Raw genomic sequence first — 41,883 nt, 5'->3', positions numbered from 1 at the left:
TTATGACTTAACATTCTATTTCAAAACAGGAGATAAAGATAGTCAAGATTCTAATGATTTCAAAGATAAAAGAAAAAATGCAAAAGACAATGATATTGATAAATTGTGCTCCTACAAGAATGACGAGGATAAAAAATTATGTTCCCAAGCAAAAGACAATGCATGTGGAGACTGTAGTATTGATGGCAAGAAAATAAGATAAGAGGTTATAAGACTGTTGAAATCAATGGCTTTTAGGATTTTAGAAGAAATCTTATAAGCCATTTTTCTATTTGGAAAATACCTTGCGGGAACATATTAATAGTAAAAATCGTAGGGGTGTGTAGACAGGATAGATATTTATAGGGAGAGTGAACAGAATAGATATTAGGACTTGACACATCAATTAATAAGCTGTAAAATATAAACAAGTTAGCAGATTAGCTAATAAAGTAATAGGAGGTAATCATGAACAATCACGAACTGACTTTTGGGAATTTTATTTCTCAGAAGAGAAAGGATTTAAGAATCACCTTAAAGGATATGGCGGACAGGCTTAATATTTCCTCACCGTATCTAAGTGATGTAGAGAAAGGAAAAAGAGATTCTTTTGACTTAGAGAGGTTGAACCAAATTGCTAAAATATTAAACTTAGATGAAGAAGAATCATCCATTATGATGGATTTAGCTGGAAAGCAAAGAAATACGGTGGCACCTGATTTGCCAGAATATATTTTAAAGACTAAAGGCTTAAGCGTAGCTTTGAGAAAGGCTAGAGACTTAGATGTTAAAGAAGAAGAGTGGATAAAATTCATTGAAGAAATTGAAAAAGAGAGGTAGGCATGTATCAATATAACTTCAACAAATCAAGTACAGGTGCTCCATTTATCACTTTAGATCAAATTGAATCACTGACCGAGAATATTCTCAATAAATATTGTCCTTCTGCAATAGAGAATTTTGAAGCAGTAGATATTGAAGGACTAGCAGAATTTGATTTAGGGTTTAATGTTGAGTATGCCTACTTATCTCATAACGGATGCTATGCAGGGATGATGGTCTTTAATGATGACCAAGTAATACGAACAATGAAAAGCCTAATGCCAAATGTTGAAACTGGACAATGGGAACTAGAATACCTTACAGATAGAGCCAATACTATTCTAATAGATAAACAATTAGACAATCCAAGAGATAAAGGGTTTAGAAGGTTTACCCTAGCTCATGAATGTGGACATGGAGTAATCCATCCGTGTGTATTCTATAGAGATCCAAACCAACTATCTTTTTTTAATGAAGAAGAAAAGCCTGCTTCGCTAGCTTGTCGAACTGGCGATGTTAATAAGAAGAAAAATAAACGCTGGGGATTTATGGATACAATAGAATGGCAGGCGAATACATTTGCTTCTTGTCTTTTGATGAATAAAAAAGCGATTATAAAGTATTTATACTATCTAGGTTATGATAAGCATATTAAGGATGAGACTTATCTATTTGATTTCATCATGAAAGTATCAGAGCAATTCCAAGTATCAAAAACAGCAGCATTAGTTCGATTAAAAGTATTAGGCTATGCACCTAATGACTTTGAATTAACAAAAGAACTATATAACGAATTTAGTTTTTAAAATATAGCTTAGCTATATTTTTTTAAGAAAGAAATTAGCAAAGAAGCTAACAAGGAAAGATAAGGAGGTATTATGGAACAAATGGCATGTCCAGTCTGTAAAAAGAGATTTTTTGATGTATCAAGAATTCCTTTAGAGAAAATAGAGATAGCAGCAAAATGTCCACATTGTGGGAAAATCTCAACACTGGAAATATCAAACAAAAATAAGAAAAAACCATACCGAGCAAAGAAGTAAATGTAACTATCAAATAGCCGGATGAGTATTCAAAAGGAAACTCATCTGGCTATTTTTATATTAAGGAGGTGATCCTATAGAAATAAGAAACAAAGAAGGAAAAAGAGTCTGTGATATTAGTGAAGACAAGAAAAAGCTAACTATCAGACGAGGTAAAAGTACAACCATAGCCTATGTAGTTAAAGGCGAAATTAAAATTTTAAATAAGTAAAAGATATCCGCAAGAACGCTAGACGGCAGTCGGAAAACCAAATCATGGTTTTCTATTGCCGTCTTTTTTTGTTTTTACGGATGGCCTTCTTGTGGATCTAGAGATTTTGCAAGGAGGCAAAAGATGGCAAAGAAAAGATATTTAGAAATAAATGGCAAAGAAATCGAAGTTAGTGAAGAAGTCTACAAAGAATATATGAAACCAATCTGGAGAGAAAAAAAGAGAATCCAAAGAGCTTATAAGAATTTAGAAGAACTACAAGATAAAGACAGAATTAAAACAGTGGCTGAGAAAAATGGAAACTATGTCCAAGCAGGAAGTTTAGAAACAGGCTTTGTCGAAACAAAAGAATATGGTCTTCCCTTATCCCTTGATGTTGCTGAAGAAGAATACGACTTTGAAGTAACTAGCGTTAAAAATACTGAGGACATAGTAACGTACAAACTTCTAGAAGAAGCATTCTTAGAAATCATTAGTGAATTTTCTGAAAGAGATAAAAAAGTTCTAAAACTACTTTTTCTCTACGAAATGAAAGAAAGAGAAGTCGCAGAAGTAGTAGGAATATCCCAAAAAACAGTTAATAACATCAAAAATAAGCATTTACCAAAGATTCAAGAAAAATTAAGACCATGGAAAAAATAATTACTCAAAAACTAATTAGATGTCCTAAGGAATATGAGGGAAAGATTTCTTCTCAAAATGTTACTCAAAATCGAAGTGATTGTCCCAAGGAGTATGAGAGGAGAAATCTTACTCAAAAATTTAATGAATGTCCCAAGGAATATGAAAGGAGGAACAAAGTGGACTTAGTAAAAAACGAACAGATGGCAGAAAGTTTAATAGCCATCTCAATTGTTGCCAAGAAGATAGCTAAGGAATTAATGCAACCAGAGAAAGGAGAAAAAGATGTCAAGAATAAAGCTACTAATGGAAATCAAAGAAGATGCAGAGAATCTTGCATCTAGTATAGGTGTCCTTCTCACAGCATTAGAAAGTGATGAGGAACTGCCTAAAGAAGAAAAGGTAAAGCAAGAAGAAAAGACATATGAGATTGAAGATGTTAGAAAGATACTAGCCGATAAATCAAGATTAGGTCATACAGCTAAAATAAGAGAACTCTTAGAAAAGTATGGGGCTAAAAAGTTATCTGAAATTGATCCAAGTAAATATAAAGACTTGGTAGCAGATGTGGAGAAACTCTAATGAGTGCTCACGCAATATTGTCTGCCTCAAGTAGTTCACGTTGGATTCACTGCCCACCAAGCGTTAGGCTTTCTCAAAAATATGCAGATGAGGTTAGTCCTTATGCGCTTGAAGGCACATCGGCTCATGCCTTAGCAGAGTATAAACTAAAGAATTTATTAGGCTTGAATATCAAAAATCCTACTGATGACTTGGATTTTTATGATGAAGAAATGGATGAGCTAACTGAAGGATATGCCTCATACGTAGCAGAAGTTATAAGTAGATACGAAAGCCCAGCCGTCTTTGTGGAAGAAAGACTTGACCTATCAGACTATGTTAAAGAGTCATTTGGAACAGCTGACTGTGTAGTTGTTGGAGGAAAAGAACTTCATGTAATAGATCTAAAGTATGGTCAGGGAGTTTTAGTAGATGCTAAAGATAATTCACAACTCATGTTATACGGACTTGGTGCATTGACTCTCTTTGATGGAATTTATGATATCGAGAAAGTAGTACTTCACATCTATCAACCAAGAAGATGCAATATCTCAACTTATGAAATTAAAAAGATAGAACTTTATGAGTGGGGAGAATCCGTACGAGAGATAGCGGAGAAAGCATATAGAGGCGAAGGAGAATTCTCTTGTGGAGAATGGTGCATATTCTGTAAAGCTAAGAATAAATGTAGGAAGAGGGCAGAAGAGAATCTGAGACTAGCACAAGAAGAATTTACCCTACCACCAGAACTATCAGATGAAGAAATTGAAGAGATTCTACCAAAACTAGATGAACTGGAACAGTGGACCAAAGACATTAAGGCCTACGCTTTGGAAAGAGCGATGAAAGGTCATAAGTGGAAGGACCTAAAACTTGTCGAAGGTAGATCTAATAGAAAATACCGAGATGAAGATGAAGTTATTAACAAAGTAAAAGAACTGGGATTCAATCCCTTTGAAGAAAAGTTACTTGGCATCACAGCAATGACCAAGTTATTAGGAAAGAAAGTCTTTGATGAAAATATCACCGACTTATTAGAAAAACCAAAAGGAAAGTTAACCTTAGTAAGCGTTAGAGACAAACGAGAAGAAGTAAAAATTGACAATGTTAAAGAAGAATTCGGAGGTAAATAATATGTCAAATATCAATAAAACAAAAGTAATTACAGGTGAAGTTAGATTAAGCTATGCGAATGTTTGGGAACCAAAGTCAATCAATGGTGGTAAGGAAAGATACTCAGTATCCATTATCATCCCAAAGAGTGATCAAAAGACAATCGAAAAAATTGAAAAAGCAGTGGATGCTGCTATTGATGAAGGGCTTTCTAAATTTAATGGAAAGAAACCAAATAAAAAGTCAATCAAACTTCCATTAAGAGATGGTGACACAGAAAAAGATGATGAGGCTTATGCAGATGCATATTTCTTAAATGCCAACTCTATGACAGCACCTCAAATTGTGGATAGAAACGTAGAACCAATCTTAGATAGAAGTGAAGTCTACTCAGGAGTTTATGCAAGGGTATCTCTTAACTTCTATGCCTACAATGTAAATGGAAATAAAGGAGTGGCCGTTGGCCTCGGAAATATTCAAAAACTAAGAGATGGTCAACCTCTAGGAAATAGGTCTAATGCAGCAGATGACTTCGATGCTATGGACGATGATGAAGATTTCTTAGCATAGGAGGTAGAAATGGACTATTTAATTACAGCAATAGTTTTAGCTATTTGGTCCTTTTTATGGTATAAGCTTGGATTTTTACAAGCTCAGCTAAAAGAACTAGATAGAGATATCAGAAAAATAGAAAAACAAATAAAAGAAGATAGAAAAAATAATTTAGCAGAATTAACAAAGCTTAGTGACAGCTATGAAGAAATTGTCCATAGATCTTGAGACCTATTCTTCAGTTGATTTAGGCAAAAGTGGTGTATACAAATATGCCGAGAGTGAGGATTTTGAAATCCTCCTCTTTGCCTATTCTATTGATGATGGAGAAGTTAAGGTCATAGATTTGGAAAGTGGAGAGATTATTCCTGAAGAAATATTATCAGCTCTTAGTGATGAAAGTGTAGAAAAGTGGGCCTTCAATGCAAACTTTGAAAGAGTGTGTCTATCAAAATTTCTTGGAGAAAGATTAGAACCTCAAGGCTGGTATTGTACCATGATTTGGTCAGCTTATCTTGGTCTACCTCTATCTCTTGAAAAAGTAGGAGAGGTTTTGAAGCTAGATAAGCAAAAGATGAATGAAGGCAAGGCCCTTATAAGATATTTTTCCATTCCATGTAAACCAACTAAGGCAAATGGTATGAGGAAAAGAAATCTACCACATCACGATTTAAAAAAGTGGTCTACCTTTAAGGAATATAACCAAAGAGATGTGGAAACAGAAATGGCGATTAAGAAAAAACTATCAGCCTTTCCTATGCCTCAATCAGAATGGGAAAACTACTGGATAGACCAAAACATCAATGACAGAGGAATCTTAATTGATGAATCTTTAGTCGATTCAGCTATTAAATTTGATGAAATATTACGAGAAGAAAATATGGACAGAGCCATAGAATTAACTGGTCTTGAAAATCCAAATTCCCCCTTACAGCTAAAAGGATGGCTTAATAAAAAAGGCTTAGAGATAGACTCCTTAGCTAAAAAAGATGTAGAATCTGCTCTTAAAAATACTGAGGGAGATATAAAAGAAGTATTGGAACTTAGACAAGAATTATCTAAGTCTTCAGTTAGAAAATATGATGCTATGAAAAATGTAAAAGGAAAAGATAATCGCGCAAGAGGTCTGATCCAATTCTATGGAGCAAATAGAACTGGAAGGTATTCAGGCAGGCTTATTCAAGTTCAAAATTTAAGAAGGAACAATCTAAAGGATTTAGACCTTGCAAGGAGTCTTGTAAAAAATAGAGATTATGAAACTATGGAAATTCTATATGATTCACCATCTGATATCTTATCCCAATTAATAAGGACAGCCTTTATACCAAAAGAAGGAACCAGGTTTATTATTTCAGACTTTTCAGCAATAGAGGCCCGTGTCCTCGCACGGCTTGCAGGAGAACAATGGGTACTGGATGCCTTTAAAAATGGAGAAGATATCTATTGCAGAACAGCATCGAGGATGTTTGGAGTGCCAGTTGAAAAGCATGGAGTTAATGGTCATCTTAGACAAAAAGGAAAGATAGCGACTTTAGCTTGTGGTTATCAAGGGGCATTAGGTGCTCTAAAAGCAATGGGTGGAATTGAGATGGGTTTATCTGAAGATGAACTTCAATCAATAGTTGATTCTTGGCGAGAGGCTAATCCAAATATAGTAAGTCTTTGGTGGGACATAGATTCAGTCGTAAAAAGAGTTGTAAAGACTAGAACTAAAGAAAAATATAAGAGCCTAGTTATTAGCTATGAAAAAGGCATTCTTTTTATAGAACTTCCTTCAAAAAGACGACTAGCTTATCCAAAGGCAAAAATAGGGATGAATCGATTTGGTGGAGAGTCAATAGTTTATGAAGGAATCGTAGTAGGAAATAAATGGGACAAGATAGAATCTTACGGCGGTAAATTTGTAGAGAATATAGTTCAAGCAATAGCCAGAGATATTTTAGCAGAGGCTATGATGAGAATTGAAAATGAAGGATTTAATATCGTCATGCATATTCATGATGAAGTTGTTATAGAAAGCGATTCATCTAGTATCGAGGAAGTAAATGAGATTATGTCCATAGTTCCTATCTGGGCACCAGAACTTATCCTAGATGCAGATGGATTTGAAAGTGAATTTTATAAGAAAGATTAATGGAGGTTTATTCATGTTTTATGTGAAAGAAAAAATCAATGATTCTATGGAAATAAGCATTGAAATAAATGATGAGAATGTCTTTTGCACCTGTCCAAAGTGCGGAAAAGAAGTTCGAGTCGATTTAGTTGAAGTATTGGAAGATGGCAATTTATTTTCTACTCAAGTTTGCTGTAATACTTGCAGTGAAACAATGAGGGATATTTATGAATAAAGAACTAAACAAAAGGAGTGGGTGCAAGGACCCCACTCCTTATCAAACAATTAAAAATGCAGAGAAGAGATACTATCCCTTGGTATATATCTGTAGTCCATTTTCTGGAGATGTTGAAAATAATGTAATTAAGGCAAGAACTTATTCTCGCTATGCTTTGGATAAAGGAAATATTCCCATAGCACCACATCTACTATTTCCACAGTTTATGAGTGATGAAAGTGAGAGAAGACTTGCCATGCATTTTAATTATGTCCTTTTAGGAAAATGTGAAGAAGTCTGGATCTTTGGTGACAACATAAGTCCTGGAATGGCTGAAGAAATAAGAGTTGCTGAGAAGAGAAAAATGAAGATTCGATATATAAGGGAGGTAGCCTAATTGAAAATATATACCTCAAATCAAATAGGAGTTGAGTCAAACTGTGTTTATCCAAATGAGGTCAATGCAGTAGATGTTAGGTCTTTTGAGAAAGCTGCGAGTTTTGACCATGTAATGGCTAAGTATAAAAATTCATACAGGTCCAACGATAATTTTATAGAGTCAGAATGCATTCCCATGGATATAGACAACGACCATTCAGAAAATCCAGATGATTGGATTTCAGCTAATGATTTAAAGAGAATATTTGACGGAGTTAAGTTTGCCATAGTTTATAGCAGAAACCATAGAAAAGAAAAGAATGGAAAAGCTGCAAGACCAAGGATGCACATATATTTTCCAATACCTAAGATTACAAATCTTGATGACTATGTAGAATTAAAAGAAAAATTGGCAGAGACTTATACTTTCTTTGATGGAAATGCTTTAGATGGAGCGAGGTTTTTCTTTGGAGTAAAGAACCCTGCTGTTGAAATAGTTAGGGGAAGGAAATATATAACTGATATTTTGAAAGATAACTTTGAAGACTTTGATAATTCTCAAGACTTGATTCAGCAAGGCTCTAGAAATTCAACTATGAATCATTTCGCTGGTAGGGTTCTAATTCGATATGGAAAGACAGATGAGGCAAGAGAATTATTTGATAAAAAAGCCAGCCTTTGTTCTCCACCACTCCTAGATGATGAACTTGAACAAATATGGAGGTCTGCTTGTAAATTCTATAAAAAGGTTGCAGCAAGTGAAGATTATGTACCTCCAGAAGAATACAATGAAAGATATGAGGAATATAAGCCAGAGAAACTTACAGATATAGCAATGGCTGAAATCTTTACTAAGCACAACAAAGATAAAGCTATCTACACCATATCTCAAGGCTGGCTTTATTGGACGGGCAAGAAGTGGGAAGATTCTGAACTAAAAGTAATGAGTCTTTATATGGATACTGCTAAAAAAGTTCTAGAAAATGCAAGCATTGAATTTAAAGAGACCTATCAAGAATTAGCAGATGCTGAAATGATGGGAAGTAAGGAAGAAAAAGCACAAGCAAAATTAAAAGTAAATAGTGCAAAAGCCTATCTCAATTTTGCTAAAAAAATGAACGACCACGGAAAAGTATCTGGAATATTAAAACTAGCTAAGTCTTTGTTAGAAGTTAAAAATGAAAAACTTGATGCAGATGCTTTTATTTTAAATACACCTGTTGGAGTTATTGATTTAAAAACAAGTGAAATAAAAGAGCATGACCCGTCTTACTATTGTACGAAGATGACTGCCCTAGCTCCAAGTAAGGATAATATGGATATGTGGATAGATACTTTAAGGGATGTAACTGGTGGAGATGATGAGTTTATTAATTTCTTGAAGTTCCATGCAGGGTCGACATTAATAGGTCATGTTTATGAAGAAGCACTCCTTATAGCTTACGGAGATGGAGGAAATGGGAAGTCTACAGTCTTTAATTCAGAGGCTCACGTTCTTGGAGACTATGCAGGTAAAATCCCAGCTGAGTCTTTAACAACAAGAGCAAAGAATGTGAAGGTTGATCTTGCAGAGTTATGTGGCAAAAGATTTATTCTAGCCTCTGAAACAGAAGAGGGTCAAAGACTGTCAAGTTCTATGCTAAAGCAGATAGCAAGTGTTGATGATATTTCAGCAGAAAGAAAATACTATGCACCCTTTTCATTTACGCCAACGCATTCTACTATTCTCTATACAAATCATCTACCAAAGGTGGGCTCTAATGATCGAGGAACCTGGAGAAGAATTGTGGTGGCTCCATTTTCTGTTGCCATTAAAAATCCTAAGACAGACTATATAGATAAGCTTATAGAAAAAGCAGGAGGAGCAATTCTACAGTGGATGATTGAAGGAGCAAAAGAATATATAGATGCAGGCTTTAAATATCCTAAGTGTAATGTTGTAGATGATGCAAAAAGATTATATAAAGAAGAAAATGACTGGATAAACCATTTTATTTCAGATAAATGCATAAAAGGAACAAATTATAAAGAAATGAGTGCAAGGTTATATCAAGTTTATCGTGAGTGGGCTGGTTCAAATGGAGAATACATTAGGAATAATAGAGATTTTTCACGAGCCCTTATAGCAGAAGGTTATGAAAAGAAAAGGACGAATAGGGGAATTGAATGGGGCGGTATAACCATCAATGATTTAATGGAGTCGGAAGACGACTTTTTATAAATGCATCTTAGTGTAGCATTTATAGGCTAAATAAAGATGATTGTAGAGAAAAAAGTTTTTCTTAATTAATGAAAAATGTATACACTAAACTACAAAAAGACATGACTATTTACACTTGACTTAATAGTAAAATGGCTTAATATACGCATTTTGTATGGTGTGAATAGTTATAGCCTACTTTCTTTTATATATTATTTTTATTCTCTCGTGTAAAAGGTTTATATAAAGCTACACTATACAACACTTAAAAAAATGGAGGATTTATGAATTTCTATAACTACATGATGAAAAATCACTTAAATGAAAAGTCTCCAAGAGGAGATTTAGCAAGAGATATGAAGGAAGATAGAGACTTTCCTAAATATAAAACAGGGAAATTTAAGGGCTGGAAAAGATTGATTAAAAATTATTTAAAAAGCCAGGGTGCTTGTTATGATTGTATGACGACTTTTGAAGAAGCGTGGAAGGAGTATGAAAATTGCGAGAGAAAGAGATTGAATCTGCCCTTGTTAAAAGAGTAAAAGAGAATAAGGGTCTTTGTCTTAAATTTACATCTCCTTCAATGACGGGAATACCAGATAGGATAATACTCCTACCTAAAGGAAAGATCGGATTTGTAGAAACAAAAAGACCTGGAGGAGAACCAAGACCAATCCAGAAAAAAAGAATAAGGCAATTTAAAAACTTAGGTTTTAAGGTTTATGTTCTTGATTCCAAAGAAAATATCGATGAAATAATAAAGAGAATCGGAGGTGACTAATTGGAATACACTCCACATAAATATCAAAACTATGCTACTGAGTTTATTAAAGAAAATCAAGAATCAGCACTTCTACTTGACATGGGTCTCGGCAAGACGGTTATAAGCTTATCAGCTATAAAAGATTTACTCTTTGATTCTTTTGAAATTTCTAAAGTTTTAATCATAGCACCACTAAGAGTTGCCAGGGACACTTGGAAGGAAGAAATAGAAAAATGGTCTCACCTTGATATCTTAGAATATTCAGTAGCAATAGGAAGTGAAAAAGAAAGAATAAAAGCATTAGAAGAACAAGCAGATATTTATTTAATCAATAGGGAAAATGTAGACTGGCTAATAAATAAGAGCGAACTACCATTTAACTACGACATGATCGTAATTGATGAACTATCATCCTTTAAATCTCATAGGTCAAAGAGGTTTAAAGCTTTGATGAAAGTTAGACCAAAGGTAAAAAGAATAGTTGGTCTTACTGGAACTCCATCATCTAACGGCCTAATGGATTTGTGGGCTGAGTTTAGACTACTTGATATGGGAGAGAGACTCGGCAGATTTATTGGTCAGTACAGGGAAATCTACTTCAAACCAGATAAGAGAAATGGACCAATCATATATTCCTACAAATCACTGCCTTTTGCTGAAGATGCAATCTATGAAAAGATATCAGATATCACAGTTTCTATGAAAGCTGAAGATTATCTAAAAATGCCAGAAAAGATAAGCAATGAAGTTTTTGTAAATCTATCAGATAAAGAAAGAGATATCTACGAGACCTTAAAAAAAGACTTGGTAGTTAGTATTAAGGATAAAGATATAGATGCAGTTAATGCTGCAGCTCTTTCTAATAAGTTACTTCAAATGGCATCGGGTTCTGTTTATGATGAAGATAAAAATATGATTCATATACATGATAGAAAGCTTGATGCTTTAGAAGATTTAATAGAGGGTGCAAATGGTAAACCTACTCTAATAGCTTATTGGTATAAGTCAGATTTAAAAAGAATTAAAGACAAGTTTGATGTAAGAGAACTTAAGACAAGTGGGGACTTTAAAGAGTGGAATCAAGGCAAAATTCCAGTTGCCATTATCCATCCAGCATCTGCTGGCCATGGACTTAACCTACAAGCTGGAGGTTCAACCCTTATTTGGTTTTCTCTTACTTGGTCTTTAGAACTTTATGAGCAAACCAATGCCAGACTTTATAGGCAAGGGCAGAAAGAAACAGTTGTGATTCATCATATCTTAGCAAAAGGAACTATTGATGAAGATGTGATGAAGGCATTAGAAAATAAGAATAAAACACAAGCTGCACTTATAGATGCAGTAAAGGCAAATCTAGAGAGCTGATGTCATAGAATGTCACTATCAAAATTTGCTAAGATTAATACAAGAGTAGAAGTTATATGGATAACTTACCTCAAAAACTTATGGAGGTAAGAAATGAATGCAAAAGAATATTTAAAACAAGCTTTTTATTTAGACAAGAGAATTAACAGCAAGCTGAAGCAAGTTGAAAGTTTAAATGCACTAGCTACAAAAGCTACATCGACCTTATCAGATATGCCTAAGAGTCCTAATAGAGGATCATCAAAACTTGAAGATACTATTGTTAAGATCATAGACCTTCAAGAAGAAATTAATAGGGACATAGATAAGTTGGTGGATTTAAAGAAAGAGATCGTAAGAACAATAAAAAAGATTGAAGATAAAGAGCTTCAAGTCGTTCTAGAAAAAAGATATCTTTGTTTTGAATCTTGGGAAAAGATAGCAGTTGAAATGAATTACTCAATTCAGCATATTTTTAGATTGCATAGTAAGGCTTTAAAAAATATAGAAGTATAAAAAAATCGGGTGACGCATAAATGCATCACCCGAAAAACTTTCGTTTTCAATTCGTGTTTTTAATATAATACTTTTTTTAAAACTTATCCAGGATATCGTGGTGTCCAATATCTAAAAGAAATATCAATTCATTATTTTCATAGAACCAAATAATTCGAATATCCATATTAACAGAAGATTCCCATATTCCATCCGTACCTTGGATTTTCTTAGTTCTTAAAGATGGATGAGTAGGATTTTCTACGAAAAATTTAAGTTTCTTTTTCGTTTGTTTCTTTTCAGTATCAGATAGTTTTTTGTAATGTTTTTTAAAGGCCTTAGAATAAGTAATTTTATAGGGCATTACTTGTCTAACTCCTCAAATAGAGAGTCGATAGAATCAAAAACAGGTTGAGTCCCATTTTTTATAGATTCTTTAATTTCTTTTACTTCAGCTTTTAAATTTTTTATGACATGCTCTGGATAGATTGCAACTGGAACAAGTACAATTTTTCCGTTATCTTCTATGACTTCAAATTGGTCGCCTTGATTTAATTCCATAGAGTTTACTATGTCTTTTGGGATAGTGACTTGTGATTTAGCTTTTAATTCAACTAACATAACAAAACCTCCTTAGTTAGAAATTCATACTTTCTAACTAAATTATATTTTCTTCTGAGAAAAAAGTCAAGTGGAGAGTAAAGTTGATAGAATGAGAGTAAGTAGTTGTAGTATAGTTAAAATAGCAAAAGAATAATTAATAGAGCCTTGGAGATTTAATCTTCAGGGCTTTCTTTATGGAGTGATAAAGTGCCGAGAAAACCTAAGAGACCATGTTCACATCCAGGTTGTCCTGAATTAGTTGATGGACGATTCTGCAAGAAACATGAGAAAGAATACAACAGAAACTATGAAAAATATAAAAGAGATCCTAAAACTCATAAGCGTTATGGAAAAGCATGGGGAGTTATTAGAAAAAGATATGTAGCAGAACATCCACTTTGTGAGATGTGTTTAAAAGAAAATAGAATGACAAGGGTAGAGGAAGTACATCACATACTTCCTCTTTCTCGTGGTGGAACTAATGACGAAGACAATCTTATGAGTCTTTGTAAATCTTGTCACTCAAAGATTCATGCAAAGAGTGGAGATAGTTTTGGAGGATAGTTTTCCGTGGGGAGGGGGATGTAAAATCTCCACGACTGATTTCCCTACCAACGGTGCCGCCCTCTCACACACAAAAAAACGGGTTCAAAGGCCCTATTAAAGAAGATAATAAACTAGGAGGTGATAGTATCGCTAAAGACGGAACATACAGAGGTGGAAGAAGAGTAAAAGCAGGAGGGAAACCACAGCCTGCTGCTGAAAAAATAGAAAAAGGTAAAAAAGTAGAAATACTAATGAATGATATTCCAACATTCACGCCAGAAGAAATAGATGCTGTTGACTTACCAGACGGAGCAGTCCTTGATGGAGCAGATATGCCAACACCTAGTGACTATCTATCTGCAAAACAAAAGAATGGCATACCATTAGGTGCAGATGAAATATATAAAGAGACTTGGAGTTGGTTAAAACAGAGAAACTGTGAAAACTTAGTAAATCCAAGATTATTAGAATCCTACTCCCAGGCTTTTGCAAGATACATTCAATGTGAAGAGGCAATAAGTCAATTTGGACTTTTAGGAAAGCATCCTACTACGGGAGGAGTTATTGCATCTCCATTTGTACAGATGTCTAGTCAGTTTCAAAAGACAGCCAACCTTTTATGGTATGAAATTTATGACATAGTGAAAGAAAACTGCACGGAAGTATATGAAGATTATGGAGAAGATATGATGGAAAAATTACTAAGGAGTAGAAAGTAAGGTGATTAAATGTTTGAAAAAGTAAATCCAAAGCACCCTGACAAACAGGCAGATTGTATTGCAGGTGCAATTGTAGATTTAGCATATAAAGAAAAGGAGAACCCTAAAATTGCAGTTGAGGTTTTGCTTGGTCATGGTGATTGTCATGTGATTATTGAAACGGACTGCAAGTTAGATGTTGAAGAAATCAAATCAGCTATTAATAGAATAGCAGGAGAAGTAAAAGCCAATATAAAAACTGTAGAGCAAGACATTCACTTATCGAACAATCAAAAAGAAAAGATTAGATGTGGGGATAATGGAATCTTTAAGGGAGTACCCACATCAGATGAAGAAAATAAATTATCTTTAATTGCTCGTGAAATCTATTCTAATTATCCCTACGATGGGAAATACATCCTCGATGGGGATAAACTTATTATTTGTCAGTCAAATGTATCTACAGAAATCTTAAAATCAATTTATCCAAGAGCAATTGTAAATCCATTGGGGGATTGGACTGGGGGGTACAATGTTGATACTGGAGCAACTAATAGAAAACTCGGTTCTGATATGGGACGAGCAGTAACTGGTGGGGGTCTTCATGGTAAAGACCTATCCAAGGCTGATGTATCGGTTAATATTTATGTCCACCTAAAGACACAAGAAGAAAATAGAGAAATTGAATTATCCTGTGCAATCGGGGATGAAACTGTTGATGGTAGACCATATTCTGAAATTGTAGAAATTGCTAGAAACTACATTAACTCTATTGGTGGTTTTGAAGAATTTGCTAAGTGGGGGCTTATATGATTACAACCAAAGAAATGAAATTAGTTGATATTGAAAAACTTGTACCCTATGTAAATAATGCAAGAACTCACTCACAAGATCAGATTAATAAACTACGCTCATCAATTCGAGAGTTTGGTTTCATCAATCCTGTAATTATTGATAAAGACTACGGAGTGATTGCTGGTCATGGAAGAATTATGGCGGCAAAGGAAGAAGGGATAAAAGAAGTACCTTGTGTCTTTGCAGACCATTTAAATGAGGCGCAGAAGAAAGCCTATATCTTAGCTGATAACAGAATGGCTCTTGATGCTGGTTGGGATGAAGAACTACTAAGAGTAGAAATTGAATCTCTAGAAGATTATGGTTTTAATGTAGAACTTACTGGTTTTTCACCAGATGAGTTATCAAGTCTTTTTGACCTTGGTGTAGAGGCTGAAGATGATGACTTTGATGTTGAAGAAGAACTAAAAAAACCTACTTTTTCAAAGACTGGAGATATTTGGACTTTAGGTAGTCATAAAGTTATTTGCGGTGATTCTACTCAATGGGAGACTTTTGAAAAGCTGCTAAATGATACAAAGGTCAATCTGGTCTGTACCGATGCACCCTATTTTGTAGATTTGAAAAACAAATCGGGAACAATCAAAAATGACAATCTTAATGATGAGGAAGCCTATGAATTTTTAATGAAGGTCTTCACAAATTTTAAAGAGGCAATGGCCAAAGATGCATCTATTTATGAATTCTATGCAACAATGAAAGCGAGAGTATTCTATGATGCCTTTGAAGATGCAGGTTTTAAAGTTGGTGCAGGACTTATTTGGAAAAAGCCTAGAGCTCCTTTTATGAGGACAGATTGGAAATTTAATATGGAGCCTATTATTTTTGGTTGGAGAAAAGATGGAAAGCATAACTGGTATGGAGATCAAAAACAAACAGCAGTCTTTGAATTCGATGGAATTAAAGATTCAGAAAAAGAAGGATGTGGTCATCCATCATCAAAACCAGTACCTCTCATTGCCTACCTAATTAAACAATCTACACAAACGAATGGCTTAGTCCTTGATGGATTTTTAGGAAGTGCATCGACTCTGATTGCCTGTGAAGAACTTAATCGAATCTGCTATGGAATAGAGATAGAGCCAAAATTTGTTGATGTAGCAGTTAAAAGATATTTGAATTTAGTAGGTAGTGATGAGGAGATAAACTTATTAAGGGATGGCAAAGAGTATAAGTATAAAGATGTTATTAATCTGACTTGATATAAATCAGTATTTGAGTGATGTATGTTTATGAGGTGATTAGATGATTTCAAGGGAAATCATACAAAAATTAAAAGAAACTTATTCTGTAGGTACAAGAGTAAAACTAATCCAAATGAAAGATGACCAAGCACCTCCAGCTGGAACTTTAGGCACAGTTTATGGGGTGGATGCCATTGGATCAATCCTAGTAAAATGGGATAATGGCTCAACATTAAATGTAATTTTCAGAGTGGATAGAATAGAAAAAATATCGAGTAAAGGTTGAAATATAGCCATTATATCCCTTAATTAACTTGACTTATTTTTGACAGTACGGTTATATGTACATACAAAAAAAGATAAGGAGAAAAATATGGCATACAAATACATGAAAACACAGGAAGATTTAAATGAGTTAATCGGCTCTTCAGCAATTACAATGCTTGGACTTTATGAAGGAGAAAATGGAGACTTAGCTTTCCAAGATTATTTAAAAGACTACCTTGAAGATGACACTATTTACATCACAATGGGAAAAACAATTAACGAATTTTACGAAACTAACCTTCCTGAAGATTTAAGAATAGTAAGTTTAAAATACAATAAGCTTGGAAGACTTCCAATGATAAGGCTTGAGATTGGAGCAAAGTGGTTTGACGACTTTATAGATAATCTTTAAAAAGATTGAAAAATAGCCGATTTATAGGCATAAAAGACTTGACTAATACTCTCCTATACGGGAATATGTGTACAACAAAAGCAAAGGAGAGTAAAACCATGAAAAAAGACCTTTTAGAAAGATTAGAAACAGAAGTCAAAGCTTGCAAAAGATACGCAGAAAACTCAATAAAAAAATCAAAAGAAGGCAAGATTGGAGCAGCCATTAACCTTTTAGATATAGCAGGAACAGCAAAGAAATGTGCAGATCAACTTCATGAAGAACTTTGGAAAGAGTCACAAGGAAACCTAAATGAAGAAGAATTTCAACTTTTTGCAGAATCAGAAACACTAGAAAGAGAACTTAAAAAATCTTACAAAGAATTAAACACAGCAAGACAAAGATAAAAATAAAATTCCAAATAGAGTTTAGGCTCTATTTGTCGTAGTAGAAGTCACAATCAGGTGGCTATTTTTTATGCCTATTTTTCAAGGAAGGAGGTCAAATGAAATATAAACCAACTAGATTTATGCTTGAAAGCTCACGTTATGATAAAAACAAAGCAGACTATGCCGTCACCTTTATAGAATGTCTGAAGCATACAAAGGGTAGATGGGCAGGTAAAGATTTCAAGCTTATTGACTGGCAAGAAGAAATCATAAGAGACTTATTTGGAATTGTAAAAGATACGGGATATAGACAATTCAATACTGCATATATTGAAATACCAAAGAAGATGGGAAAGTCTGAACTTGCAGCTGCTGTAGCACTCCTCCTTACTTGTGGCGATGGAGAAGAAAGAGCAGAAGTTTATGGATGTGCTGCCGATAGACAACAAGCAACCATTGTCTTTGATGTTGCAGCTGATATGGTAAGAATGTCTCCAGCACTTTCTAAGAGAGTAAAGATTCTAGCATCTCAAAAGAGAATGATATATAAGCCGACTAATTCTTTCTATCAAGTTTTATCTGCAGAGGCTTATTCCAAACACGGATTTAATATTCATGGTGTCGTCTTTGACGAACTTCATACTCAGCCTAATAGAAAGTTATTTGATGTAATGACAAAAGGCTCTGGTGATGCAAGAACCCAACCCCTATATTTTCTCATAACAACTGCTGGAACAGATACAAAATCAATCTGCTACGAAACACATCAAAAAGCAGTCGACATACTTGAAGGAAGAAAAACTGATCCAACTTTTTATCCCGTGATTTATGGAGCAGATAGAGAAGATGATTGGACTGATGAAAAAGTATGGCATAAGGCGAACCCTTCTCTTGGAATAACTGTACCAATAGAAAAAGTAAGACAAGCTTGTGAATCGGCTAAGCAAAATCCAACTGAAGAAAATGCCTTTAGGCAACTAAGGCTTAACCAATGGGTCAAGCAAACAATTAGGTGGATGCCTATGGAAAAATGGGACCTATGTAATTTTGCTATTAATGAAGAAGAATTAAAAGGTAGAGTTTGCTATGGTGGACTTGACCTATCATCTACAACGGATATTACAGCCTTTGTTTTAGTCTTTCCTCCAATAGATGAAGATGATAAATATCAAATCATTCCTTACTTTTGGTTGCCAGAAGATAATCTTGATATAAGAGTAAAAAGAGATCATGTGAACTATGACCTATGGAAAAAACAAGGCTATATTATGACAACAGAAGGCAATGTAGTCCACTATGGCTTTATAGAAAAATTTATAGAGGACTTAGGTGAGATATATAACATTAGAGAAATTGCCTTTGACAGATGGGGAGCAGTTCAGATGGTCCAAAACTTAGAAGGCATGGGATTTACAGTCGTTCCTTTTGGTCAAGGATTTAAAGACATGTCTCCGCCAACAAAAGAATTAATGAAACTAACTCTCGAAAGAAGAATAGCCCATGGGGGTCATCCAGTTCTAAGGTGGATGATGGATAATATTTTTATACGAACTGACCCTGCTGGAAATATAAAAGCAGATAAGGAAAAATCTACAGAAAAGATAGATGGAGTAATTGCTACAATCATGGCCCTTGATAGAGCGATAAGATGTGGAAATGATACAAGTGAATCAGTTTATGATGATAGGGGATTGATTGTTTTTTAATCTCGCTATTTTTGATTTATCATAGCCAAATTTATTAAAATGGCGAAATTAATCTCGCCAGCATTGATTTATATACGCCATATACGATATAATGGCGAGGAAGGTGGTGATAGAACATGAGAGAATTTAATTATTCAAAGCTTTTAAATTTAAATATACCTGCAAAAATGTATGATTTAATATCAAAGATCTATGAATATAAAGGAAAACAGGAGCTATACGTAGCTAATTTTTCCGATGTTCTCGATAAAATGATAGAGGTTGCAAAAATTCAGTCCACTAAATCATCTAATGCAATAGAAGGTATTTCAACAAATGATACCAGACTAGAAGAGTTGATGAATAAAAAAAGTGAACCTAAGAATAGAAATGAAGAAGAAATATATGGTTACAGAGAAGTTTTAGATATCATTCATGAAAACTATGACAATATAGAATTCACAAAAAACAATATTTTGACCCTACACAATAGGCTTTATTCTTATTCAGGGGAAAGCCATAAAGGAAAATTTAAAACAATGGATAATAGCATCGTTGAAGTAAATTCCCTTGGTCAGAAAAAAGTAAGATTTCAGCCTGTATCAGCTTTTGAAACAGAAATATATATTGATAGAATGATTGAGGCTTATAATGAAGCTGTTAGTTTAGAAATCCCGCCATTACTTCTAATACCAACTGTGATTCATGATTTTTTATGTATCCATCCATTCGCTGATGGAAATGGTAGAATGTCAAGGCTATTAACTCTGCTACTACTCTATAAAAATGGATTTTTTGTAGGAAAATATATTTCACTAGAAATGATTATTGAAGAGACAAAAGATATTTACTATGAAGAATTGCAAGCTTCAAGTGAAGATTGGCATGACGGTACGAGTGATGAATTACCATTTATAAGATATATGCTTTCGGTCATCTACAAAGCATATAGCCAGTGTGATGAAAGATTTAAACTAATAGCAGAAAAATCTATAACTTCTTCAGATAGAGTGATGAAGATATTTGATAATTCCTTAGAACCATTATCTAAATCAGATATAGTAGTACTTTGCCCAGACATTTCTCAAAGAACTATAGAAAGAGCATTAAAAGAATTAAAAGACAGTGGCTTAATTAAACAATTAGGTAGCGGTAGAGCAACTAAGTATATTAAATTTTAAAGCTATTAGCATCTACAAAAGTAGGTGCTTTTTTCATACCTACTTTTAAGGAGGTGGTAATATAAACATTTTAAATTTAATATTCAAGTCGAGAGACAAACCTAAAGACGGGGAGAGGATATCTTCATCGTCTTTTTTATTTGGGAGAACAACAGTAGGAAGAAATGTCAACGAATTTACTGCCATGCAAATGACAGCAGTTTATTCATGTGTGAGAGTTCTTGCTGAAACATTAGCAGGACTTCCTCTCCACTTATATAAAAGAGGAGACTCCAATTCGAAGGAAAAAGCAAAAGACCATGCCATATATTTTCTTTTACACGATGAACCAAATACTGAAATGACTTCATTTGTCTTTAGAGAAACATTAATGACCCATCTATTACTTTGGGGTAATGCCTATGCTCAGATAATTCGTAATGGAAGAAATGAGGTTATTGGCCTCTATCCACTAATGCCAAACAAGATGACTGTAATGAGAAGTGAAGATGGAGAAATCTTCTATAAATACAATCACAAATCAGAAGAAGTTTATCTTTTAAAAGAAGATGTCCTTCATATACCTGGACTTGGTTTTGATGGTCTTATAGGATACTCACCAATAACCATGGCTAAAAATGCCATTGGTATGGCTATGGCTTGTGAAGATTATGGAGCGTCATTCTTTCAAAATGGCGCACAACCAGGTGGAGTTTTAGAGCATCCAGGTATTATTAAAGACCCAGAAAGAGTTAGAGCGTCGTGGAATGCAGCCTTTCAGGGGCCTAAAAACGCCAACAAAGTGGCTGTACTTGAAGAAGGAATGAAATACCAACCCATAGCTATAGCACCAAGTGAGGCCCAGTTTTTGGAAACTAGAAAGTTTCAGTTAAATGAGATAGCAAGAATATTCAGAATACCACCTCATATGATTGGTGACTTGGAGAAGTCGTCATTTTCAAATATAGAACAGCAGTCACTTGAATTTGTTAAATACACCCTCGATCCTTGGATTGTTCGTTGGGAGCAATCTTTAGAAAGAGCACTACTAACAAAGAAAGAAAAGGAATCCTACTTTATTAAATTTAATCTTGATGGACTTCTAAGAGGAGACTATGAATCAAGAATGAATGGATATGCTGTCGGAAGACAGAATGGGTGGATGAGTGCAAATGACATAAGAGAATTAGAAAACCTAGATAGGATATCGGCTGAAGAAGGTGGTGACCTATACCTTGTAAATGGAAATATGCTACCGCTTGATAAAGCAGGTAGTTTTTATCAGCAGAAAGGAGAAGAGATAAGTCCTAATGAAGAACAATAAAATATTTTGGAATTGGAAAAAGGATTCAAATGAACTCTATATAGATGGAGTTATAGCAGAAGAGTCTTGGTTTGATGATGAAATCACACCAAGGCTCTTTTTTGAAGAATTAAAAAATAAAAGTGGAGACATAACTGTGTGGATCAACTCCCCTGGTGGAGATTGTATAGCTGCATCGAGAATTTACACCATGCTTTTAGAGCACAAGGGAAATGTGACCATAAAGATTGATGGACTTGCAGCATCAGCAGCATCGGTTATTGCCATGGCAGGAACTGAAGTATTGATGAGTCCAACATCATTAATGATGATTCACAACCCTTTAACTGTAGCTATTGGTGACTCAAAAGAAATGCAAAAAGCCATGGATATGTTAAAGGAAGTTAAGGAATCAATCATCAATGCCTATGAGATTAAGACGGATTTATCTAGAGAAGAGATTTCTAATCTAATGGATGGAGAGACTTGGTTTGATAAGAACAAGGCTATTGAGATGGGCTTTTGTGACGGAACTCTCACTGACAAAAGAAAAGATGAAAAAGTTACGAACATGGTCTTTTCAAGACGAGCAGTCACAAATTCACTCTTAACAAAGATAAATAAAGATGTAAAGACTCATTCAATGAGCGAAGTAGAAGAAAGATTAAACAAAATTAAAAATACTTGGAGGTAATTATGAATTTAAAAGAACTTTTAGAAAAGAGAACTAGGGCTTGGGATGAGGCAAAAGCATTTGCTGAATCTAAGAAAGATGAAAAGGGTCTAATGTCTGATGAAGACTTCAAGACTTATGAAGAGATGGAAAGAACTATCGAGAATTATACTCGTGAAATTGAAAGAAAGAAGAGGGAAGAAGAAATGGATAAATCCTTAGAAAAACCTACAACTCAAGCATTAACAAGTGAACCTGCTACATTTAATGAAGAAGAAAAGCCTATGAGAGCAAGAAATGTCTATAAGAAATCTATGATGAAAGCATTAAGAACTAACTTTAGAGATATTTCTAATGAATTAAAAGTAGGAACAGATGAAAGTGGTGGATATTTAGTTCCAGAAGAAATGGAAACAGATATTGTAAATGGTCTTGAAGATGAAAATATTGTAAGAAAACTAGCTACAAAAGTTCAAACTTCTGGACTTCATAAAATTAATATTGCAGCTACAAAGCCTGCTGCTCTATGGGTAGAAGAAGGTGGTCAACTTACCTTTGGAGATGGTACATTCGACCAAGTATCTCTTGATGCACACAAACTTCATGTTGGTATTAAAGTAACTGAAGAACTTCTCTATGATGCAGCCTTTAATCTAGAAAAATACATCACTGAAGAATTTACTAGAGCACTAGCAAATGCTGAAGAAGATGCTTTCTTAAATGGCGATGGAGTAAATAAACCTACAGGAATTTTTGACTCTAAAAAGGGTGGAGAACTTGGTGTGACAACAAAGGCTCAAACAATTACCGCAGACGAACTAATTGATTTAGTTTACTCATTAGACAGACCTTATAGGAAGAAAGCGGCATTCATTTTAAATGATGCAACAGTTGCTCAAATTAGAAAGCTTAAAGATGTTAATGGTGCATATATTTGGCAACCATCACTTAAAGATGGAGAACCAGATAGACTTTTAGGATATCCTGCCTACACATCTGCCTTTGCTCCAAAAGCTGATAAAGGAAAACTTGCAGTAGCCTTTGGCGATTTTTCATATTACAAGATTGGAGATAGGGGAAATAGGTCTTTCCAAGACTTAAAGGAACTATTTGCTGGAAATGGTATGGTTGGTTTCTTAGGAAAAGAAAGAGTAGATGGCATCTTAGTTTTAAGAGAAGCAGTTAAACTATTAAAAATCGGTGCTACTGCCTAAGGAGTAAATTATGATTACTCTTGAAGAGGCAAAGTCCTATTTAAGGGTGGATTTTGATGATGAGGATGAGATGATTAATTCTCTCATCCAATCATCAATAAAGCACTCCATGGATGTAGCCAGGGTTGATAGTGAAGAAGATCTTTCTAAAAATCCAAATGGAAAGATAGCCGTCCTCTATATGACTGCTTATCTTTATGAGCATAGAGAAGAGGCAGATTATTCTGAACTAAACTTAACTCTAAGGGCATTATTATTTGGAATGAGAAAGGCTGAGTTCTAATGAAAATATCGGATTTAAATAGAAAAATAACCTTTCAAAATAAAGCTGTGGAAGTTGATGAGATAGGTAACCATAGATCAATATGGTCTGATTATCTATCAACAAGTTCATATATATCATTTCAAGGTAAAGGCGAAGAGGTTTTTTTAGGAATGGAAGTAGACAGGTCAGATATTTCTTTTACTGTAAGATTTCAAAATAGGTTAAAGAATATTAATACTTCAGAGTACAGAATTCTATTTGAAGATGAAATGTACAATATCATCTCAATTGACTTTATGAACTATAAAAACAGATTTATAAAGTTTAGGTGTAGGAAGGTGAGTAGATGAATGTAAAAATTGAAAACCTCGCCAGTGAAATAATGAAAGGCTTAGAAGAATATTCTGATATGGCAACAGATGAAGTCAAAAAGGAAGTAAAAAAAGCTGGTAGGAATATAAGAAAAGACATACAAGAAAATGCACCTGTAGGAGAAACAAATAAATATTCTAAGTCTTGGTCTGTAAAAACTATGAAAGAAACTTCAAACTCAATAGAACTTGTAGTTCACTCAAGAAATAGATACCAGCTTGCTCATCTACTTGAAAAAGGACATGTTCTAAGACAAGGAGGAAGAGTTTCTGCTAAACCACATATTGGACCAGCTGAGGAGAAAGGAATCAGAGAATTGGAAGAAAATATTATGAGGAAGTTAAGAGAATGAAAAAGTTAATGAAAATAATTAACGAGATTGGACTTCCTTTTGCATACTCGCACTTTGCTGAAGGAGAAAGTCCAGACCCACCATTTATGGTTTATCTATTTCCAAAGAATAAACACTTTGGTGCAGATGGAGTAGTCTTTTATAAAAACACCCAGATAGACTTAGAACTATACACCGATAAAAAAGATTTAAAATTAGAAGAAAAGATAGAAGAGATACTTGATAGAGAAAAAATCTATTATGAAAAATCTGAAGTTTGGATTGAATCAGAAAGACTTTATGAAGTTCTCTATGAATTTACTATGGAGGTAAAAAATGGCTAATAAAGTTAAATTTAATATTTGTAATGTACACTACGCTCTCTTTGATAAAGTCGAAGAGGGCGTTATTAAATATAAAACACCAGTGCCAATGCCTGGTGCTGTTTCAATTTCACTAGATCCAAATGGAGAGCCTGAAAGCTTTTATGCAGATGGAATTGAATACTACACTATTTCAAACAATATGGGATATGACGGAGATTTGGAAATCGCTCTTATTCCAGAATCCTTTAGGACTGATGTTTTGATGGAAAAATCAGACTCCAATAAAGTTCTAATTGAGTCTTCAAACTCTGAAACTGCAAACTTTGCACTGTTATTTGAGTTTGATGGAGACCAAAAGAAAATCCGTCACGTTATGTATAACTGTTCAGCAGCAAGACCTACTCTCGAAGGAGAAACTAATGAAGAATCAAGAGAAGTTCAACCAGAAACCTTATCTATCCAAGCAAGACCACTTCCAAATGGAAATGTAAAGGCTAGAACAGGTGAAGAAACTACGAAGGAAACTTACGATGGTTGGTATAAGTCAGTCTATATGCCAACAGAAACGACAGTAACACCTTCAAGAGCAAGTGTTGGAGGTAAATAAATATGGCACTAACCAAGAAAATTCAAATTGATGGGAAAGATGTTGTTTTCCGTGCATCAGCAGCTATCCCAAGAATCTATAGACTTAAATTTGGAAGAGATATCTTCAAAGACTTGATGGAATTAGAAAAGTCCATGAAGAAAAATGATGAAGATAAATCTAACCTTGATATAGGTTCATTAGAACTATTTGAAAATATAGCCTATGTAATGGCAAAGCATGGAGACAAATCTGTTCCTGATAGTCCAGAAGAATGGTTAGATAATTTCTCAACCTTTTCAATTTACCAAATTCTACCTCAGCTAATTGAGTTGTGGGGACTTAATATAAAATCGGAAGAAGTTCCTAAAAAAAAGTAAGACCAACAGAAAGACCAATGACTACACCCTTGTTTTTACTAAGGGCAGTGGAACTTGGTCTTTCTGTTTCTGATTTATCTTTACTAACAATTGGACTTGTAAATGATATGTTTACAGAAAAGAATAACGATGAATATAAATACAAAGAAGTAGCTACGCAAGAAGATTATGATAAGTTCTAATCTTCAAGCTTAGCTACTCTTTTTTCAGCATCTTTATAGACTTTGGATTCGGCTCTTGCACCGATAATAATGACAAGAACTTCATCATCTGATTTTTCCAATTTATAAACGATCCTAAGACCTGAACTCTTAAGTTTAATTTTCATAAGACCAGCAAGCTTAGAATCAGAAAGGTTAGAAAGAGGCTTGCCATACCCACCTTCAGTATTAGGAAGAGGATTTATTAAGATCCTCTTAAGTGCTTTATCGACAATTTTTCTTTGAGATCCATCTAAGGCTTTATAGTCTTGGATGGCTTCTTTTATAAAGGATAGTTTATAGTTCATTCGATTTCGTCCTCATCAAGAGGAGAGACTTCATTTAAATCGATATGGAAGGCTTCTTCAAATTCATCTTGAGAAATTAAATCGGATTTATCCATTGATGACATCCTTGTATTGGCAAGCATAATATCTCTTGCATCTTCGAGCTCATCAATGAGTTTCGTATATTCATCAGGGGAAACAAGAATGCACTCAGGAGTGTTGTTCTTTAATACGACCTTGGAACCGTTCACTTTGACATCATCGAAAATACGTCCAGCTAGGCCTCGATTGAATTCAGAAATGGATACAGTCTTATTGGATAATTCTTTTACAAAATTCATACTTATCACCTCAAGATAAGTATAGCAGAAATCGATAAAAACATCAATAAAAACACTGATAAATATATCTTTAAAGAGGAGGTGAGATATTGGCAAATAGAATAAAAGGAATAACTGTTGAGATTGGTGGAGATACTACCAAATTACAGACTGCACTAAAACAAGTAAATACGGAGATTAAGCATACTCAATCAGAACTTCGTGATGTTAACAAACTTCTTAAACTTGATCCTGGAAACACTGAACTTATCTCACAAAAGCATAAGCTATTAGGACAGACCTTAGAAGAAACAAAGAACAAACTAACATCTTTAAAAGAGGCACAAAAACAAGCTGAACAGGCTCTTGCAGAAGGAAAGATTTCCCAAGAGCAATATGATGCCCTTAAACGTGAAATTATTGAAACAGAACAAGCCCTTAAATCTCTAGAAAGGCAAGGGGCAACCACTAATCAAACCCTTCAAAACATAGCTATTACTGGAGAAAAATGGCAAAACACAGGGCAAAATATAGAAAATGTAGGAAGAAAAATGATGCCAGTATCTCTTGCAGTAGCAGGTCTTGGGGTAGCGGCTGTAAAGACTGCATCAGATTTTGATTCGGGCATGTCCAAGGTAAAAGCGGTATCTGGTGCAACAGGGTCCGACTTTGATGCCCTAAGGGAAAAGGCTCGTGAAATGGGAGCCAAGACCAAGTTCTCAGCATCTGAAGCGGCAGAGGCTATGAACTACATGGCAATGGCTGGTTGGAAAAGTAAGGACATGATTGGTGGTATCGAAGGAATTATGAACCTTGCTGCTGCGAGTGGTGAGGATCTAGCTACTACTTCAGATATCGTGACAGATGCCCTTACAGCCTTTGGTTTAAAAGCAGAAGATTCTTCTCACTTTGCTGATGTTCTTGCTGCTGCATCATCTAATGCTAATACCAATGTTTCATTAATGGGTGAGACCTTTAAATATGCTGCACCTATTGCTGGTGCCCTTGGCTATTCAGTTGAAGATACAGCAGTAGCTATAGGTTTAATGGCTAACGCAGGAATAAAAGGTTCACAAGCAGGGACAGCCTTAAGGTCTGGACTAACAAGACTCGCATCACCAACTAAAGAAGTTATTAACGGAATGTCTATGTTGGGCTTATCTATTGAAGATGTGCAGGGCCTTTCACTTGATGAGACTTTAAGCACCTTTAGAGTAGCCTTTGCTAATTTAGATGGAACTCAAAAAGCACAAGCAGCATCCATGATATTTGGTAAAAATGCCATGTCTGGGATGTTGGCAATTATAAATGCCAGTGAGAAAGACTACAACAGTTTAAGTGATGCCATCTATAACGCTGATGGAACAGCAGAAAAAATGGCTGCTACTATGCAGGATAACCTAGCTGGTCAATTAAAAATCCTACAATCTGCCTTAGAAGAATTAGCCATATCTTTTGGAGAACTTTTGATGCCTGCTGTTAGAAAAGCAGTAGATATATTAACAAAACTGGTAAATGGACTTAATGCACTTCCAGGACCAGTAAAGGGTATTATTGCAGGTATCGGTCTTTTTATAGCTGCTCTTGGACCTGTACTTATGATTGTAGGAAAACTTATCTGGTCAATAGGAACTATTATGACCAAAGGACCTCTAATAGTAGGAGGAATTACTAAGATAGTTGGAATATTTACAGGTACACTTATACCAGCAATCACTGCAGTAGTATCAGCCATTGGTATAGTTCCTATTGCTATTGGTGCAGTAATAGCTGGACTTGTTCTTTTATGGAAGAAGTGCGACTGGTTTAGAGAAGGAATAATCTCCATATGGGAAACTATTAAGGAATCAACAGTTGCTATTTGGAATGGTATAAAAGAATTCTTCGTAAATCTATGGCAAGGGATATCTGATTCATGGACAAGTACCTGGACTGAAATCACAAGTTTTCTATCAGAATTCTGGTCTGGATTTATTGAAGGTGTTAAGACTACTTGGAAAGGCATCAAGGACTTCTTTGCCAATCTATGGAATGGACTTTCTGAAGGATGGAACAGTATATGGACATCTATAACAACTTTTCTAACTGAATCTTGGAATACCTTTATTGAAGGAGCCAAGAGTCTATGGCAAAGTTTAGGAGAATTCTTTACAAGCCTCTGGACGGGAATTCAAACTACTTTTTCAAATATATGGACAGCTATTTCAACGACAACTACAGAAGTATTTACAGCAGTTGGAGAGTTTATAAAAACTACTTGGGAAGGTATTAAGACTTTAATTTCAACAGTTCTTGATGCAATAAAGGTAAAAGTTGAGACCATTTGGAATGGATTAAAAGAGTTTTTAACAACAGTCATCACTGCAATTGGAACATTTATATCCACATCCTGGACCAATATAAAAACGACAATTGAGACTATCTTGACTTCTATTAAGACAGTCCTTGAATCAATCTGGAATGGGATAAAGACCTTTATCTCATCAACAATGAATAATATTAAGTCCTTTGTTTCATCTGCTTGGAACTCCATAAAGTCGACTATTTCATCTGCAGTGAATACTGCAAAGTCAGCCGTATCGTCTGCCTTTAATTCTATGAGATCGAGTATTTCATCGACCATGGCAAATATTCAGTCCACTATTAGAAATGGATTTAATAATGCAGTTAATCACATTAAGAATTTAGCATCTCAAGCTTATACATGGGGAGCCGATATGATTAACGGAATTGCAAGAGGGATTAGAAGTGCGATTAGCAATGTGACATCGGCTGTATCGAATGTAGCATCAACTATTAGGTCTTACCTGCACTTCTCTGTTCCAGATGTTGGTCCACTTACCGACTACGAATCATGGATGCCAGACTTTATGGAAGGTTTATCTAAGGGAATAGAAAAGAGCAGGAGACTAGTACAATCTTCAATGAAAAATGTTGCAAGTGATATGGTTTTAAGCCCAAGCATATCAGCTGTTGGCATAGGTGGATATGATAAAGAATCTGCTGTAAATGGAATTGATATAGGAAGACAAATATCTGATGCAATTGCAAACATAAATTTAAAATCTGAAAATACTGGAGATATAGTAATACCAGTTTATCTTGGAGGGACTCTCCTTGATGAAGTTATTGTCAATGCATCAATGCGTAAGAATTTAAGGAGTGGAGGTAGATAAATTGAAATATCAATCATATTTAATTATTGAAGGAGTAGATTTGCCTCTGCCAAATTCTTACGATTTGGAGTTTAGAGATATCGAGGCAGATACTGGAGGAGAGACAGAGGCAGGAACTATTCAGAGGGATATTGTTAGAAACAAAGTAGCAAGTATATCTGTAGGTTTTTCTTGCAGTCCTAAGCTTGTGAAGATATTGAGTGGTCTTGCTAACAAGTCTAATCTTAAAGTTAAATACTTAGATACAGAAAGTTTGGAACTCAAAGAGACACAAATGTATATAGACAAGTTGCAGGTCAAATTAATAAAAGATACTTCTTATAAAGGGTTGTGGGAAGTATCTTTTTCATTGGAGGAGTATTGATGTATCCAATAAGCAATGAATATAAAACAGCAATCAAAAAGAACTCTCGTAAATTCTACTGGACAGGAAACATCATATTAAAAGATGAAACAATCATTCCATTTACCAATAAAGATATTTTGAAAGGGTCTGGATACATTCATCGTTCTTGCTCTGGATCTTCTGAACTTGAAATTGGTACAGTTTATGCTGGAGAGTTTGGAATCAGTCTTTTTTCAAATATAGATAGGTATACTTTAGAGGATTCAAAGCTAGAACTTTTTTACCATCAAGAATTAGAGAATAAAAAGATAGAAACCATACCAATGGGAATCTTTGATGTTACTGAGGCAAATAGGTCTAAGAAGATTTTAGAACTAAAAGGCTATGACTATATGCTTAGATTTGATAAGAATTTCCCAGTTACAGATACCTTTGGCACAGCTTTTGAATTACTAAGTCTTTCATGTGAGAAGTGCAAGGTAGAACTAGGTATGACAGAAGATGAGGTAAAAGCTTTTGTAAATGGAGAGGAAGTTCTGGCTATTTACCAAGACCATGATATAGAAACTTACAGGGACTTTATTCACTATATAGCATCAACCCTTGGTGCTTTTGCTGGGATTAGTCGTGATGGAAAATTAATTTTAAACAAGTATGCAGAAAGCATATCAACTGAAATTAAAACAAGAGAAAGATTTTCTTCATCAATATCAGATTTTAAGACAAGATATACAGCCATCAATTCAACAAATGCAAAAACTAAAATAGCTGAATACTACTCTTTAGAAAATGATGATGGCTTAACTATGAACCTCAGCATAAATCCTTTAATGCAATTAGGGCTTCCAGAAAAAAGAAAAAGAATGTGTGAGAGTTTATTAACAGAAATTTGTAAGATTCACCACACACCTTTTGACATGGTAACCATAGGAGACCCTAGCCTTGATGTTGGAGATAGAATAGCTATTTCTTATCCAGAAGAAAAGATTGAAGGACTTATCACTGACATAGAATATAAAATAAATAGCAAGCATAGAATTCTTGGTGTAGGAAAAAATCCCTATTTATCTAAAGCTAAGAGTAAGAATGATAAAAATATAGTTGGACTTTTAAACCAGATAGAATCTGAAAAGTTAGTAGTTCATGCCTACTCAAACTATTCTGCCTTTAATCTTTCCACAACGGATACACCAATAATTCGTATAGAATTTGCCTCTAATAAAGAAACGGAGGCAATTTTTAATGCATCTATCTTGTTAAATATAATTTGTGATACCGAACAAAAAACTAGAAAGATATCCAGAGAGTTCAAGAAACAAGTAGAGGTTTTAAATAACGATGGAAAATCCTATAATCCTCTAAAGTTTGAAGAAAAAGAGGAAGTAGAAGAATTAGACTTTATTGAAAATATAGAAATACCAACAAGACTTGTTATTACTTATGTTTTCAATGATACGAAAATAGAACATCACATTCCAAAAGAAACCTACTTAAGTGGTGACCATATTCTAAATCTTTTTTACCCACTAACTAAACTGCAAGAGAAAACAATGAATAACTTCTCAGTGCTTATTAGGCTTGAATCAGGGCAAGCTATGATAGGTAAAGATAATGCTATCGCAGCTATCTCTGGTCAATCCTTAGGCTCTACAGAGGCTTGGGATGGAAAGATTAAGATTGATGAATCTTGGAAAAGAATAGAACTTAGTCATTCATTTCTTCTTAGGAAACTTAAAGCAGACTACAAAGTAGAAAGACAAATACCAACACCGATTATATTTAATGAAAAGGTAGGGAGATTTAAATATCAAGGATTAATGATTGGGAAATATAAAGAAGAGATTACTACAGAATTTAAAGATAAGGAGGAAGGAAATGCTCAAGGGTAAATCAGTCATTGAACTAACTGATGTGAGGACAAATAGGAAGGAGATATATGAAGATGAAAACTTAATAACGAATGCAGTCCCTGATTTATTAAGGCTCAATCCTATGGGGTTAATGTACCCTATGGGTGATTCGAGAATTACTCAATATGAAAAAGAAATATTTCCTATAGCAACTAAATGTTATGGTGGGATCCTTTTATTTGAGGATAAGTTAGAGGAAGATCCAAATAAAATATTTGCTCCTTCTGATAATCAAATCATAGGCTATGCATCCAATGATGTAAATTCAACGGATGCACCAAGAAGAGGTTCAGCTAATCTTAATGAATCAACCCCTCTTGAAAATGGACACAAGTTTGTCTGGGACTTTTCTACATCACAGGCAAACGGAAGAATCTCTTCATTGGCATTAACACATTATAGAGGAGGGAAACATTTTTATGGAGACACTCATGGTAAAGATCCCTTCCTATTATTAAATAAAATTAGCTTATGGAAAAACAGAGAAGTCTCGGACGCATATAACGGATGTGTTGAAATAGATGTTGAAAACAACACCTTGGTTTCAATATGGCCTTTAGACAACAAATCAATAGAATTAGTAAAACTTAAGGAACCATTTACGAGTATAGGTTTAAATGATCCAATTTACACTAAAGGATATAAAAATGAGGAAAGGATAACAATTGATGTATCAGAGTTTTTTAGTAAACTGAGTACTTGGAACGAATGTTGTTTTTATGACGGAGAAGATGGAAATTGGTATGGCTTTGGAACTTACAGAGATAAGCTAATAAGAATAAAAATAAATAAAAATGATTACTCAACGAAAATAGATGAGTGGGCATTAAATGAAATAAGATTAGGTAAATTAGGAAGTTACTATGAAAAAAATAGAAGTTACTGTCATAGATATGTATATAGCTGTATTAAAGATGGCTACCTATATTCGATAAATTCATATAGTGCGGATAAAATCTATAAAATTAATATCAATAATCCTGTAGATATTTCTGTTATAGAATTAGGTAAAGAAGTTAGGACTTCGAAATATGGGGGAGAATACTGTTACCTATACAAGTGGGGAGACTATATATTAGGTTATGAATTTGCAATTGATAAAAAAGACCAAGTTATAGTAAATAGTGTTTCTGACTATAACGGTGAGGGAATACCAAACTTAATGATGGATCCAAAGACAATCGGACCATTGGTCATTGGATTTGGAGGTTATGAGGAGAAGTTTTACAAACTTTTATTTCTTCACACCCCATACCTTGGAACAATTAATAACTTATCAAGCCCAATATTAAAAACGGCAGATAAGACAATGAAAATAACTTACACACTAACAGAGGAGGAATAAAATGAATAAGTTTTTAGAAATACTAAAAGTATGTTTTACAGCTATCGGAGGATGGTTGGGATTTTATCTTGGAAGTGTAGATGCATTTATTTACACATTACTTGCTTTTGTAATAGCCGACTATTTGACAGGAGTTTTAAGAGCAGGGGTCGAAAGAAAGCTATCCTCATCCATAGGATTTAGAGGGATAGCAAAAAAGATTATGATTTTTATAGTTGTAGGTATCGCAAACCTATGTGATGTAAATTTAATTAAAGGTGATGGAACAATGATAAGAACAGCCATCATCTTTTTTTATATAGCAAATGAAGGGCTCTCTATTTTGGAAAACTCTGTAGCACTAGGCTTGCCAGTACCAGAAAAACTAAAGGCGATTTTAAAACAATTCAAGGAGGAAAAATAAATGAGTAATAGTCCATTAGTACAAGCAAGAATTCTCTCACCTAACCATAGTGGAAGAAGGAATCAAAAGATTACTAAAATAGCTATCCACCACGCAGCTGGAGTTATAAATGGTAGAAATCTTGCTGGAGTATTTGTGCCAAGGTCAAGACGAGCATCAGCTAACTATAATTTAGGATCTGACGGAGTTATTGTTTTAGGAGTTGATGAAGCCAATAGAGCCTGGACAACCTCATCTTCCTGGTGTGACAACCGAGCAGTCACAATTGAAGTAGGAAACTCTACGAGGGGACCTCAGTGGTTAGTTTCTGATTATGTTTTAAATAGACTAATTGATTTGGCGACAGACATCTGCAGAAGAAATGGAATCTATCCTTGTACCTATACTGGAGGCAAAGATGGTGTCCTTCAAAAACACGAATGGTATAAAAACACTAACTGTCCTGGTCCATATCTTGGCAGCAAGTTCCCATATATAGCAAGTGAAGTAAATAAAAGACTAAGAGGCGATAAGACTGTTAGCAAACCAACAAGTGCACTATATAGAGTTAGAAAATCCTGGTCTGATATAAAAAGCCAGAAAGGTGCATTTAAGAATTTAGAAAATGCCAAAAGATGTGCCGATAGATTTGGATTAAAAGTATTCGATGCAAATGGCAAGATAGTATATCCAGTTGGAAAGACAATCGACCAATTAGCCAGAGAAGTTATAAGTGGAAAATGGGGAAATGGAGAAGAAAGAAAAAGAAGGTTAACTCAAGCTGGATATGATTATAAAGAAGTTCAGAGAAGAGTAAATCAATTAGTTTAATAGTAAATAGATAAAAGCCTGTGCTATTTTTATGGTTCAGGCTTATTTTTTATATTTAAATTAAGGTAAACGATACATAACAAAGTGTGAATATATTTATTTGATAGCGATTATTGACTTCATTAGTTTCTTTATGCTAAAATAAAGTAAACGGTGTTATCTTAATTTGGGAGGTGAAACTTACTGAGAGACAAAGATGTTACAATAAAGAAAATATTAAAAAGTGCAAAAAGCGAGTTTACAGAGCATGGATTCGAAGAGGCTTCTATTCGCACTATTGCTAAAAATGCAGGAATTACACCTGGTGCAATATATAAGCATTTTAAATCTAAAGAAGATATTTTTAAGGTACTTGTAAGTCCTATACTTAATCACTTATACAGAAGAAGTAAAGAATTGACAAATCAAGCGATTGAAGAAATTAAAGTAAATGGTTTACAAGCTTTTGGAGAAAAATCTGATGATAGTAATAGGGAATTATTGGAATTTATTTACCAAAACGATCCTATAGTTAATCTTTTGTTTAACTGTTCTCAGGGTACGGAATTTGAATCAATTCGTCATGATTTAGTGAATCTTGAAGTGCAGGGTGCTAAGAAATTGATCGAGGTTCTTAAAGAAAAAAAGATTGAAGTAAATGATTTGAATGATGATGAACTTCATGTTCTTTATACAATGGCATGTACACCTTTATTTGAGGTAATCACACATAGGTATTCATATAATGAAGCCTTGAATTTTATCGATATGATGGAGGCAGCAATGAATTTTGGTTGGAGGAGGATTATTAAATGAAAACATAATATAAAATTAAAAATAATAAATTTTGAAATCGGGTTAATCCCGATTTTCTGCGTTTTATGGAAAGTAAACAAAAATAAGAAAAATTTACCAGTAAAGATTATTTTGAATCAATCATATTGCAACTGGTAAATAAAAATAAAAATTTAAAAGGAGGTATTCAAATGAATGAAACAAAATTAAAAACAAAAGATTTAGTTAACATCGGCATTTTTTCAGTGATTTATATGGCATTATCCATGGCGGTAATGATTATTCCAATACTTTCACCGATACTTTGGTTATTATGGCCAGCAATGACAGGCATAATATGTAATTTTATTTACATGTTGTTGGTCTCTAAGGTGCCAAAACCAGGAACGGCTTTACTTTTGATAGCAATTACAGGGATTATATATTTTGCTATAGGAGAATGCACTTTTACAATTGTCATAACTTGCGTTATTGCAGGAGTTTTAGCAGAAATTACTAGAAAAATTTTGGGATATAAAAGTCAAAAAAGCGTAATAGTATCTTCAGGATTGATTTGCATTGGGTTGATTGGATCACCATTGCCTATGTGGTTGTTCCAAGAATCTTATATGAAATCTATTATTAAAATGGGAATGAGTCCAGAATATGTAAATAAATTACAAACTTTAATTTCAATTCCAACACTTATCGGGATGATCATTACTGCATTTATTGGAGGAGTCATTGGTGCATATATAGGTAAAGCAATGTTCAAAAAACGTTTTGAGAAAGCTGGAATTATGTAAATGGAGGGTATTGTAAGAGGCATTATAAAGCTAAATCCACTAACTGAAATCATTTTTTTGATTTCAGTTAGTATTATTAGCTTTGCAAATAATAGCTTAAAATTAGATGTTTTTATTCTTTTAATGGCTGCTATTATAGCCTTATTTATGGGACTTGTTAAAATATCTTTAAAGGCATTATCTATGTTTGTATTATTACAGGGGTTGAAATATTTTGTTTTGCCGATTCTGCCAGATGTAATCTCAGCACATTTTGGATTATTGGTGATTCATGCTCCTAAGTTAATACCGATTTTTTTAGTTGGTCAAATTCTTATAAAAACTAATCCTATACGAAATATTATGTATGCCCTAAAAATGATGCATTTTCCAAAAAGCCTGATTATTTCTTTGGCAATAAGCATCAGATATTTTCCATCTTTAAGAGAAGAAAAAATATTAATCTCAGATGCAATAAAAATAAGAGGCGTGACTGGATTTAAAAAGATACAATTAGGACTAATATCATTAATAGTTACAGCTTCTAATACCGCAGATGAATTAGCTCAGGCTATTACAGTAAGAGGGATAGAAAATCCTGCAAGAAAGACTTTTATGGATGATGCAGGATTTAATATTTGGGATATAGTAATTATTCTATTATGCATTCTGATGTTCTTTAATGTAAAGTTCAAGTTATTTTTATAAGAGGTACAAAACATGATTAGTATAAATGAAGCTTCATATTCCTATAAGAGGAGCTTAGAAGATCAGTTAAAGAAAATTTCAATAAAGATTAATCAAGGAGAAGTTATCTTATTATGCGGAAAATCTGGTTCTGGGAAAACAACTATAACAAAATTAATCAATGGATTGATTCCTCATTTTTTAGAGGGAAATTTATTAGGAAATATCTTTATAAATGGGATAAACACAAAACAAATGAAGATATATGAAATTTCTGAAAAAGTGGGAACAATTTTTCAAAACCCCAAAACACAGTTTTTTAATTTAGATTCAGATAGTGAACTAACATTTGGATTAGAAAATTTAGGTGAAAACCCTGATAAAATAAAAAGACAAGTTTTTAAAGTGGTACGTGATTTGGGAATTGAAAGATTAAAAAACAGAAATGTTTTTATGATGTCAGGTGGAGAAAAGCAATTACTTGCTATTGCATCTATTTATGCTACCAATCCAGATGTATATGTGTTTGATGAACCCTCTGCAAATATTGATGAGTATGGCATTGAAAGAATAAGAGAGATGCTTATAAATCTTAAAGCTCAGGGTAAGACAATTATTATTTCTGAACATAGACTCTATTATTTAATGGATTTAATTGATAGAGCTATTTATTTACAAGACGGAAAAATAGAATATGTTTTTTCAAATGTGGAATTTTCTTCAATTACTGACGAATCACGAAAGAAACTGGGACTTAGAACTTTTGTAAGAAAGAAAAATGATGATTTTGCAAATCCTGTCACATTTTGTGAATCTGATGACTTTGTAGTTTCAAATTTAGAATATGAAAATAAGAAACAAAAAATTTTAGATAAGATAAATATTTCCGGAAACAAGGGAGATATTATTGCAATAACAGGTAAAAATGGTCAAGGGAAAACAACATTAATGAGAATTTTATGTGGACTGTTGAAAGAAAACGAAGGGGAAATAAGCTATAAAGGAAGTCCCATAAAATATAAAAAACGAAGAAAACTTTGTTATATGGTTATGCAAGATGTAATTCATCAGTTTTTTTCGGAATCTGTAAGAGATGAATTTAGTTTATTTGATTCTAAAATAGATGAAAAGCAAATAGATAATATTCTAGAAAAATTAGATCTTAAAAAATTAGATAATCGTCATCCTATGTGCTTATCAGGAGGTCAAATGCAGAGACTTTCTGTAGCATTGGGGATGTTAATGAATAGAGAAATTATTATTTTGGACGAACCAACGAGTGGACTTGATTATACAAATATGCTCGAAATAAGCAAAGTCATTAAAGAATTTTCAAATAATAAAATTATATTTATTGTTACGCATGATAATGAATTGATTGATAGTACATGTAATAAATTATTGGAAATTTGCGATGGCAGAATAAAAAGATTTTATGAAAGAAGGTAAAAGATGGATATCTTAAAGGGACATAAAAGCAAGATTTTCGCAGCTGTATTCATTGCGATAATAGGAGTAGGATTTGGTGTAATACCTTATTTTTCTGTAGCAGCCATTATTAATAACTTGGTTGCAAAAAATACAAATTTAAATAATTATTATCCATATATTTTTGCTGTATTTTTGGGATTTTTAGCAAGTATATTATTTCATGAAATATCTACTATTATTTCTCATAATCTTGCCTACAGGATTATTGAAGATAAAAGAAAGTTATTAGCTGACAAATTAAGTAAAATTTCTATGGGAGAAGTTGAAAGAAAAAGCAGCGGACAGTGGTCTCAATTTATGGTGGAAACACTTGATAAAATGGAAAAACCGATTGCTCATGTGATTCCAGAAGTTATTGCTAATATATTCATTCCTATAGTATTGATCATAACAATTTTTATAATGGACTGGAGAATAGGAATTGCAAATTTACTTACAATTCCATTGGGATTATTGTTCTCAATGTTAATGATGCGAGGTTATGAAGAAAAATCTAAAAGATACCAAGAAGCAGCTAAAGCTATGAATACGACAATGGTTGAATATGTAAATGGTATTAAAGTTATAAAAGCATTTAATAAATCCGCATCATCATTTGGGAAATTTAGAAAGACTGTTGAAGAGAATAAGAACGCAATGCTTGATTGGTATTTGAGTGTTTGTTTTTCAATGACAGCAACTATGGAAACTATCCCGTCAACTATGGTATTCGTTTTACCAGCTTCCTTGTATTTCTTTATGAAGGGTAGTGTTGAAGTAGGGACTCTTATCACGTGTATATTGCTATCATATGCTTCATATAAACCATTAATAAAAGCTATGAGTCATATGGAAACAATAGCAAATATAAAAGTTGTATTTGAAGAAATAAAAAAAATAATGGAAATTCCTAACTTAAAAAGAGGAGAAGAAGTAAGAGATATAAAATCTTATGATGTAGAGTTTAAAGATGTTACATTTGCATATGAAGAGTCAAAGAATGTATTAAATAATATTTCGTTTAAAGCAAATGAAAATGAGTTAACTGCAATCGTTGGAAATTCAGGTAGTGGAAAGTCTACTATTACAAAACTAATCGCAGGATTTTGGAATGTTTCTAATGGAGAAATTTTAATTGGAAAAACAAATTTGAACGAATTGCCTTTAAAACAGAATATGGAGCTTGTTAGCTATGTGTCGCAAGAAAACTTTCTTTTTAATAAAACAATATTAGAAAATTTAAAGATGGCGAAGGAAGATGCGAGTATGGATGAAATTAAAGAGGCTTGTGAAAAAGCGAGTTGCTATAATTTTATAAAGAGCCTACCAAATGGATATGAAACTATTGTAGGAAAGGGAGGAGCAAATCTTTCTGGAGGAGAAAAGCAAAGAATTGCAATAGCTAGGTGTTTTTTAAAGAATAGTCCTATTGTACTACTTGATGAAGCAACAGCATATTCTGATCCTGACAATGAATCAGTTATTCAACAGTCTATTGATAAGTTAATTAAAGATAAAACAGTGATTATGGTAGCTCACAGGTTATCTACAATTGTAAATGCAAATAAAATAATTGTGGTGGATGATGGAGAAGTAATTGAAGAAGGCACTCATAAACAATTACTAGAGTTAAATGGGAGATACAAAAAAATGTGGGATGTATATACAGAATCTAAAGAAATCGAGGTGATATAAAGTGAGAGAATTGATAAAAACTTTATATGAGGTGTCAGGGTCATATTCAAATAAAATAACAAAAATGCTTATTTTTGATGTATTTAAGGGAGTATTTGAAGGAGTTTCTTTAGGTGCAATTCTATTATGTTTGACCAAAATTTGTGAAAATATATTCACGAACCAAAGCATTTTAATGAAAGATGTGTATATTGTTTTTATTATTGCAGCTATAAGTGTGGTGGGAAAAATTATATTTGGATATCTGGCTGATAAAAACAAATATATTGCTTCGTACAATTTAGGAGCAGAAAATAGATTATATATTGGTGATCGTTTAAAAAATGTAAACATGGGATATTTCAGCACAAATTCTTTAGGGAATATAGCAGGAGCATTGTCAACTGTTATAGGTGAACTTGAAACAATAGGAGTTTTTATTATTGAGCAAATGCTTGTAGGTACAATACAGACACTAATTATGGTTATTTTCATACTACCTTATGATTTTGTAACAGCTATAATTATATTGTTGACTTTGATTGTTGGAACCTTAGTAAACTTATTCACACAAAAAAGCACAGATCAACTAACAGAGAGATTGTTAGGACTTAAATTGGATTTAAGTGAAAAAATGCTTGAGTATGTAAATGGGATAGGAATAACTAAAGCATTTGGAAAAGATCAAAATACAGTCAAGGAACTAAACGAAAGTATTACAAAAAGTCGCAAAGGCTTCCTTGCTGTAGAAAAAATTTTAGTTCCAACACAGTTTTTATTCTTGTTAGTATTTAAACTTGGTATTTGTGTGATAATTTTTAGTTCTATCATAAGATATTTATCAGGGGATATTGAAGTTACTAAAGCTATTATATTAATTGTTATGAGTTTTGTTGTTTTTTCTGGATTTGAATTAGCAGGAAGTATGCAGAGTATTAAGGGTGTTGCTGTACGAAATCTTAATACTGTTATAAATTTAAGAAATTTACCTGTAATTGAAGAAGGTGAAATGACAGAAGTAGATAAAGCAGAAATATCAATGAACAATATTTCATTTTCTTATGGAAAAGAAAATCTTTTCAATAATCTAAGTATGCTTGTTCCAGATGGAAAAACAACTGCTCTTGTTGGATTTTCAGGAAGTGGTAAAACAACACTTTGCAATTTAATGGCGAGGTTTTGGGATGTAAATTCTGGCGAAGTAAAAGTTGGAAATCTAAATATTAAACAGTACAAGTATGATGAATTGCTTTCAAATTTTAGCTTTGTTTTTCAAGACGTGTATCTTTTTGATGATACCATAAAAAACAATATTAAGTTTGGTAATCCAAATGCAACAGATGAAGAAATGATAGATATTGCCAAAAAAGCTCAGTGCCATGATTTTATTATGAAATTGCCACAAGCTTATGATACTGTTTTGCAAGAAGGGGGTTCAAACCTATCTGGAGGTGAACGCCAGAGAATATCTATTGCGAGAGCTATGTTAAAGCCAAGTAAATTTGTAATTCTTGATGAGGCAACTTCAAGCGTAGATCCAGAAAATGAAAAACAATTATTGATTGCTTTGAAAAACTTATTAAAAGGCAAAACTGTTATTGTAATTGCACACAAGCTTTCTACTGTAAAAAATGCTGATCAGATAGTTGTTTTAAAAGATGGTGTTATAAAACAAGTAGGAACACATAGTGAACTTGCATCTAAACATGGAATATATAAGGATTTTATTGAAATCAGAAAACAATCTGAAAAGTGGAAGATTTAAATTTGAATAATAGATCAATCTTAATTTTTGACGAGCCTACAAGTGGTTTGGATTTTAGGAATATGAAAGAAGTTTCTAATGAAATGATGAGGCTTAAAGAGGGCAGAGAAACTATTTTTATTATTACACATGATCCGGAATTAGTAGAATGTTGTTGTGATTATTTTATGTTTATGGAGAATGGAAAAGTCAAATGGCATGGTATTAAAGATGAAAAGAATATGGAAAAAATTAGGGAATTCTTCAATCAAACTTAAAATTTGCTAAAAAAATCTGGATGAAAAAAGGAGGTAATTTTATGAAACAAGATAT

53 protein-coding genes and 2 pseudogenes are annotated in these 41,883 nt (G+C 33.6%); 51 read left to right on the top strand and 4 right to left on the bottom strand.

All coding sequences use genetic code 11. From position 1 onward, the window contains the following. The 18 genes and pseudogenes from HMPREF3023_RS00445 to HMPREF3023_RS00365 form a co-directional block, all read left to right on the top strand. Window positions 1–202 (top strand): annotated as a pseudogene (locus tag HMPREF3023_RS00445) (recombinase family protein); the annotation flags it as partial. Between the two features lie 245 nt (window positions 203–447). Next, complete coding sequence (locus HMPREF3023_RS00440) at window positions 448–819, top strand: helix-turn-helix domain-containing protein (RefSeq protein WP_010242474.1); 372 nt, start codon at window positions 448–450, stop codon at window positions 817–819. Between the two features lie 2 nt (window positions 820–821). Next, entirely contained in the window at window positions 822–1,607 is a 786-nt protein-coding gene (locus tag HMPREF3023_RS00435) for an ImmA/IrrE family metallo-endopeptidase (protein ID WP_070699902.1), read from the top strand. Window positions 1,608–1,679: 72 nt separating this feature from the next. Beyond that, window positions 1,680–1,844: a hypothetical protein gene (locus HMPREF3023_RS09395; RefSeq protein ID WP_002834910.1), complete on the top strand. Its 165-nt coding sequence runs from the start codon at window positions 1,680–1,682 to the stop codon at window positions 1,842–1,844. Between the two features lie 334 nt (window positions 1,845–2,178). Beyond that, window positions 2,179–2,697 carry a sigma-70 family RNA polymerase sigma factor gene (locus HMPREF3023_RS00430; protein ID WP_070699901.1) on the top strand — a complete coding sequence of 173 codons (519 nt, stop codon included), beginning with the start codon at window positions 2,179–2,181 and terminating at the stop codon, window positions 2,695–2,697. Between the two features lie 158 nt (window positions 2,698–2,855). Next, the gene (locus HMPREF3023_RS09390) at window positions 2,856–3,020 is read left to right on the top strand and encodes a hypothetical protein (protein WP_168165788.1); all 165 of its coding nucleotides are present in this window, start codon (window positions 2,856–2,858) and stop codon (window positions 3,018–3,020) included. Continuing rightward, a complete protein-coding gene (locus tag HMPREF3023_RS00420) occupies window positions 2,962–3,258 on the top strand; it encodes a hypothetical protein (protein WP_070699899.1) in 297 nt (98 codons plus the stop codon). Before HMPREF3023_RS09390 ends, HMPREF3023_RS00420 begins: the two co-directional genes overlap by 59 nt. Next, window positions 3,258–4,370, top strand: coding sequence for a DUF2800 domain-containing protein (locus HMPREF3023_RS00415; RefSeq protein WP_070699898.1), 1,113 nt, complete (start codon window positions 3,258–3,260; stop codon window positions 4,368–4,370). Before HMPREF3023_RS00420 ends, HMPREF3023_RS00415 begins: the two co-directional genes overlap by 1 nt. 1 nt (window position 4,371) lies before the next feature. Then, window positions 4,372–4,920 carry a DUF2815 family protein gene (locus tag HMPREF3023_RS00410; protein WP_004835183.1) on the top strand — a complete coding sequence of 183 codons (549 nt, stop codon included), beginning with the start codon at window positions 4,372–4,374 and terminating at the stop codon, window positions 4,918–4,920. Window positions 4,921–4,929: 9 nt separating this feature from the next. Further along, the gene (locus HMPREF3023_RS00405) at window positions 4,930–5,130 is read left to right on the top strand and encodes a hypothetical protein (RefSeq protein WP_002834902.1); all 201 of its coding nucleotides are present in this window, start codon (window positions 4,930–4,932) and stop codon (window positions 5,128–5,130) included. After that, window positions 5,105–7,036 carry a DNA polymerase gene (locus tag HMPREF3023_RS00400; protein ID WP_070699897.1) on the top strand — a complete coding sequence of 644 codons (1,932 nt, stop codon included), beginning with the start codon at window positions 5,105–5,107 and terminating at the stop codon, window positions 7,034–7,036. Before HMPREF3023_RS00405 ends, HMPREF3023_RS00400 begins: the two co-directional genes overlap by 26 nt. 13 nt (window positions 7,037–7,049) lie before the next feature. Further along, window positions 7,050–7,250 carry a hypothetical protein gene (locus HMPREF3023_RS00395; protein WP_070699896.1) on the top strand — a complete coding sequence of 67 codons (201 nt, stop codon included), beginning with the start codon at window positions 7,050–7,052 and terminating at the stop codon, window positions 7,248–7,250. Next, window positions 7,243–7,629, top strand: coding sequence for a DUF7768 domain-containing protein (locus tag HMPREF3023_RS00390; protein WP_070699895.1), 387 nt, complete (start codon window positions 7,243–7,245; stop codon window positions 7,627–7,629). Before HMPREF3023_RS00395 ends, HMPREF3023_RS00390 begins: the two co-directional genes overlap by 8 nt. Next, window positions 7,630–9,831, top strand: coding sequence for a phage/plasmid primase, P4 family (locus HMPREF3023_RS00385; protein ID WP_070699894.1), 2,202 nt, complete (start codon window positions 7,630–7,632; stop codon window positions 9,829–9,831). Between the two features lie 263 nt (window positions 9,832–10,094). Further along, window positions 10,095–10,352, top strand: a complete 258-nt coding sequence (locus HMPREF3023_RS00380) for a sterile alpha motif-like domain-containing protein (protein WP_070699893.1) — start codon at window positions 10,095–10,097, stop codon at window positions 10,350–10,352. A gap of 41 nt (window positions 10,353–10,393) precedes the next feature. Next, complete coding sequence (locus tag HMPREF3023_RS00375) at window positions 10,394–10,591, top strand: VRR-NUC domain-containing protein (RefSeq protein WP_246829155.1); 198 nt, start codon at window positions 10,394–10,396, stop codon at window positions 10,589–10,591. Continuing rightward, entirely contained in the window at window positions 10,592–11,938 is a 1,347-nt protein-coding gene (locus HMPREF3023_RS00370; RefSeq protein WP_070699892.1) for a DEAD/DEAH box helicase, read from the top strand. A 93-nt stretch (window positions 11,939–12,031) separates the two neighbouring features. Then, the gene (locus HMPREF3023_RS00365; RefSeq protein WP_070699891.1) at window positions 12,032–12,433 is read left to right on the top strand and encodes a DUF1492 domain-containing protein; all 402 of its coding nucleotides are present in this window, start codon (window positions 12,032–12,034) and stop codon (window positions 12,431–12,433) included. Window positions 12,434–12,509: 76 nt separating this feature from the next. Here HMPREF3023_RS00365 and HMPREF3023_RS00360 read toward each other — a convergent pair whose 3' ends face one another. Next, a complete protein-coding gene (locus tag HMPREF3023_RS00360; RefSeq protein ID WP_070699890.1) occupies window positions 12,510–12,776 on the bottom strand; it encodes a type II toxin-antitoxin system RelE/ParE family toxin in 267 nt (88 codons plus the stop codon). Then, window positions 12,776–13,033 carry an AbrB/MazE/SpoVT family DNA-binding domain-containing protein gene (locus tag HMPREF3023_RS00355; RefSeq protein WP_002834889.1) on the bottom strand — a complete coding sequence of 86 codons (258 nt, stop codon included), beginning with the start codon at window positions 13,031–13,033 and terminating at the stop codon, window positions 12,776–12,778. Before HMPREF3023_RS00355 ends, HMPREF3023_RS00360 begins: the two co-directional genes overlap by 1 nt. A gap of 189 nt (window positions 13,034–13,222) precedes the next feature. Here HMPREF3023_RS00355 and HMPREF3023_RS00350 point away from each other — a divergent pair, with 189 nt between their 5' ends. The 19 genes from HMPREF3023_RS00350 to HMPREF3023_RS09385 all read left to right on the top strand — a co-directional run bounded on the left by HMPREF3023_RS00350 (window position 13,223) and on the right by HMPREF3023_RS09385 (window position 25,822). Further along, complete coding sequence (locus HMPREF3023_RS00350) at window positions 13,223–13,579, top strand: HNH endonuclease (RefSeq protein WP_070699889.1); 357 nt, start codon at window positions 13,223–13,225, stop codon at window positions 13,577–13,579. Between the two features lie 128 nt (window positions 13,580–13,707). Beyond that, window positions 13,708–14,280, top strand: coding sequence for a P27 family phage terminase small subunit (locus HMPREF3023_RS00345; protein WP_210400898.1), 573 nt, complete (start codon window positions 13,708–13,710; stop codon window positions 14,278–14,280). A 9-nt stretch (window positions 14,281–14,289) separates the two neighbouring features. Beyond that, window positions 14,290–15,072 carry an S-adenosylmethionine synthetase N-terminal domain-containing protein gene (locus HMPREF3023_RS00340; protein WP_070699887.1) on the top strand — a complete coding sequence of 261 codons (783 nt, stop codon included), beginning with the start codon at window positions 14,290–14,292 and terminating at the stop codon, window positions 15,070–15,072. Beyond that, entirely contained in the window at window positions 15,069–16,316 is a 1,248-nt protein-coding gene (locus tag HMPREF3023_RS00335) for a site-specific DNA-methyltransferase (RefSeq protein ID WP_070699886.1), read from the top strand. The genes HMPREF3023_RS00340 and HMPREF3023_RS00335 overlap by 4 nt, the downstream gene beginning before the upstream one ends. Before the next feature lie 43 nt (window positions 16,317–16,359). Further along, window positions 16,360–16,584: a DUF4314 domain-containing protein gene (locus tag HMPREF3023_RS00330; RefSeq protein WP_070699885.1), complete on the top strand. Its 225-nt coding sequence runs from the start codon at window positions 16,360–16,362 to the stop codon at window positions 16,582–16,584. Window positions 16,585–16,671: 87 nt separating this feature from the next. Further along, the gene (locus HMPREF3023_RS00325; protein ID WP_049690770.1) at window positions 16,672–16,977 is read left to right on the top strand and encodes a hypothetical protein; all 306 of its coding nucleotides are present in this window, start codon (window positions 16,672–16,674) and stop codon (window positions 16,975–16,977) included. Window positions 16,978–17,075: 98 nt separating this feature from the next. Beyond that, complete coding sequence (locus HMPREF3023_RS00320; RefSeq protein WP_070699884.1) at window positions 17,076–17,363, top strand: transcriptional regulator; 288 nt, start codon at window positions 17,076–17,078, stop codon at window positions 17,361–17,363. 98 nt (window positions 17,364–17,461) lie between these two features. Beyond that, window positions 17,462–19,051, top strand: a complete 1,590-nt coding sequence (locus HMPREF3023_RS00315; RefSeq protein WP_070699883.1) for a terminase large subunit — start codon at window positions 17,462–17,464, stop codon at window positions 19,049–19,051. A 116-nt stretch (window positions 19,052–19,167) separates the two neighbouring features. Beyond that, window positions 19,168–20,211, top strand: coding sequence for a Fic family protein (locus HMPREF3023_RS00310; protein ID WP_070699882.1), 1,044 nt, complete (start codon window positions 19,168–19,170; stop codon window positions 20,209–20,211). Between the two features lie 61 nt (window positions 20,212–20,272). Further along, window positions 20,273–21,514, top strand: a complete 1,242-nt coding sequence (locus HMPREF3023_RS00305) for a phage portal protein (RefSeq protein WP_070699881.1) — start codon at window positions 20,273–20,275, stop codon at window positions 21,512–21,514. Then, entirely contained in the window at window positions 21,501–22,187 is a 687-nt protein-coding gene (locus tag HMPREF3023_RS00300; protein ID WP_070699880.1) for a head maturation protease, ClpP-related, read from the top strand. The genes HMPREF3023_RS00305 and HMPREF3023_RS00300 overlap by 14 nt, the downstream gene beginning before the upstream one ends. A 2-nt stretch (window positions 22,188–22,189) precedes the next feature. Then, window positions 22,190–23,380, top strand: coding sequence for a phage major capsid protein (locus tag HMPREF3023_RS00295; RefSeq protein WP_070699879.1), 1,191 nt, complete (start codon window positions 22,190–22,192; stop codon window positions 23,378–23,380). 10 nt (window positions 23,381–23,390) lie between these two features. Beyond that, window positions 23,391–23,663 (top strand): head-tail connector protein, encoded by a 273-nt coding sequence (locus HMPREF3023_RS00290; protein ID WP_068370105.1) that lies wholly within the window; start codon window positions 23,391–23,393, stop codon window positions 23,661–23,663. Beyond that, the gene (locus HMPREF3023_RS00285; protein WP_070699878.1) at window positions 23,663–23,995 is read left to right on the top strand and encodes a phage head closure protein; all 333 of its coding nucleotides are present in this window, start codon (window positions 23,663–23,665) and stop codon (window positions 23,993–23,995) included. The genes HMPREF3023_RS00290 and HMPREF3023_RS00285 overlap by 1 nt, the downstream gene beginning before the upstream one ends. Beyond that, window positions 23,992–24,369, top strand: a complete 378-nt coding sequence (locus HMPREF3023_RS00280; RefSeq protein ID WP_070699877.1) for an HK97 gp10 family phage protein — start codon at window positions 23,992–23,994, stop codon at window positions 24,367–24,369. The genes HMPREF3023_RS00285 and HMPREF3023_RS00280 overlap by 4 nt, the downstream gene beginning before the upstream one ends. Next, window positions 24,366–24,692: a hypothetical protein gene (locus HMPREF3023_RS00275; protein WP_070699876.1), complete on the top strand. Its 327-nt coding sequence runs from the start codon at window positions 24,366–24,368 to the stop codon at window positions 24,690–24,692. The genes HMPREF3023_RS00280 and HMPREF3023_RS00275 overlap by 4 nt, the downstream gene beginning before the upstream one ends. Beyond that, complete coding sequence (locus HMPREF3023_RS00270) at window positions 24,685–25,281, top strand: major tail protein (RefSeq protein ID WP_019125124.1); 597 nt, start codon at window positions 24,685–24,687, stop codon at window positions 25,279–25,281. The genes HMPREF3023_RS00275 and HMPREF3023_RS00270 overlap by 8 nt, the downstream gene beginning before the upstream one ends. A gap of 2 nt (window positions 25,282–25,283) precedes the next feature. Then, on the top strand, window positions 25,284–25,640 hold the full coding sequence (locus tag HMPREF3023_RS00265; protein WP_044565579.1) for a hypothetical protein: 357 nt from the start codon (window positions 25,284–25,286) through the stop codon (window positions 25,638–25,640). 17 nt (window positions 25,641–25,657) lie between these two features. Beyond that, complete coding sequence (locus tag HMPREF3023_RS09385) at window positions 25,658–25,822, top strand: hypothetical protein (protein ID WP_165442734.1); 165 nt, start codon at window positions 25,658–25,660, stop codon at window positions 25,820–25,822. On the opposite strand, the gene HMPREF3023_RS00260 is transcribed toward HMPREF3023_RS09385, so the two are convergent. Beyond that, window positions 25,819–26,148, bottom strand: coding sequence for a type II toxin-antitoxin system RelE family toxin (locus HMPREF3023_RS00260; RefSeq protein WP_049690779.1), 330 nt, complete (start codon window positions 26,146–26,148; stop codon window positions 25,819–25,821). The two genes, HMPREF3023_RS09385 and HMPREF3023_RS00260, sit on opposite strands and share 4 nt — an antisense overlap. After that, entirely contained in the window at window positions 26,145–26,468 is a 324-nt protein-coding gene (locus HMPREF3023_RS00255; protein ID WP_068370120.1) for a type II toxin-antitoxin system Phd/YefM family antitoxin, read from the bottom strand. The genes HMPREF3023_RS00260 and HMPREF3023_RS00255 overlap by 4 nt, the downstream gene beginning before the upstream one ends. 89 nt (window positions 26,469–26,557) lie before the next feature. On the opposite strand from HMPREF3023_RS00255, the gene HMPREF3023_RS00250 reads away from it, so the two are divergent. The 14 genes and pseudogenes from HMPREF3023_RS00250 (at window position 26,558) to HMPREF3023_RS00190 (ending at window position 41,828) form a co-directional block, all read left to right on the top strand. After that, the gene (locus tag HMPREF3023_RS00250; RefSeq protein WP_070699875.1) at window positions 26,558–29,623 is read left to right on the top strand and encodes a phage tail tape measure protein; all 3,066 of its coding nucleotides are present in this window, start codon (window positions 26,558–26,560) and stop codon (window positions 29,621–29,623) included. Between the two features lies 1 nt (window position 29,624). After that, window positions 29,625–29,987 (top strand): hypothetical protein, encoded by a 363-nt coding sequence (locus HMPREF3023_RS00245; protein ID WP_068370126.1) that lies wholly within the window; start codon window positions 29,625–29,627, stop codon window positions 29,985–29,987. Beyond that, a complete protein-coding gene (locus HMPREF3023_RS00240; RefSeq protein WP_068370129.1) occupies window positions 29,987–31,858 on the top strand; it encodes a hypothetical protein in 1,872 nt (623 codons plus the stop codon). Before HMPREF3023_RS00245 ends, HMPREF3023_RS00240 begins: the two co-directional genes overlap by 1 nt. Further along, complete coding sequence (locus HMPREF3023_RS00235; RefSeq protein ID WP_242618459.1) at window positions 31,791–33,224, top strand: hypothetical protein; 1,434 nt, start codon at window positions 31,791–31,793, stop codon at window positions 33,222–33,224. Before HMPREF3023_RS00240 ends, HMPREF3023_RS00235 begins: the two co-directional genes overlap by 68 nt. A gap of 1 nt (window position 33,225) precedes the next feature. Beyond that, window positions 33,226–33,627: a phage holin family protein gene (locus HMPREF3023_RS00230; RefSeq protein WP_068370134.1), complete on the top strand. Its 402-nt coding sequence runs from the start codon at window positions 33,226–33,228 to the stop codon at window positions 33,625–33,627. Then, window positions 33,628–34,437, top strand: coding sequence for an N-acetylmuramoyl-L-alanine amidase (locus tag HMPREF3023_RS00225; RefSeq protein WP_070699874.1), 810 nt, complete (start codon window positions 33,628–33,630; stop codon window positions 34,435–34,437). 183 nt (window positions 34,438–34,620) lie between these two features. Continuing rightward, window positions 34,621–34,773, top strand: a pseudogene (locus tag HMPREF3023_RS09735) (TetR/AcrR family transcriptional regulator); the annotation flags it as partial. A 60-nt stretch (window positions 34,774–34,833) separates the two neighbouring features. Beyond that, window positions 34,834–35,232 (top strand): hypothetical protein, encoded by a 399-nt coding sequence (locus HMPREF3023_RS00220; protein WP_000184355.1) that lies wholly within the window; start codon window positions 34,834–34,836, stop codon window positions 35,230–35,232. 170 nt (window positions 35,233–35,402) lie between these two features. Beyond that, window positions 35,403–35,996 (top strand): MptD family putative ECF transporter S component, encoded by a 594-nt coding sequence (locus tag HMPREF3023_RS00215; RefSeq protein WP_001006067.1) that lies wholly within the window; start codon window positions 35,403–35,405, stop codon window positions 35,994–35,996. Further along, window positions 35,997–36,683, top strand: coding sequence for an energy-coupling factor transporter transmembrane component T family protein (locus HMPREF3023_RS00210; RefSeq protein WP_070699873.1), 687 nt, complete (start codon window positions 35,997–35,999; stop codon window positions 36,681–36,683). A 12-nt stretch (window positions 36,684–36,695) separates the two neighbouring features. Next, window positions 36,696–38,111, top strand: coding sequence for an ABC transporter ATP-binding protein (locus HMPREF3023_RS00205; RefSeq protein ID WP_070699872.1), 1,416 nt, complete (start codon window positions 36,696–36,698; stop codon window positions 38,109–38,111). Window positions 38,112–38,114: 3 nt separating this feature from the next. Then, complete coding sequence (locus HMPREF3023_RS00200) at window positions 38,115–39,827, top strand: ABC transporter ATP-binding protein (RefSeq protein WP_070699871.1); 1,713 nt, start codon at window positions 38,115–38,117, stop codon at window positions 39,825–39,827. A gap of 1 nt (window position 39,828) precedes the next feature. After that, a complete protein-coding gene (locus HMPREF3023_RS00195; RefSeq protein WP_070699870.1) occupies window positions 39,829–41,571 on the top strand; it encodes an ABC transporter ATP-binding protein in 1,743 nt (580 codons plus the stop codon). A gap of 2 nt (window positions 41,572–41,573) precedes the next feature. Continuing rightward, on the top strand, window positions 41,574–41,828 hold the full coding sequence (locus HMPREF3023_RS00190; protein ID WP_070699869.1) for an AAA family ATPase: 255 nt from the start codon (window positions 41,574–41,576) through the stop codon (window positions 41,826–41,828). The last annotated feature ends 55 nt before the right edge of the window (window positions 41,829–41,883 follow it).

The organism is Peptoniphilus sp. HMSC075B08 (assembly GCF_001815405.1).
In the GTDB taxonomy this organism is placed as follows: domain Bacteria; phylum Bacillota; class Clostridia; order Tissierellales; family Peptoniphilaceae; genus Peptoniphilus_A; species Peptoniphilus_A harei.
This window is presented reverse-complemented; position numbering and strand designations above follow the sequence as displayed.

What these genes read in the sequence shown, in the direction of transcription:
- HMPREF3023_RS00440 (WP_010242474.1), top strand. Translation starts at nt 448, where the DNA reads ATGAACAATCACGAACTGACTTTTGGGAATTTTATTTCTCAGAAGAGA.
- HMPREF3023_RS00435 (WP_070699902.1), top strand. Translation starts at nt 822, where the DNA reads ATGTATCAATATAACTTCAACAAATCAAGTACAGGTGCTCCATTTATC.
- HMPREF3023_RS09395 (WP_002834910.1), top strand. Translation starts at nt 1,680, where the DNA reads ATGGAACAAATGGCATGTCCAGTCTGTAAAAAGAGATTTTTTGATGTA.
- HMPREF3023_RS00430 (WP_070699901.1), top strand. Translation starts at nt 2,179, where the DNA reads ATGGCAAAGAAAAGATATTTAGAAATAAATGGCAAAGAAATCGAAGTT.
- HMPREF3023_RS00420 (WP_070699899.1), top strand. Translation starts at nt 2,962, where the DNA reads ATGTCAAGAATAAAGCTACTAATGGAAATCAAAGAAGATGCAGAGAAT.
- HMPREF3023_RS00415 (WP_070699898.1), top strand. Translation starts at nt 3,258, where the DNA reads ATGAGTGCTCACGCAATATTGTCTGCCTCAAGTAGTTCACGTTGGATT.
- HMPREF3023_RS00410 (WP_004835183.1), top strand. Translation starts at nt 4,372, where the DNA reads ATGTCAAATATCAATAAAACAAAAGTAATTACAGGTGAAGTTAGATTA.
- HMPREF3023_RS00405 (WP_002834902.1), top strand. Translation starts at nt 4,930, where the DNA reads ATGGACTATTTAATTACAGCAATAGTTTTAGCTATTTGGTCCTTTTTA.
- HMPREF3023_RS00400 (WP_070699897.1), top strand. Translation starts at nt 5,105, where the DNA reads ATGAAGAAATTGTCCATAGATCTTGAGACCTATTCTTCAGTTGATTTA.
- HMPREF3023_RS00395 (WP_070699896.1), top strand. Translation starts at nt 7,050, where the DNA reads ATGTTTTATGTGAAAGAAAAAATCAATGATTCTATGGAAATAAGCATT.
- HMPREF3023_RS00390 (WP_070699895.1), top strand. Translation starts at nt 7,243, where the DNA reads ATGAATAAAGAACTAAACAAAAGGAGTGGGTGCAAGGACCCCACTCCT.
- HMPREF3023_RS00380 (WP_070699893.1), top strand. Translation starts at nt 10,095, where the DNA reads ATGAATTTCTATAACTACATGATGAAAAATCACTTAAATGAAAAGTCT.
- HMPREF3023_RS00375 (WP_246829155.1), top strand. Translation starts at nt 10,394, where the DNA reads ATGACGGGAATACCAGATAGGATAATACTCCTACCTAAAGGAAAGATC.
- HMPREF3023_RS00365 (WP_070699891.1), top strand. Translation starts at nt 12,032, where the DNA reads ATGAATGCAAAAGAATATTTAAAACAAGCTTTTTATTTAGACAAGAGA.
- HMPREF3023_RS00360 (WP_070699890.1), bottom strand. Translation starts at nt 12,776, where the DNA reads ATGCCCTATAAAATTACTTATTCTAAGGCCTTTAAAAAACATTACAAA.
- HMPREF3023_RS00355 (WP_002834889.1), bottom strand. Translation starts at nt 13,033, where the DNA reads ATGTTAGTTGAATTAAAAGCTAAATCACAAGTCACTATCCCAAAAGAC.
- HMPREF3023_RS00340 (WP_070699887.1), top strand. Translation starts at nt 14,290, where the DNA reads ATGTTTGAAAAAGTAAATCCAAAGCACCCTGACAAACAGGCAGATTGT.
- HMPREF3023_RS00335 (WP_070699886.1), top strand. Translation starts at nt 15,069, where the DNA reads ATGATTACAACCAAAGAAATGAAATTAGTTGATATTGAAAAACTTGTA.
- HMPREF3023_RS00330 (WP_070699885.1), top strand. Translation starts at nt 16,360, where the DNA reads ATGATTTCAAGGGAAATCATACAAAAATTAAAAGAAACTTATTCTGTA.
- HMPREF3023_RS00325 (WP_049690770.1), top strand. Translation starts at nt 16,672, where the DNA reads ATGGCATACAAATACATGAAAACACAGGAAGATTTAAATGAGTTAATC.
- HMPREF3023_RS00320 (WP_070699884.1), top strand. Translation starts at nt 17,076, where the DNA reads ATGAAAAAAGACCTTTTAGAAAGATTAGAAACAGAAGTCAAAGCTTGC.
- HMPREF3023_RS00315 (WP_070699883.1), top strand. Translation starts at nt 17,462, where the DNA reads ATGAAATATAAACCAACTAGATTTATGCTTGAAAGCTCACGTTATGAT.
- HMPREF3023_RS00310 (WP_070699882.1), top strand. Translation starts at nt 19,168, where the DNA reads ATGAGAGAATTTAATTATTCAAAGCTTTTAAATTTAAATATACCTGCA.
- HMPREF3023_RS00300 (WP_070699880.1), top strand. Translation starts at nt 21,501, where the DNA reads ATGAAGAACAATAAAATATTTTGGAATTGGAAAAAGGATTCAAATGAA.
- HMPREF3023_RS00295 (WP_070699879.1), top strand. Translation starts at nt 22,190, where the DNA reads ATGAATTTAAAAGAACTTTTAGAAAAGAGAACTAGGGCTTGGGATGAG.
- HMPREF3023_RS00290 (WP_068370105.1), top strand. Translation starts at nt 23,391, where the DNA reads ATGATTACTCTTGAAGAGGCAAAGTCCTATTTAAGGGTGGATTTTGAT.
- HMPREF3023_RS00285 (WP_070699878.1), top strand. Translation starts at nt 23,663, where the DNA reads ATGAAAATATCGGATTTAAATAGAAAAATAACCTTTCAAAATAAAGCT.
- HMPREF3023_RS00280 (WP_070699877.1), top strand. Translation starts at nt 23,992, where the DNA reads ATGAATGTAAAAATTGAAAACCTCGCCAGTGAAATAATGAAAGGCTTA.
- HMPREF3023_RS00275 (WP_070699876.1), top strand. Translation starts at nt 24,366, where the DNA reads ATGAAAAAGTTAATGAAAATAATTAACGAGATTGGACTTCCTTTTGCA.
- HMPREF3023_RS00270 (WP_019125124.1), top strand. Translation starts at nt 24,685, where the DNA reads ATGGCTAATAAAGTTAAATTTAATATTTGTAATGTACACTACGCTCTC.
- HMPREF3023_RS00265 (WP_044565579.1), top strand. Translation starts at nt 25,284, where the DNA reads ATGGCACTAACCAAGAAAATTCAAATTGATGGGAAAGATGTTGTTTTC.
- HMPREF3023_RS09385 (WP_165442734.1), top strand. Translation starts at nt 25,658, where the DNA reads ATGACTACACCCTTGTTTTTACTAAGGGCAGTGGAACTTGGTCTTTCT.
- HMPREF3023_RS00260 (WP_049690779.1), bottom strand. Translation starts at nt 26,148, where the DNA reads ATGAACTATAAACTATCCTTTATAAAAGAAGCCATCCAAGACTATAAA.
- HMPREF3023_RS00255 (WP_068370120.1), bottom strand. Translation starts at nt 26,468, where the DNA reads ATGAATTTTGTAAAAGAATTATCCAATAAGACTGTATCCATTTCTGAA.
- HMPREF3023_RS00240 (WP_068370129.1), top strand. Translation starts at nt 29,987, where the DNA reads ATGTATCCAATAAGCAATGAATATAAAACAGCAATCAAAAAGAACTCT.
- HMPREF3023_RS00230 (WP_068370134.1), top strand. Translation starts at nt 33,226, where the DNA reads ATGAATAAGTTTTTAGAAATACTAAAAGTATGTTTTACAGCTATCGGA.
- HMPREF3023_RS00225 (WP_070699874.1), top strand. Translation starts at nt 33,628, where the DNA reads ATGAGTAATAGTCCATTAGTACAAGCAAGAATTCTCTCACCTAACCAT.
- HMPREF3023_RS00215 (WP_001006067.1), top strand. Translation starts at nt 35,403, where the DNA reads ATGAATGAAACAAAATTAAAAACAAAAGATTTAGTTAACATCGGCATT.
- HMPREF3023_RS00210 (WP_070699873.1), top strand. Translation starts at nt 35,997, where the DNA reads ATGGAGGGTATTGTAAGAGGCATTATAAAGCTAAATCCACTAACTGAA.
- HMPREF3023_RS00205 (WP_070699872.1), top strand. Translation starts at nt 36,696, where the DNA reads ATGATTAGTATAAATGAAGCTTCATATTCCTATAAGAGGAGCTTAGAA.
- HMPREF3023_RS00200 (WP_070699871.1), top strand. Translation starts at nt 38,115, where the DNA reads ATGGATATCTTAAAGGGACATAAAAGCAAGATTTTCGCAGCTGTATTC.